Genomic DNA, 54,810 nt, shown 5'->3' on the forward strand with positions numbered 1-54,810 from the left:
ACGCTCTTGGGCCCCGAGGCGAATCCCCGACCGTGTTCGGGCTCGAACCGGGACTGGGCTACGCGGTCGCGGCGTCGCTGATCCTCGGCGTCTACCTGTTCTGCATCAAGCGGTACTTCAGCGACTACCCATCGACGGTGTACGTCACGGTCACCTTCGCCATGTCGCTGCTGTGGTACCTGCCGATCGCCGCGGTCGCGAGCGACGGCGGGCTCCTCCCGGCGGGTTTCGGCGCCCCGGGCGTCGGGATGTTCGCCCTCACCGTCGGCGGGTCGATACTGGCCTTCCTGGCTTCGTTCCGTGCGATCGCGGTCGGCGACGTGTCCTACGTCGCGCCGATCAGCAAGATCGTCGCCGTGTTCGTCCTCCCGATCGAACTCGTGTTCCTGAACGAGCAGCTGTCGGCGGTCCAGATCGCGGGCGTCCTCGTCGCGACGGCGGCGGTGTACGTCGCCAACTACGAGCCGGGGAAGCTGCTGGACCCGTTCGTCCGCGCGGTCCACTCCCGGCCCGCCCAGCTGGCGCTGGCCAGCGCCGCGATATTCGGCGTCGTCGACGTGGGCAAGCGCGTGCTGACCCAGGAGCTGCGGGTGCCGCCGGAGACGTTCAACCTCGTGCTGTTCGCGGCGGTGCCGCTGACGCTCGCGCCGCTGGCGGCCCGGCGCTGGCCCGACCGGACGGGCGGCGTCCGCTCGGACCTGCACCTGTTCGCCGGCGTCGGGCTGCTGCTGGCGGTCGCCGAACACTTCGTGATGCTGGCGTTCTCGACGCTGTCGGCGAGCCTCGCGTCGCCCGTCGTCAACACCCAGGCCGTCGTCGCGGTGCTGCTCGGCGGGGTCGTCCTCGGCGAGGAGAACTTCCGCGTCCGGCTGGTCGCCGCGGCGTTCGCTATCGCCGGCGTGACGATGATAACGGTCGGCTGATACGGATTATTGGGAGCGGTTCCCGGGTCGACCGCACGACTGGGTGCGGTCGATCCCGGAATGACTTGCAATAATCCGTATGAGAAGGGATTACTCGGCCGGTCCGGACGCGCGCACGTCCTCGAAGTCGATGGCGTAGCTGGTCTGGATCCAGGCGTTGGCGTTCTCCCGGTCGTAGAGCACCAGGTCGCCGTCGATGGTCTCGAAGCTCCCGCACTGTTCCGCCGCGCGCTCGGGTGGCCGCTGCGTCTCGGACATCGCTCGCTTCGATACCAGTCGTTGAGGGAGTTAAACCTTGCCGTGGGTGTGGTACGCATCCTCAATATAGTATAAGGGAGCCTAGTCACGGGCGAGTCGCCACGACCGGACCCCGAGGGGTCGTGGCCGGATTCGCCGATGGGCGAGGGGTTACGGCCCTCGCGGTCCTGTCGGGGTGCATGGAACTGTACACGACGCAGGGGCCGCTAGCTCGGGAGGACCTCGGGCTGATACTCCCGCACGAGCACGTCTTCGTCGACCTCGGGCCGATGGCGGCGGAGAACTGGCGCGACGCCGACCCCGCCGACGTGGTCGACGTGATGGCGCCGGAGATCGAACGGGCGCGCGAGTCGGGCGTCACGGCGCTCGTCGAGGCCACGCCGGAGGGCGTCGGCCGCCGCGTCGACGTCGATCTGGCGGTCTCCGAGGCCACGGACTTCCCGATCGTGGTCCCGACCGGGATCTACCAGGAGCCGTCGATCCCCGAGTGGGCGCGCGAGGCGAGCGAGGACGAGCTGACGGAGTGGCTCGTCGAAGACCTCACCGAGGGGGTCGACGACACGGGCGTCCGCGCGGCGTGGATCAAGGTCAGCACCGACGACGACGACCCGACCGGCCTCTCGGCCGACGAGGAGACGATCCTGCGGGCCGCGGCCCGCGCGGGCGAGCGAACCGGTGCGGCCATCGGCAGCCACACACTTCACGGCGACGTGGTCCACCGGCAGCTCGACGTGGTCGAGGAAGCCGGCTACTCGCCCGAGCGGTTCATCTGGATCCACGCGCAGGCCGACGACGAGCGCTACCACCGGGAAGTCGCCGAGCGCGGCGCCTACGTCGAGTTCGACTGGATCGGCGGCGACGACCAGGCCGACGGCGACTACGTCGACCGGATCCGTCGGCTGGTCGAGGCGGGTCACACCGACCGGATCCTCCTGAGTCAGGACCGGGGCTGGTACGACCCCTCAGAGCCCGACGGCGGCGAGCAGAGACCGTATACCTATCTCACGGAGACGTTCCTCCCGACGCTCCGCGAGGCGGGCGTGGAGGAGGCGACGGTCCGGCGGATCACCCGCGACAACCCCTTCGAGGCGTACGCGCGCTGACCGCGCTCGGCGGGGACGCGATCGCGGTCGGGGCGAGACAGAGCGCGCCGGGCACGCTCAGTCGCCCTCGCCCTCGGACTGGTAGGGTTCGCCGACGGCCTCGCGGGGGAGGTCGTTCTGGACCGCGGTGTAGGCGTCGTCGGCCGACTCGAAACGGTCCGCGCTCGCGTGGGCCAGCAACCCTCCCAGGTCGCGTTCGCCCTCGGCGAGTTGGATCGCGACGCCCTCGCAGGCGGTCGCGAGTTCGTCGCTGGCGACGGGGTAGTCGAACTGTTCGAGGTACTCCTGTAGTTCGGCCAGTTCCATGTCCGGACCTTCGGGCGGCGGCCGTTAGTGTGTAGTTGCCAGGCGCCTGCGGGGAGGGTGTGCCGCGCCTCTGCGCCTCGCGGGTCCGCGGTCCGGCGGGCGTCGGCTCTCGTCAGCCATTTGGTGTCGGCAGGGCAACACCCGGACATGACACGACAGGAAGCGTCGGTCTCGCCGCCGGTCGTCCTCGCCATCGCGGGCAGCGACTCCGGCGGCGGCGCCGGCATCCAGGCCGACCTGAAGACGATCGAGGCCGGCGGCGCCTTCGGGACGACGGCGATAACGAGCGTCACCGCCCAGAACACGACCGGGGTCGAGAGCACGCACGTCCTCCCGACCGGGGAGATCGACGCCCAGTGTGACGCCGTGCTCTCGGATTTCGACGTGGCGGCGGTCAAGACGGGGATGCTCGCCACCGCCGACGTGGTCGAACTCGTCACCGACCGCGTCCGTGAAACCGCGGCGCCGGCGGTCGTCGACCCGGTGATGGTCGCCGCCTCCGGCGACCGCCTGCTCGCCAGCGAGGCCGAGTCGGCCTACGAGGACCTGGTCGCCGAGGCGACGCTTGTCACGCCCAACGCCGACGAGGCGGCCGTCCTGACCGGGATCGACCCCGACAGCGAGGCCGAGGCCCGCGAGGCGGGCGAGCGGCTGGTCGAGATGGGCGCCGACGCCGCGCTCGTGAAAGGCGGCCACATCGACGGCGCGTCCGACGACGTGGTCGACGTGCTCGTCACCGGCGACGACGTGGAGACGTTCCGGCACCCGCGGGTCGACACCGACGCGACCCACGGCTCGGGCTGCACGCTCTCCTCGGCCGTCGCCACCCGGCTGGCCCACGGCGACGACATCGAGACGGCGGTCGCGTCGGGCATCGACCTGCTCGCGCGGGCGGTCCGCTACAACCTCGACGTGGGCGAGGGGCCGGGCGCGGTCCACCACGCGGTCGAGCTGCGCGACCGGGCGGCCCGCGACGACACCGCCGAGGCCGTCGAGGGCGTCGTCCGCGCGTTCGTCGACCGGAACGTCGGCCCGCTGGTCCCGGAGGTCGGGACGAACGTCGCCGGCGCGACCCCCTACGCGGAGCGGCCCGACGAGACTGCCGCCGTCGAGGGTCGCATCACCCGGACGCGCTCGGGCGCCGAGCCCACTCGGGGAGTGCGCTTCGGCGCGTCGACCCACGTGGCGCGGCTCCTGCTCGCGGCCCGCGAGCACGACCCCGACCTGCGGTTCGCGGCGAACCTCCGCTACGACGACGCGGTCGCCGCTGCGCTGGCCGACCTCGACGGCCCGGTCGCGGAGTTCGACCCGGCCGACGACCGCGCCGACTCGGTCGAGTGGGGGGTCGGGACGGCCTTCGACGCGGTCGACGGGACGCCCGTCGCCGTCGTCGACCGCGGCAGCTACGGGTCGGAACCGATCGCCTTCGTCCTCGCGCGGGCGCCCGACGCGCTCGTCGACCGGACGCTGGCGACCCTCGAGGCCGTCGAAGCCGAAGACTGACGACACCGCTCGGTCCCCGGCCGTCCCGTCACTCGCGCCGCCGGGCGAGCAGCGCGAGCGCACCGGCGAGCCCTGCGAGCGCGGCGACCGGACCGAAGCCGGGACCGAAGCCGGAACTGCCACCGTCGCCGGACTCGCCGTCCTCCCCGTCTCCGCTGTCGCCGCTCTCGCCACCGCCCACGTCGCCGACGGTCACGACCAGCGAGTCGGCCTCACCGAGGGTGAACTCGTACTCGCCGCGGTCGAGGCGCGCGACGCCGGTCACGGTCCGGTTCTCGCCGGCCCCGAGCGCGAGCTGTCGGTCGATGATCGGGCCGTCCGGGCCCCGGAGGGTGACGTTCCCACGGGCCGGCACGCCGTGGGTGTTGGAGAGGGTCGCGGTGAACGCGACGGTGCCCGGGCCGGACAGGGCCGTCCGGTTGGCCGAGAGGGCGGTCACGGTCGCCCGCGGCGGCTCGTACACCTCGACGGTCACGCTGTCGCCGCCGACGGCGACGGTGTACTCGCCCGCCTCGTCGAACGTCCGGTCGAACCGGTGGGTCACCCGCTCGCCGGGCGCGACGGTGCCGCTCTCGGTCGCGGCGACCGACCCGTCGACGACGAACCGCGCCTCGTACTCGCCGGCGGCGCCGCCCGCGTTCGTGACCGCGCCGGTCGCCGTCAGCGTCTCGCCGGTGTAGAGCGTCAGGTCCGGCCCCGGGAGGGTCGCGTTGCGGTAGGGACCGCTCACGGCCAGCGCGTCCGGGTCGGTGGCGAGACCGACCTCGACGAGCGCGGGCGTGGACGCGAACGCCTCGGCGTGTGCCTCGGCCGACCAGAGGTCCGGCGTGCGTTCGGTGCTCCCGTAGGTGACCGCCGCCCGGCGGACCTCGGGGCCGGCGACCGACCCGACCGACCCGAAGACGACCCGCGCGTCGACCGGGCCCGAGTGGGCGTTCATCGCCGAGAAGACCGACTGGAGCGACCGCGTCCCGTCGGTCGCCAGCCGGATCCGGCGGTCGGTGTCCCCGGCGACGAGCGCGCCCTTCAGGTAGTTGGCGGCGTTGACCCACGACCTCGGCTCGGTCAGGACCGCGTCGGACTGCGGGCGGGCCGTCCCGCGCCGCAGCGTCTCGCGGAACGCGGCGTAGTCGACGTGGCCCTGCTCCAGCGCCAGCAGGGCGGCGTAGTAGGTGGCGAACGCCTCGTCGGTCCACCGCGCCGACGGCGCCGCCTCGTACCCCTGGCGGGTGTGGACGTACTCGTGGAGCCAGGTGTTCTCGGCGGTCGCCAGCGGCTCGGCGTCGCGCACCCACATGTCGCTGTCGCCGTACTGCAGCCCGCGCACGCCCCAGCCGACGCTCGTCGTCGGCGCGGCGAAGGCGGTCACGACCGGGTCGCGGTCGCCGACCCGCATCCGGTCGCCGGCCGCCGCGAGCGAGTCGAAGATCGCCCCGGGCGACTCCGTCAGCTCCGCCCGCTCGGGGACGACCAGCTCGAACCGCTGGCCGTGGGCCCGCCGCTCGCGCGTCTCGACGGCGCCGAGGTAGGCCAGCCACTCGCCGACGTAGCCCTCGCCCGCGACCCGCGGCTCGCGCGTGATCCCGACCGGCGCCGCGCCGCTCCACGACCAGCTCGTCGGCACCGACGGCCGGCGGACGAGCGCCCACTCGCCGGTGTCGACGAAGAGATATCGGCCCCGCGCGCCCTCCGGCCCCGCGAGTTCGACCGTCTCGTTGACCGCCATCGCGAACGTGACCGACGGGGCCGACGTGTTGCCGTCCCACTCGTAGACGGTCCCGTTCCCCCGCGAGAAGCCGGTCGTGCCCGTGACGGTCACGCCCTCGGGGAGTTGCGGCTTCAGCGACGCCACCCGGTCGGGTACCCGGTAGCGCTGGACGACGGTGATCTGGCCGCGCTCACCCGGCGTCAGCCGCAGTTCCTGCGTGGCCGTGATGTTGGTCGGCGCCCGGTCGAACACGTCGTCGGTCCCCGCGGCCGAGGCCGACCCGCCCGACGCCGCGACCGACTTCGAGACCCGCTCGGGGGGCTCGCCGAGTTCAGCGGCCACGGCGGTGTCGGCTACGAACGTCCCTGATTCGGACGCTGAGGCGTTCCCGGTCGAGCGGGTGTCACCGCTCCCGGCCGACGTGGGGGCCGCGACGCCGCCCCCGGTGACAGCGCTCGTGAGAAGCAACACCGCGACCGCCGCGGCGACGACTCGACGCCCGCCAGCCCGTGCCATACACGGCCTTTGGAAACGCCCGACTTAATGGTTCCCGCCGCGGGCGGACGCCGACCGGGCACCGCGGGCAACGCTGACCGGCCGCCACCCCCGGCGCCGTCGGCGGTCGTCGGGTCGCCGCGCTACAGCCCGGCGAGGAAGTCGGCGCCGGCGTCGATGGAGGCCGCGGGGTCGACGGGCTGGTCGTGTTCGTAGACGAGCCACTCGGCGTCGGCCGCGCGGGCGGCGTCCGCGCAGGCCTGCATGTCCACGTCGCCGTCGCCGATCTCGCAGAACTCCCCGTCGTCCATGTCCTTCATGTGGACGATCTCGATACTGTCGGCGTAGCGTTCGAGGATCTCGACGGGGTCGTGGCCCGCCGTCTCGATCCAGCCCACGTCGGGCTCCAGCAGGGCGTCGGTGTGGTCGGCGAACAGTTCGAAGCCGGTGGTGTCGCCCAGGTCGGTGAACTCGTGGTCGTGGTTGTGGTAGTGCAGGTCGAAGCCGTGCTCCAGCATGTCGGCCGCGACGGCGTCGACGCGGTCGGTCGTCTCCAGCGTCGCCTCGCGCGTCTCGAAGTGCTCGGGGCCGAGCCACGGGACGACGGCGCCGTCGGCACCGACGGTCTCGTGGAACGCGACCACCTCGCCGGGGTCCGATTCCAGCTCGTCCACGTCGACGTGGGCCGCCGTCACGTCGAGGTCGTTGTCGTCGAGGTGGTCGGCGAGCTCGTCCGCCGAGAGCCCGCCGAACTCGCCGGAGAACTGCACCCCGTCGTAGCCGGCCGCCGCGCAACGTTCGAGGATCTCCGCCATCGGCAGGTCCAGGTCGCGAACCGAGTAGAGGTTGATCGCGGTGCGTACCATGGCGGCCCGTCGGCCCCGCGGGCTTTCAGTCCACGGGTCGGGGCGCGACTCTCCGGATAGGGGGGGATCGGTCCCACACCGCCCCACGACGCGCACCGGGTTCGCCGTGTCGGGCCGGACCGCCGGTGAGTCCGGGAGCCTCAGCGGCCGGTCGCGTCGTCGAGCGCGTCGCGGGAGGCCCGGCAGACCGCGTCCGGGTCGAGGTCCGTCTCGGCCCAGGCGGGGAGGCGGTCGGCGGCCGCGGGCGGGCGGACCGACTCGGCGTAGGCGTCGACCTGCCGGCGCTCGTCGGCGGGGTCGTAGTCGAGCCCGTTGAACGCGGCGTCGGCGGCGTACTGGTCGACCAGGCGGCGGGCGGCCGTCCGGTAGCGCTCGCGGAGGTCGTCGTAGTCGACGGCGACCCCGCCGTCGTCGAGCGCCGAGAAGAGGGCGGCGGCGACCTCGTCGGCCATGTCCGAGAGGCCGCCGCGACCGCTGACGGCGCGGTGGTCGTGTTCGTGGATGCCCAGGTCGACCTGCGCGGTGCCCTCGAAGCCGGCCGTCCGGAAGGCGTCCCCGAGCGTGGCGACCTCCAGGCCCCACCCGCGGGGCGGGCGGAGTTGCCGGACGAGGTCGCTCGTGGCGGCGAACTCGCCGGCCAGCGCGTAGCGGAAGGCGCCGAGATAGTCGACCAGCGGGTCGTCGGTCGTCTCGGCCAGCGCGGCGACGACCGGTTCGTAGAACAGGCGACAGAGCCGGCCGTAGAGGCGGCCGTTCTCGACGCGGGCGTAGTAGCCCTTGACGAACTCGTAGTCGCGGGCGAGCGGGAAGAGCAGTCGGGGGACGTGCTCGGGGCCGTAGGTGGTCGCGTCGGCGTCGTGGACCGCCACGAGGTCGCTCCGGGCGGCGGCGACGCCGAGCGCGAGCCACACGTCCCGGCCCTTGCCCGCCTCGCCGTTGAGCCCGTGCTCGCCGAGCAACTCGCGGACGACGGGGGCGTTGCACCACAGTACGTCGGCGTCGACATCGAGCGAGGCGACCCACTCGCGGACCGCCTCGACTTTCCCCTCGTCGGCCCGCAGTGCGACGACGACGGACTCGGGGTCCACCTCGCCGAGCGTCGAGAGGGCGCGCTCGGCGGCGAGGCTGGCGTGGTCGCGGTCGGTCAGCGGCACCACGACCGTCGCGCGGTCGACCGGCGCCCCGGGGGCCGCGCCGTCGAAGTCGTGCAGCGTCGCCACCCGCTCCTGGACGTACTCCATCGACGCCGGCTAGCGACTCGACCCCCATATAGTCCGCCATTCCGGCGAGTACGGACCGACCGCCGGGCGGGTGCGGCGCCTCACGAGCGCGCGCTCTGGGGGAGCCGTCCCATCGCGTGGGCGACGACGAGCGCGGCGAGGACGACGACGAGGCCGCCGGCGAAGGTGCGGAAGATGAGGTCGAACGGCACTTCGGCGTCCCGGAGGAAGCCGACGGCGTAGGAGCCGCCGGCCTGGACGAACATCATCGTCCCCGAGTAGGCGGCGTAGGCGCTCGCGCGGTGGCGGTCGGGCAGCGACCCCAGCAGGTAGGTGTCCATCGCCGGGAACAGGCTGTGGGTCACGTACCCGAGGACGAGGCTGACCGCGACCACGGCGACGAGCCCGGAGACGGTCGTCAGCGCGAGGACGGTGACGACGAAGCCGCCGAGCAGCGCGAGGATGTACCGGACGATGTCGAGGCGGTCGGCGAGCCGACCCGACAGCGCCATCGCCGGGACGCCGGCGCCGAAGACCACGGAGAGGACCGTCCGCGCGGTCGACTCCGACAGCGACTTCGTGTCGGCGAGGTAGGTGGGGTAGAAGTTGAACACGCCCTGCCAGACGAAGCCGGTGGCGCCGAGCATGACGACGCCGGCGAGGACCAGCCGCCACTGCTCGCGGACCGCCCGGAGGAGGTGGCGGTCCTCGGTGCCCGCGTCGGGCAGGTCCGTCCGCCAGGCCGCGACGGTGAACAGGACCGTCGCGACGGCGGTGATCCCGGCCATGATCCGGAAGGTCAGCGGCCACTCGCCCCGCGCGAGGACGGCGGTGACGAACAGCGGCGCGCCGACGGCGGCCAGTTGCGCCGCCGTCCCGTGGACGCCCAGCGCCGACCCGACGCGGGCGGGGAACAGCTCGCTGACCAGCGGGTTCGCGGCGATGAAGTAGGCGCCGCCGGCCGCCCCCATCAGCAGGGCGGCGGCCTGGAGCGCGCGGATGCCCGGCGCGACCGACGCCAGCGCGGTCGCGGCGGTGAGCATCGCGCCGGTCGCGAAGACGACGTAGTGCCGGGGAACCCGCGTGAGCAGGTAGCCCGTCGGGATCCGCGGGACGGCGCTGCCGACCCAGACGAGCGACGCGAGCAGGCCGACCGCGGCGGCGTCGACGGTCAGCGCCGCTCGGAGCGGGTCCAGCAGCGGCGCGAAGACGACCCGCCCGAGGTTGACGACGAACACCATCGCACACAGCGACCCGAACAGCTGGCGGCGCGTCACACCTCGGGGTTCGTCCGCGGCCCTTCAAGGGTTGCGAACTCGGCGGAGCAGTCCGCGACACGGGCGGTCGGCCGTCCGCAGTCGGGCGGTCCCTCGACCGCGTCCGACCGTGGTGTGTCGGATCTATGCATGGGGTTTTTCAGAGTCGGTGTCGTACCCCCGCGCATGAAATCGGTCCGGAAGGGGCTGCGTTCGGGCGAGATCGAGAAAGACGTCTACGAGCGCCTGGCCTGCAGCGAGTGCGAGGAGGAGCTCGCGACGGAGAACGACCCCGACGAGGTCGGCACGGTCCGGGTCTGCCCGGAGTGTGGCGAGCAGTGGAAGCAGGTCGGGTGACCGCCCGCCAGGTGACGCCGGGGGACGCCTTCGCGCTACTTACTCGAAGACGGCGTCGAACGAATCCGCGCCCAGCGGCGGGTGGGTCCCCGCCGCGACGTTCTCCGCGACGTGGTCGGGCGAGCCCATCCCCACCAGCGAACACGTCACGCCGGGCGCGCTCCGGGCGAAGTTGATCGCCTTCTGGGCGCTGGTCTCGCCCTCGACCCGCTCGGCCACGTCCTCGGGCAGCCCCGCCCGCGCGAGTTTCCCCTGGGCCAGCGACGCGCTCGTGAAGACGTTCAGCCCCGCGTCGTGGGCGAACCACAGCGTCGACTGGGCGCCCTCCGACCCCTCCTGGGCCTCGACGGTGAACGCGTCGGCCATCACGACGTTGAAGGGTAGCTGGACCGCCCGGAAGTGCGTCGCCGCGTTGTTCGCCCGCTTGGCCGCCTCGCGGGCCCGCGAGACCACCTCCGCCAGCGAGAGGTAGCTGTCGTCCTCGGCGGAGACGCGGAACGCCTCCCACGTCGCGACCCCGTACTGGCGGATGTCGCCCTCGGCGGCCCGCTCCTCCAGCCGCGTGAACGTGTCCTCTAACTGGTCGTAGACCTCGTCGGGCGAGCGGTCGGCCAGTTGGGTCTCGGGGTTGTGGACGTAGTAGAGGTCGACGGTATCGAGGTCGAGGTTGTCGAGCGAGCGGTCGAGCTGGTCGTCGACGAATTCCGGTGCGATGCAGTGCTGGCCGGCCACGAGGTCGTCGGCGTCGACGATCCCGGTGTCGACGTACTCCTCGCGGATCCACCCGCCGGGGTTCTCGGGCCGCTCGCCGTCGAAGGGGACGAACCCGCCCTTCGTCGCGACGAGGACCGCCTCGCGGTCCACGTCCGCGTCGGCGACCGCCTCGCCGACGACCCGCTCGCTGCGCTGGTTGCGGTAGTTGATCGCCGTGTCGACGACGTTGATCCCCGACTGGAGCGCCTCGACGATCGCCTCGCGGTAGGCGTCGTCGGCCTCGTCGGTCGGGTCGCCGAGGTAGGTGCCGACGCCGACGCTGGAGACGACCCCCTCGCCGAACCGCCGGAAGTAGGTGCGGGCGAACTCGTCGCCGAACTCGTCGCGGTAGGCCCACGTGGCGTCCCTGGTGACCATACAGGGAGTCGGGTCGCCGCGGATAAAAGCGTGCTATCTCGGAGAGGCTGTGCACCAGCGGGTGATTTATGCCGAGTTCCCGCGACGTTCGGCGCATGACCGACCGCGTCAGGCCGAGCCCCGAGAACCCCTGGTACTGGTCGGACGGCGACGGACCGACGCTGCTCCTCGGCGGGACGGACAGGGACAACCTCTTCCAGTGGACCGGCGCGCGACTGGAGGCCCACCTCGACGACCTCGTCGACGCGGGCGGGAACTTCGTCCGCAACACCATGTCGGACCGCAAGGACGGAGACGTATCGCCGTTCGCACGGAACGACGACGGCACGTACGACCTCGAACGGTGGAACGACGAGTACTGGGACCGGCTCGATGCGTTCCTCGCCGCAACCGCCGAGCGCGATATCGTCGTCGAGCTGACGCTGTGGGACCAACACGACATGGTCGGCTCCCGGTGGGAGGACCACGCCTGGAACCCGGTCAACAACGACACGCTCCCCGAGGGTTCGCTCCCCGCGACGGGCGGCGACCACTGGCAGGACCGGATCGCCTTCTTCCGCACCGTCGAGGAGGGAAACGACCCCGTGCTCACCCACCAGGAGCGGTTCGTCGATCGGATACTCGACCACGCGCTCGACTACGGCAACGTCATCTACAACGTCACCAACGAGGGATGGGCGGGGATCGAGTGGGAACTGCACTGGGCCGAACACGTGCTGGACCGGGCCGCCGAGCGCGGCGTCCACGTCGAAGTCGCCAATATGAACATGACGCCGGAGGACTCGGTCGAAAAGGTCGTCGAGCACCCTGGCGCGTTCTCGTACGTCGAGCTGTCCCAGCACAACCAGCTCTCCGCGGGGGCGACCGGGCAGGACCACTGGGATAACCTCCAGACGTGGCGGGGGGACATCGAGGACGCCGTCGGGCCGCGGCCGTTCAACAACGTGAAGATCTACGGCGGCTTCGACGGTGGGAAAGACGCCGCCGGGGACGCCGACCATGCGGTCCGATGGTTCTGGCGGAACGTCCTCGGCGGGTGTGCCGCCTGTCGGTTCCACCGGCGGGTCGCCGAGGGCGACGAGGGCTGGGGGATCGGCGGAAGCGAACGAGCGCTGACGCAGGTCCGTTCGGTCCGGGCGATCGAGGAAGTCGTCGACCTCCCCACCCTGGCGCCGCGACAGGACCTTCTGGGGGACGCTGCCCCCGACGAAGCCTACTGCGCGGCCGACCCGTGCGACGCCTACGTCGTCTACTTCCCCGACGGGGGGAACGCGACACTCGACCTCGACGCGGGGTCGTACCGACGCCGGACCCTCGACGCTGAATCGGCCTCATGGGCTGACGAGGAGACGGTCGACGCGACCGAGACCCTCTCGCTCGACCCGCCGGAGCAGCCAAACCAGATCGTCGTACTGACCCCGGAATCGTAGTCGCCGAGGAGGGAGACGCTCGAAGGCCGGACTACTCCCCCTCGACGTGCTCGGCCATCCACGCGAACTGCTCGTCGACCATCCGCCGTCCGGCGTCGGTCAGCGCGTACTCGTCGTGGATGCCCGACTCCCGGAGTTCGAGGTGACCGTTGTCGACGAGCGTGTCCAGCGCGCCGTAGAACGACTTCGGGTCGATCCGCTCGTCGTAGTGGGATTCGAGCCGCGACTTGAGCGCCTGGCCGTTGAGCGGTCCCTCGCCGGCGAGGATGACGCACAGATCTCGGCGGCGCCCGCTCCCGAGCCACTTGGTCATGGCCCGAGTGTCGCACCGGCGCCGTTCGACTCTTGCGGTTCGGGGCCGTACGAGATGATCCGGAGGGCGCGGACCCTGCGACCGCGATCGAAGCCTACGACTATCACCGGCCCTCAACTCCGCCAATGAGCGACGCGACCGCGACGAACGAGGGGATCACGGCCCGCTACGAGGAGACCGACACCGAGCGCCTGCTGACCTTCGAGCGCAACGGGGCGACCGCCGCCGTCGCCCAGAACACCGAGGGGTACGCCATGCTGAAGGTCCGGCCGACCGCCGACGGCGACGAGCTGGAGCGGTACTACGGGTTCGACATGGCGCTGGACCACGCCGCCGAACTGCTCGGCGTCGCCCCGGGCGACCTGCCGGTGCCCGAGGCCGCCGAGGACATGGGGATGTAGGACGGGCGCGGTCCCGGGGTCGCCGGCCGCTCGCGGAGACCGCCGGACCACGACGTGATCGTGCGTCCGGTTTACACGTGAACGCGCGTCTTTTACCGCCTGGAGTCCCTACGGGTAGTCGATGAGCCACCCACGCGTCACCGGCGTCGGGTTGACCGACTTCGGGGAGCACTCCGAGCGGACGGGCCGGGACCTGTTCGCGGAGGCCGGACTGGCGGCGCTCGACGACTCGGGGGTCGACCCCGGCGACGTCGAGGCGCTGTTCTACGGCAACTTCATGGGCGAACTCGCCGAACACCAGGGCCACCAGGCCCCGCTGATGGCCGAGGCCGTCGGCCTCGACGTGCCGGCGACACGCTACGAGGCCGCCTGCGCCTCCAGCGGCGCGGCCGTCCGCGAGGCCGTCAGGCACCTCCGTAGCGGCGAGGCGGACGTGATCCTCGTCGGCGGCGCCGAGCGCATGACGAACATCGGTACCGCGGGCGCGACGGACGCCCTCTCGATCGCCGCCGACGACCTCTACGAGATCCGCGCCGGGATGACCTTCCCCGGCGCCTACGCGCTGATGGCCCGGGCGTACTTCCGGGAGTTCGGCGGCACCCGCGAGGACCTCGCGCACGTCGCCGTGAAGAACCACGACCACGCCCTTCCGAACGAGCACGCCCAACTCCGCACGGAGATCAGCGTCGAGGACGCACTGGAGGCGCCGATGGTCGCCGACCCGCTAGGGCTGTACGACGCCTGCCCGATCACCGACGGCGCCAGCGCCGCCGTCCTGACCAGCGCCGAGTACGCCGAGGAACACGACCTCGACGCCTCCGTCGCGATAACGGGGACCGGCCAGGGCGGCGACAACCTCGCGCTGCACGACCGGGGGAACCTCGCGCGCTCGCCCGCGGCCAACAAAGCCGCCGACGAGGCCTACGAGGACGCCGGCCTCGGCCCGGCGGACGTGGACATCGCCGAGGTCCACGACTGTTTCACCATCGCCGAGGTGCTCGCCATCGAGTCGCTGGGCCTCTACGAACCCGGCGAGGGCATCGCCGCCGCCCGCGAGGGCGAGACTCACGCGACCGGCGAGACGCCCGTCAACCTCTCGGGCGGCCTGAAGGCCAAGGGCCACCCCGTCGGCGCGACCGGCGTCGCGCAGGTCGTCTCGCTGGCGAGGGTGCTGGAGGGCGAGTCCGCGTGGAGCGACGACGTGGGCGACGCCCGCGTCGGCGTCGCGCACAACGCGGGCGGCACCGTCGCGAGCGCGACCGTCCACGTGCTGGAGGTGGTCGCATGAACTCGCGGTTTGAGTTCCTGCGATTACGCCAGAGCTTCGCTCTGGAGGTGGTAGAATGAGCGACAAAGCCAGGGACGGGGCGTTCGACGACTGGCTCGACGCGGTCGCGGACGGCGAGGGCTACTACGTCGAGTGCGGGAACGGCCACGGCTGGCTCCCGCCGCGGCGGGTCTGTCCCGACTGCGGGAGCCGCGAGCTCTCGGAGACGCCGCTGCCCGACGCCGGCGAGGTGGCGACCTTTACTGAAGTGTCGGTTGCGACGCCGCAGTTCAGCGCCGACACCCCCTACGTCACCGCCATCGTCGACTACGGGCCCGTCCGCGTGACCGGCCTGCTCCGCGGCGTCGACCCCGACGAGGTCGAGGTTGGGATGCCCGTCGGGATCGAAGTGGGCGAACGGGAGACCACCGACGACCGCGCGGTCGTCTTCCGCCCGCGGTAGCTGCCCGTTTGCGTATTTCCGGCCGGTGACCTACTCGGAGTCCGCCGAACGCGGCCCGTCGAACCCGCCGAGCCACCCGTCGACCGCCGACTTCACGGCGCCGGTCGTGCTCCCGACGTGGAGGATCTGGTAGCCCTCGTCCGCCTTCTCGTTCACGTCGTCCATCCCGAAGCCGAGCCCGCCCAGCGCCACGCCCGACTCGACGGCGGTCGAGCGGATCCGCTCGATGCCCTCCTCGACCGCCGGGTGGTCGAGCTCGCCGGGGTGGCCCAGCGAGACGGACAGGTCGAGCGGGCCGGCGAAGACGAAGTCCAGTTCCGGGACGGCGACGATGTCGTCGATGGCCTCGACGGCCTCGCTGTTCTCGACCGTCACGCCGAAGAAGACCTCCTCGTCCTCGGTGGCGACGTAGTCGTCTGCCAGCCCCCAGCGCCGCGCCCGGGGGTTGGCCATCCCGCGGTCGCCCGGCTCGCCGTCGTACTCGAACCGGGCCGCCCGCGCGGCGCGCTCGACCTCCTCGACGCCGCTGACCCGCGAGAGGAAGACGTTCCGGACCCCCGCGTCCAGGACCTTCCGGACCAGTGCGGGCTCGGTCGTCGGCACCCGCGCGAGGACCTCCGTCCCGGTTCCCTCGGCGGCCCGCAGCAGGTCCTCCATCGCGCTCGCGTCCCACGGGCTCGGCCCGCCGTGTTCGAAGTCGAGCCAGACGAAGTCGACGCCGAGTTCGCCGTAGAACTCGACGAGCGTCGGGCTGTACGTGTTGTCGAGGACGCCCAGCGCGACCTCGCCGGCCTCGACCCGCTCTCTGACTGCGTTCCCGCGGTGGTCGTCAACCATAGGTCCGAGTCGGCCGGCGCGGCCGTAAGCGTGGTGCCGGCGACGGCCACGAGGGAGTCGGTGGGCGCTGACGGCCCGGAGTTTCCCGATCGTATTCGATACAGGTGACGGCTGTTACGGTGAGCGGTTTCGGTGTGTTCGGCGCGCGCTGGAGCGCGCTTTCATGCGCGCGACCGTAGCCGCGCGAGGGATGAGACGCGCAGGAGCCTGCGACGAGCATCGAATCGGCTGGGGAGGTTTGTGGCCGTCTGCGGTGCTGTGCGGGGCGGTGCTGTCCTGGCGGACTGAAAGGGCGAGGCGCGCTCGCGCTCGTGTAGTCACCTGAGCGGGCCACTATCCGAAGCGGCCCTTGGGCCGCGAGGATATCCCGCTCAGCGACCGCGAGCGCGCCGAAGGCTTTCATCGCGTGTCGTCCCCTGCGGTCGAGTCGACTGCTAGCGAGCGCGCCGAGGGCTTTCGTCGCCTGCTGTCGAGTGCTGTTGTCCTCGTTTTCACGGAGAGTCGATTTCCCCCACCCAAAGCCACTTTCTCCGGGCGTCCGTACCCATACCTGTCATGGTCGCACTCGACTCCGAGGAGGACGCGTTAGACCGCGGCGACGCCGCACCGGACTTCGAACTGCCCGGCGTCGACGGGGAGACCCACACACTCGACGACTTCGCCGACAGCGACGCCCTGCTGGTGGTGTTCACGTGCAACCACTGCCCGTACGCCCAGGCGAAGTTCGACGAGCTGAACGCCCTGGCCGACGAGTACGACGACGCCGCAGTCGTCGGGATCAACCCCAACGACGCCGAGGAGTACCCCGAGGACTCCTTCGAGAAGATGGTCGAGTACGTCGAGAGCGGGAAAGTGGACTACGACGCCTACCTGCGCGACGAGAGCCAGGAAGTCGCGGCGGAGTACGGCGCGACCTGCACGCCGGACCCGTTCCTGTTCGCCCGCGAGGACGGCGAGTTCCGCCTGGCGTACCACGGCCGGCTGGACGACGCCCTGAACCCCGACGACGAGCCCACCGAGCGGGAGATGAAGCAGCTCATCGACCGCGTGCTCGCCGGCGAGGCGATCGACGACGAGTTCAGGCCCAGTCGGGGCTGCTCCATCAAGTGGCGCGAGGAGTGACGAGAAGCCAGTGGTTTGAGTAACTAGTCGGGTGTGGGGCGGTCTATATGTCCAAAGAGATAGAGGCCGTAGACGAGCGGGTCCAAGAGGATTCAACCGGAGAAGACCGATGTGAAGCGGACGAAGCGAGCACGGAGCTCGCCAAATTTCCGGAGCTCAAGACGGAAGAGTCGGCCGAAGATACCCTTACGGAGTTCAATCGAAGCCTCGAACTCGGACTCGCAGCAGTCTTTGCCGTTGGTTTGGTGGATGCGGTCGTCGGTCTCGGGTCGGCAACCGTGTTCGATATCGCGGTTCCGGCAATGATATTCCTCACAGCCGAGACGGTGCAACTAATTCTCCGCCTGGCAGGACGTGACACGGGTCTCTCTGACTATGCGTCACGCATTCCCCGGTTCGTCAGCCGATACACTGGAAAGTCCGTCTCCCTCTTTGTTGCTGTACTTGCGTCGCTCTCCACAGACCCGACGACTGCTTCGGTGGCGATGATTGGGACTGGGACCGCGACGGTCACGTTCGGTTGGCTCGGGTTCGAAAGCTTTGTCGACGAACTTGACGCCGCAGAGACGCCATCCGAGTACATAGGTGTCGCAGCCACCGATCTGAATCGAGCGGCCATATTCTTCGCAGGCATCTCGTTGATCCTCTTCGGATTCCTGGGATTGTATCTGGTACTGTGAACTCGCCAGCGAGACGCAACTGCAAAGTACGGACCCGCGGAGTTGCGGGTATGAAGGCGACCGCGAAGGCCCACCCGATCCAGGGGCTGGTCAAGTACCACGGGATGCGCGACGAGGAGCTGCGACACCCGTACCACGACTCCATCAGCCTCTGTACCGCGCCGAGTCACACGAAGACGACCGCCGAGTTCGACCCCGCGCTCGACGGAGACGAGTACGTCGTCGACGGCGACCCCGTCGAGGGGAAAGGCGCCGACCGCATCCGCACGGTCGTCGACGAGGTCCGCGACCGGGCCGGGGTCGGCCACCGCGTCCGCTTCGTCTCGGAGAACTCCTTCCCGACGAACATCGGCTTCGGCTCCTCGGCCTCCGGGTTCGCAGCGGCCGCGATGGCCCTCTCGGAGGCCGCGGGCCTGGACCTGACCCGACCGGAGGTCTCAGCCATCGCCCGCCGTGGCTCGGCCTCGGCCGCCCGCGCGGTCACGGGCGCCTACTCGCACCTGCGCACCGGGACCGACGACGAGGACTGCCGCTCCGAGCGCATCGACGTGGCCGACGAACTGGAGGAGGACGTGCGCGTCGTCGCCGGGATGGTCCCCAGCTACAAGGAGACCGACTCCGCCCACGCCGAGGCCGCCGAGAGCCACATGTTCGAGGGCCGGATGGCCCACATCCACGGCCAGATCGCGAAGATGCGCGGGGAGCTCCGGGACGGCGACTTCGACGACGCCTTCGAGCGGGCCGAACACGACTCGCTGTCGCTCGCGGCGACGACGATGACCGGCCCCTCCGGGTGGGTCTACTGGCAGCCGCGCACCATCGAGATCTTCAACACCGTCCGCGAGCTGCGCGCCGAGGAGGACCTCCCCGTCTACTTCTCCGTCGACACCGGCGCGAGCGTCTACGTCAACACCACGGCCGAACACGTCGGCCGCGTCGAGGAGGCCGTCGCCGGCTGCGGCGTCGACACCCGCGTCTGGGAGGTCGGCGGCCCCGCCGAGGTCCTCGACGAGAACGAGGCGCTGTTCTGAGCGGTCTCATTCCCCGTCGTCTTCGGGCCGCACGGACAGCACGGGGACGGAAACGTTGCGGATCAGCCGCTCGGTCGTGCTCCCCAGTAGCACGCGTTCCAGGCCGGAGTGGCCGTGGGTGCCCATCGCCACGAAGTCGACGGGCCCGTCGTCGACGTAGTCGACCAGCATCGACCCGGGCGACCCCTCGCCGACCTCGGTGACGGCGTCGAGCCCCGCCTCGCGTGCCCGCTCGGCGACGCGCTCCGTCGCCTCCTCGCCCTGCTCGACGAGCGGTTCGAGCAGGTCGCCGCTGGCGGGCGCGCCCGCGGCCGGACCGCCGAGGGTGGGATCCCCGCCGCCGGCCAGCGCGCCCACGTCAACGACGGTGACCGCGTGGACGGTCGCGTCGAAGGCGTCGGCGACGGCGAGCCCGTGGTCGACCGCCGCCTCGGCCGCGTCGCTGCCGTCCGTGGGGACGAGCACGTCGTCGTAATCGATGGCCGGTTCGTCACCGGCCGCCGTGCCATCGGTCACGGACTCGCCCCCGTTCTCCCTGACCGTGACGACCGGGACCGGCGACTCGCGGACGACCTGCGCGCTCGTGCTCCCGGTGAGCACGCGGTCGATGGCCGAGCGCCCGTGGGTCCCCAGGACCACCAGGTCGTGGTCGGCCGCCCGGTCGAAGATGGTCTCCGCCGGATCGCCCTCGACGACGGTCGTCTCCACCGTCTGTTCGCCGGCCCGCTCGGCTACGGAGGCGACCGACCGCTGCGCTTCGGTCTCCACCCGGTCGTGGTACTCCTCGTCGACGCTGCCGGCGTCGAACGGGCCCGCGGCTTCGTCCAGGTCGACGACGCCGAGCACCTCCACGGACGCGTCGAACGCGTCCGCCAGCGCGAGCGCGTGGGTCGCGGCCAGGCCGGCCGTCGGACTCCCGTCGGTGGGCGCGAGGATCGATTCGTACATTCGACCGGTTGGGCCGCGAGCCGTTTCAATGACAGGTCGACCGGCGGAGCGGCGGCTCGACCGGAGTCGTCCCGGGACTATCGACCGCGGCTCAGACCGCGTCGCCGTCGAGACTGCTCGTCAGTTGCTGGTGGGTCTCGAGGCCGGTGTCGAACCGCTGGAGGATCTGCGACTGGTGGTCCGGGCAGGCGGTGACGACGACCATCCCGTCGTCGACGGCGACCATCGGGTGGGTCGTGTCGTAGCGGGCGTTCCGGCAGGCGGGGCAGGCCACGCCGCCGGCCGGGTAGTGGTCGAGCACGCGGGCGGCGTCCTCGGTCGTCAGGCCGCAGATCGTCGAGAATCGGTCGAGGTGCGTCTCGCAGCCCCGGACCGGGATCGTGAGGTGGTCGAGCAGCAGGAAGGAGACGGTCCGGTCGCTCTCGTCGTCGATCACCGACTGGCAGGCCTCGCAGCCGACGGCGGGCCGGTCGCCGCGTCCGCTCGGTCCCGACGGCGGGCGCTCCTGGTCCGGCATCGATCCGACCTGAGAGGTCCAGACGGGTAAGTGGTCGGGTGCCGGAACCGGTCCGGCGCGGCGACCGGCGGTCGCCGCAGGGGCGACCCCGACCGGTCACTCCCCGGTCTCGGGGCTGTCGGGGTGGACGGCCAGCACCGGCACGGGCGAGCGGGAGACGACCCGCTCGGTCGTGCTCCCCAGCAGGACGCGGTCGAGCCCGGTCCGGCCGTGGGTCCCCATCGCCACGAGGTCGACCCCCGCCTCGTCGACGTAGTCGAGCAGGTCGGCCGCGGGGAACCCCTCCTCGACGGCCGTCACCGCGTCGATCCCCTCCGCGCGGGCGCGCTCGGCGACGCTCTCGACCGCGGCCTCGCCGGCCTCGGTGAGCCGCTCCAGTTGGCGGGTCGGCGGCTCGACGCCCGTCCTGGTCGCCATCGATCCCAGGTCGACGATGTGGACCGCGTGGACGGTCGCGTCGAAGGCGTCGGCGACGGCGAGCCCGTGGTCGACCGCCGCCTCGGCCGCGTCGCTGCCGTCCGTGGGGACGAGCACGTCGTCGTAGTCGGTGACCGGGTCGGCGTCGGTCTCGCGGGCGGTCAGGACCGGCCGGGCCGCGTGCCGGAGGACGTACCGCGCGACGCTCCCGAAGACGAGCCGCGAGAGGCCGCGCCGGCCGTGAGTCCCCATCGCGACCGCGTCGAACTCGCCCTCGCCGGCGTAGTCGACGATGGCCTTCGCGGGGTCGCCGGGGACGATCTCCGTCTCGACCGATACGCGGTCGCCGGCCAGCGCCGCCGTGTCTTCGACCGCCGACTCGGCCTCGCGCTCGACGCGCTCGCGGAACTCCCCGGAGACGCCGCCCGCGTTGAACGGTCCCGCCGCTCGGTTCAGGTCCGCGACGCCGAGCACCGTCACGGTCGCGTCGAACGCCGCCGCCAGCGAGACGGCGTGGCGGGCCGCGCGCTCGGCGTGCGCGCTGCCGTCGGTCGGCACCAGGATCGTCTCGTACATACCCGACGGTTCGCCCGCCTGGTATTTGAATCCGGCCCGCGGTTCCCGCCGCGCGGGGACGGCCCGCGGTTCGTGCCCCCTCGACCGACCGCGTCGGGGGTCGCCGTCAGTGGACGGGGCCTCGAACCGCCCGTCAGTGGGCTTTTCTCGATTCGGCCCGCAGTCCCGGCATGCGCGTCGCCGTCTTCGGCGCCGGATACGCCGGCCTGACCCTCGCCCGCGAGCTCGAATCGTCGCTCCCCGAGGCGGCGGACCTCGTCGTCGTCGACGAGGACGCCAGCCACCTCGTCCAGCACGAACTCCACCGCGTCGTCCGCCGACCGGACCTGGCCGGGGAGATCCTCGTCGACCTCGCGGACGTGCTCGACCGCGCGACCGTCCGCGAGGCGACCGTCACCGACGTCGACACCGAGGCGGGCGTCGCCACGCTCGACGGCGGTGCCGGTTCGACCGAGTCCACCGAACTCGCCTACGACGTGGGCGCGGTCTGTCTCGGCGCCGAGACCAACTACTACGACCTGCCCGGCGTCGAGGCCCACGCCACGCCGCTCAAGCGCCTGGCCGACGCCGAGACAGTGCGCGCGGACTTCCTCGACGCCGTCGACGCCGGGACGGCCGACGACCCCGCCCGCGTCGTCGTCGGCGGCGCGGGCCTGTCGGGCGTGCAGGTCGCCGGCGAACTTGCCGCGCTCGCCCGCGAGGAGGGCGCCCGCGACGCTGTCGAGGTGGTCCTCCTCGAACAGGAGGCGACCGTCGCGCCGAACTTCCCCGGGACCTTCCAGCGGGCGGTCCGCGAGGAACTGGAGGCCCGCGACGTGCGCGTGGAGACGAACCGCGCCGTCGAGAGCGCCGACGACGAGGCCATCGCGTTCGCCGACGGCTCGACCGAGCACTACGGCCAGTTCGTCTGGACGGGCGGGATCCGCGGTCCGGACGCCCTCCGCGGCGAGCGTCCGGTCGTCCGCGGGGACCTGCGCTACCGCGACGGCACGTTCGTCGTCGGCGACGCCGGCCGGGTCGTCGACACCGACGGCGAGGCCGTCCCCGCCAGCGCCCAGGCGGCCATCCGCGAGGCCCGCGTCGCCGCCGACAACGTCACCCGCCTCGTCGACCACGAACTCGCCGGCGAGGGCGGCTTCGAGCCCCGCCTCGACGGCTACCGCTTCGACTCGCTGGGCTGGCTCGTCAGTATCGGCGACGGCGCCGTCGCGCAGGTCGGCCCGACGGTCCTCCGCGGCCGCTCGGCGAAGGCGCTGAAGACGACGGTCGGCGCCGGCTACCTCTCCAGCGTCGGCGCCGTCGAGAACGCGGCCGACCTCGTCCGGGAGGCGGTCGGGTGGCCCGAGGGAGCGGAAGGGGACGGAGAACCGGACGAACTCCCGGTCGACGACGACCGCTGATCAACCGGCCACTTCGTCGAGGTCGAGTTCGGGCGTCGTCCAGATGACGAACTCGCCGTCGCGGTCGACGACGCCGTTGATGTGGTCCTGGTCGACCGGGGAGTCGTTGACATCCTCCTCGGTGATCGGCGTCACCTGGTTCACGTCGTCGACGACCCAGCCGACGGCGCCCTGGTCGTCGAACGCCTCCGGGTCGAAGACGACGATGAGGTCCTTGCTGCCCGCCTGGTCGATGTCGAGCAGCACCTTCGGGTCGAGGATGGTCGTGATCTGCCCGCGCAGGTCGACGACCCCCTCGACGCACTCGGGGGTGTTTGGCACCCTGGTCACCGTCTCGCGCTTGACGATCTCCTCGACGTACTCGATGTCGAGGCAGTACTGCTCGTCGCCCAGCGCGAACTCCAGCACGCGGGTCTGCTCGCCGGTGTCGGCCTCCGCAGCCGCGGCCCGGCCCGCCGCGCCGATACCCATCTCGGCGGCCTCGGAGCCGTCGCCGCCGTCGCTCGACCCGGAGTCCGCCGACTCCAGGCCGGCCTGGCGGGCCATCTCCTCGACGTCCACGTCCACATCGCCCACATCGGCGCCGGGGATGTGCATCGTGTCGTCGCTCTCGTCGGCCGACTCGCCGCCGCTCCCGCCGACCACGTCCTCGTTCACTTGCAGGTTCGCGACGGCCTCGGCGGCCTCCTCGGCCGACGGTCCGGTCGCGGTTTCCGACGGCTCGTCGCCCGTCGCAGACTCGGACTGCTCGTCGTCGGCCGCGGACTCCGCCGAGTGGTCGTCCACTGAATCCGCGCCAGGGTCGTCGTCGGCCGCCGCTGCGTCGTCCGCCGCGTCCGCCGCTCCATCGGCTGTCGCGTCGTCGGAACCGTCGACTGGGGAGTCGTCCGATTGGTCGGCGTCCGCGTCGGTCGTGTCGCCCCGCGTTTCGTCGTCCGTGTCGTCCTGTGCCTCGTCCGTCGGCCGGGATCCCTCGCGCATCTCGCGGATGCGGCGAGCCCGGTCCATGCGTTCGTCGTCGTCAGTCATGCTGGTGCCTCCGCGTAGCCGAACTGCCGGTCCAGATCCGCCGCGATATCGAGGAACACGTCGGCCATGTCGACCGACGGGTCGTAGGCGAAGATGGACTCGCCCGCCGAGAACGCCCGCTGGAGCGCCACGCGCTTGCGCACCTCCCAGACGGGGTCGTCGGCGAACACCGCCTCGAACCACTCCAGCATCGTCTCGTCCTCGCCTGTGGTCTCGACGCGGTTGGCGACGACGCCCAGGGTATCGACCGTGATCCCCGTCTGGCTCTCCAGCGCGGTCATCTGGTCGATGAGCAGCTCGATGGCCCGCTCCGAGGTCGCCTCCGTCAGCGCCGGGACGAGGATGTTCCGCGCCGCGTAGATGCCGGTGTCCGTGAGCTTGCCGTAGAACGGCGGCGAGTCGACGACTACGTAGTCGTAGTCGTCCTCGACGCCCCCGAGCGCGTCGTCGAGCGTGTCCAGGGCGTGCCCGCCCGAGACGGTGTCGGGCGTGACGTTGACCGCCAGCGCCGACAGCGCCGCGGGGTCGATGTCCACGTCGCCATCGGTCGCGCGGGCCACGAGGTCGGCGATGGTCAGCTCGCGCTCGGCCTGGAGCATGTCGATGTTGCTCGGGACCACGTCCATCTCGGGGTGCTCGACCACGAGGTCGGCCAGCCGGTCGCGCTGACTGCCGTCGGTCAGCACGTCGAACAGCGTCGGCGGCGCCGCGTCGTACTCCTCGAGCAGCCCCAGCCCCTCGGTCGCGTTGCCCTGCGGGTCCAGGTCGACGAACAGCACGTCGCGGCCGCGCTCGGAGAGCGCCCCCGCGACGTTGATCGCGACGGTCGTCTTGCCGGTCCCGCCCTTCGCGTTGGTCACGCAGATGCGCGCCGGTCCGGTCGTTGTCGCCACGTTGTCCCGCAGTCGACGCTACCACCTCAAAAAGGTACGCGCCGGGCTATCAAACGTTGAAATCGGCCGACTGCGGGCGGGCCCGGGAGGGGGCAACGACCGGTCGACCGGACCGGATCGCCAGCCCGCGGCCGGCCGCGAGCGCGCCGAACGCCCGGGAGACGGCGTCTGACGGGCGTCCGACCGTGTGGAAGATTTATCAGGACGGGGCGGGATAGAACCAGTATCGATGACGATCAACCCCCGCGACTACGACCTGAACGAGCTGCGCGAGATGGCGCGCAAGCGCGACGACCTCGACGACCCGCGGCCGGGCGACGACCGGCCCGAGGACCCCCGGCCCGACGACGCCGGCGAGGAGTGGGGCCCGCTCGACGAGGTCGGCGACGCGAGCATGTCCGCGGGTGACTCCTTCCGCGCAGGGCTGTACCGCGAGCTGCTCCCGCTGGTCGGCAGCCAGGGGGACATGGAGAAGCCGTACCTCCGCGGGGTGCCCGACACCTACGCCGCCGAGTTCGTCGTCTTCGAGTGGCTGGAGTTCCTGCTGATGCACGCCGGCTACAAGGGCGCCGCCGACGCCCTGGGATACTACGAGTCGATCGACTGGATCACCGAAGACGTGGCCGGCCAGCTCAACGACTACCTCCTGGGGATCGACGAGACCGGCTCGAACGACGGCAACGACCTGGACGTGGACGACCACATGCTCAGCCTCGTCTACGTCGCGAAGCTCGCCGGGATGCAGCAGGACTGACGGCGCGCCGCACGACTCGACCGGCCGGTCGCGGGGGTGACCGGCGCTACAGTTCTATCTCGGTGTCGTCGACGATGTGCCCGCGCAGCAGCTCCAGCAGGACCGTCGCGATGCCCGTGTCGGCGCTCCAGATGGCGGTCTCCGCGCGGACGCCCGGCAGTTCCTCGCCGCCGAGGACGCTGAGCAGGACGGTGTCCCCGTCGACGGCGAGCAGCCGCCCGGCCGCGTCGTCGGTCGGGTCGTCCGGGAACGGCGCGAGCGTCACCGCGGAGTCGGCGAACGCCTCGACGAGCTCGGGGTCGTCGACGCGGGCGCTACAGACCCACACGTCGGTCGCTTCGGCCCGCTCGCGCAGCGCCGCCGCGATCCCCTCGTCCAGCAGCTCCGGCCCGCTGGCGTAGAGGACCGTCTCCTCGGCGTCGGCGACGATCTGGCGGACCCGCGAGGCGACGTTGTCGCGGCCGTGGACCGTCCAGACGCCCTCCTGGTGTTCGTCCTCGTGGTCGGCGCCCCGCCGGACTTCTTCGAGGTACTCGAAGGCGCGGTCCTGCTCCCGTTCGAAGCGCTCGGCGAGCGTCTCGCGGGCCTCGGCGAGCGGGACCGCGCGGTACTGGATCGGGCTGGACTGCTGGACCTCGACGAGCCCCCGCTCCTCCAGGTTCTCGGCGGCGCCGTACACCTGCGAGCGGGGCACGTCGGTCATCCGGTCCACGTCCCGGGCGGTCCCGGTCCCGAGGCGTTCGAGGGCGACGAACACCGCCGCCTCGTACTTCGAGAGCCCGAGCCGCTGGAGCGCCTCGACGGCCTCCGCTTCGCCGCCGTCAGTCATCGTCACCCCCGGTCCGTCGATCGCCCGCCCGCGGGTCGGCCCGCGAGTCGCTCGCGTCCGCGCCGTCCGCGCTCGATCCGTCCGCCGGTCCGTCGCTCGCGTCCGGTCGGTCGCTCGCGCGTTCGTCCAGCCACCCGTGATAGACGCGCTCGAACGCCTCGGGCGAGAGCCGCCCGGCCGCGAGGTGCCGGCCCGCGTCGGAGAGGTCCCGCTCGTCGACGCCGTCGCCGGCCAGGATCGCGCCGGCCACGTCCGTCGTGACGGGCGCGGCGTCCGGCCCGGCCACCGGGACGACGTGGTCGGGCAGGAGCAACTCGCCGTCGAAGGCGACGGCGTCGCCGTCGGCCAGTCCCTCCGGCACCGCGAGCGTGTACTCGACCTCCGCGCGCCGGGCGTCCTCGGCGTCGAACTCCCAGACGGCGTACACCCGCCCGTCGGCGGCGACCCGCTCGACGGGGTCGGGCGCGACGCGGTCGAGCGTGACCGTCCCGACCGACGGCGCCTCCCGGAGGACGACCCGGCCCGAGGCGGACGGCAGCGTGACCGTCACGCGGGCGGTCCCGCCCGGGGAGACCCGCGTCGGCTCCACGGAACGGGTCGCGTAGGGCACCGCCTCGCCGTTCGTCCCAGTGCTCGCGGCGGGAGCGGCCGCCGCGGCAGCGGTCTTCGTGGTGGCGGTTGCCGACGCCGCCGAATCGGTGCCCGCCGCGACGCCGTCGCCGGCTCCGCCCGGGGCGTCGGCCGCCGGGGACTGCCCGTTCGTGCTCCCGGACAGCGGGTCCGCCGCCGGGGCGTCGCCGTCCGGTCCCCGCCCGTCGTCGCCCCCGTCGGGGTCGAAGGCGCCGGCCGGGCCGAGGTGACGGCTCCAGACCGCCAGCAGGCTCGGCAGGACGAACACGCTCGCGAGGAACGCGTAGACGATGGTCAGGCCGGTGATGAAGCCGAACTGCTGGAGCGGCGGCAGGATAGCGAAGACGAGGACGCCGAAGCCGCCGACGGTCGTCGCCGCCGACCCCAGCAAGGCGCCGCCGGTCCCGGTGACGGCGGTGTGCATCGCCTCGCTGGCCGATCCCTGCCGATCCAGTTCGAGGCTGAACCGCTCGCTCAGGTGGATGCTGTAGGCCACCCCGAGCCCGATGGTCAGGCTCGTGATCATCCCGGTCAGCACGTTGAAGGGGATATCGAGCAGGTACATCGTCCCGAGGATCCACGAGACGTTGAACACGACCGGCAGCAGCGTCACCAGCCCCAGGGTCGCCGACCCCTCCGCGACGCGGTAGACGACCATCAGGAAGACGAAGGAGACGACCAGGGTGATGACCAGGCTCTCGACGACCGTGCTGAGCAGGTCCGACTGGACGATCTCGTTGACGATGGGGCGACCGGTCGCGGTGACGGTCACGTCGCCGCCGGCGACGGCCGACTCGACGGCGTCCATCTGCGTGGTGACCGCCGACCCCGCGGCGCCGCCGCGCAGCGACGCGGTGAGTCGCAGGGCCGCGTACTCGCCGCCGTCGCGCTCGATGTACTGGCGGGCCTGGTCGGGCGCGGCGTCGTAGAGCGCGTCGTAGACGCCGGCGACGTTGCGGTCGGGGACGCCGTCGCCGTCGGTGTCGCTCGCGGCGAGCGTCGCGTTGAACGTCTCGTTGGTCGCCGCGACCGACTCCATCACCGTCAGCGGACTGCGTACGTCCGCCTCGCCGTTCGAGAGTTCGACGGTCACGCCCTTCTCGGCGGCGAGGTCGCCCGCTCTGTCGACCCGCTGGAGCGCGTCGGCGGTCGCCACGTCGCCCTCGAAGAGGAACTCCGCCGTGGCGTCCTCCCGCAGGAAGTTCTCGTTGACGTACTCGAAGGTCGCCCGCATCGTGTACTCGCCGGGCTGCATCGCCGCCGGCAGCTCGTCCATCCACTCCGGCGGCTCCTCGGCGATGAAGTCCTTCTGCTGGAAGGCCGTGTCGACGCCGGTCGCGCCGTAGGCGCCGCCCGCGCTGATCAGCAGCGTGAGGAGGATGACCGCCCAGGGCGCCCGGTCGGCGGCGGTCGCGCCGACGCCGAGCAGGCGACCGAACGCGCCGCCGCCGGTGCCGAACGCCCGCTTGCGCCGGTCGACGCCCCGGCCTTCGAGGAACGCGTCGAGTTCGACCTTGATCGCGGGGATCAGCGCGCCGAAGACGACGAGCGCGCCGACGATCCCGACCGCGCTGACGACGCCGAACTCCCGGATGGGGCCGACGGGACTGGTGAGGTTCGAGAGGAAGCCGATGACCGTCGTCGCGGTCACCAGCACCAGCGCCGTGCCGACGCCGGCCAGCGCCGTCCGCATCGAACCCGCGACCGCCGCGGGGCCGCCGCTGTCGCCCTCCGTGCCACGCTCTTCCCGGTGACGCATGAACACGTGGATCGCGTAGTCGATGGAGAGCCCGATCAGCAGGACGGGGATGGCGACGAACAGCTGGTTGAAGGCGACCCCCATCCAGCCCATGTAGCCGAAGGTGACCAGCAGGGTCAGCGCCAGCCCGAAGACGCCCAGCAGGATGTCCAGCGGGTCGCGGTAGGCGACGGTCAGCACCACGAGGACGAACAGGAGCGCGAACGGCCCGACGACCGTCAGGCTGTCCTGCATCGACCGGTTGGTCTCGTCGGCGATGATGCCCGCGCCGAAGACCATCGCGTCGGCGCTCAGCTCCCCGTGGGCGAGGTCCTGGATCGCCGTCTGCGAGTCCTGGATGCGCTCGCTCGCCGACCCCTGGGCGACCTCGGACTCGGTGGTCTGCGTGACGACGACCACCGTCGCCGACGCGCTCGTCGACCCGGGGTCGTAGCTCGTCGGCATCAGCGCGAACGCCCGGCTCCCGCTGCCCTCGCTCAGTACCCGCTCGACGGTCCCCTCGACCGCCGAGGCGTTCATCGACGCCAGCTGGTCGATCTGCTCGGCCAGCGGCGGGGTCGAGCCGTTCTCCGCGCGCTCCCGGAGCGCGTCACGGTCTTCCTGCAGCGCCGCGGCTCGCTCCTGCAGCGCGCTGGCGTCCGGCGCCAGCACGCGCTCGATCCCGGCGTACACGTCGCCGAACTCCGCCTCGATCTCCCCGGCGCGCTGGCGGTAGGTCGACTCGTCGATCTCCCCCTGCGCGTAGGAGGCGTTCAGCGAGGCCAGCCGCGACTGGAGCGTCCGCGCCTGCGAGGTCAGGTCCGCGAACGTCGCCGTCTGGTTCGCCGAGAGCCCGGCGGTCGCGTCGGTCCGGACGGCGGTCAGGTTCCGCTCGATGGCCGCCGACCGCTGGCGGTAGGTCGCGTCGTCGACCTCGCCGGCCGCGTGCGAGCGGTTGAGTTCGACGTACCGCTGCTGGAGCGCTCGCGTCCGGTTCAGGGCGTCGCTCAGCTCCGCCCCCGTCTCGTCGAGCCGCTCCCGTTCGGCTGCCAGTGCGCGGCCGCGCTCAGAGAGGTTCTCGGCCTGTTCCTCCCGGATCGCCGCGGTCGCGACGACGTTCGCGATCCCGGTCGGCGACTGGGAGTCGTCAAGCGTCCGGTTTATGGCGGCGTCCTCGCGGAGCGCCCGCTCGAAACGCAGCTGGTCGAGCAGCGACTCCCTGTCGAGGACGTTGTCCTCGCGGACGATCACCTGGACGGTCGTCGTGTTGCCGCCCGCCCCGAAGTTCGAGTCGACGTACTCGAGCTTCTCGGCCTCCTCGGAACTCGTCTCGAACTGCGACAGCGACGCCGAGTCCTCGACCTGGGCCGCGCCGGCGCCGACCGCGCCGACGGCGACGAGCAGCGCCACGACGACCAGCCGCCGGTGGGCGACGATGGCCCCCGCCACGTCGTCCATCCCGGCCATCAGCGATCCCTCCGCCCGTCCTCCGCGCTGTATTCTCTCATCACGACAACTCTGTTGTTAGTATCCTACTAACGGTCCGGCTTAAGAGCATCGAAGCGGTCGCTGGAGGGTCGGGCGGCGGCGGGGCAGTCGATACCGGCGGTCGAACGGCGGCATGTCGGTCGGTCCCGGCGGTCGAGCGGCGACGGGGGAGCTGGCACCGGCGTCCAGTTCGGTCGGCTCGGCCGGCGAGTTCGCTGTCCCCTAATTTCCGGCCCGGAAGTGCCTAATTTCCGCGGGGGACGACGTTCGCAGAAACGATAATTTCCGGGGTACATTTATCCGGGGTGGCGGTAAAGCCGGGGGCATGAGCGACGACGACCCGGTGCCCATCGGCGTGAAACTCGGCAGTACCCGCACGGTGATCGCCTATCCCGACGACGACGGCGAGATCGAGACGATACGGACGCTGACCTGCCTGGCGACCTACGAGGACGCGCTCACCGGCGAGGAGCGGGTCCTCTACGGCGAGGAGGCCGCCACGGAGTACCCCGACGAGGTCCAGTTCATGCTCCGCTCGGGTCTGCCGGAGGACGAGGAGCGCGCGGAGCTGACCAAGACGTTCTTCGAGGAGGTCATCGACGCCAACGACGTGCCCGCGAACAGCGGCGTCGTCTACGCCATCCCGACCATCGACAACCCCGAGGGCCTCGAGAACCTCGAAGGCGTGATCGAGAACTCCTCCATCGGCGAGGCGCTCGTCGAGAGCTACCCCGAATCGCTGTGCGGGTCGATCCCCGCCCGCGGCGACGACCTCGAAGCGATCGAGGAGATCTTCGTCGCCGTCAACATGGGGTCGACGAACCTCGAAGCCTCGGGCTACCGCCGCGGCGAGCAGCTCGCGCCGTTCACCACGGGCGCCGTCACCGGCAACGAGGTCGACCGGATGATCGCCAACTACGTCGAGGAGGAGACCCAGGGCCGGGTCAACATCGACACCCAGACTGCCCGCGAGTACAAGGAGGAACACGCGGACTTCGAGAGCTTCGAGCCGTTCACGGACATCATCCAGCAACCCGGCGGCGGCTCCCACGAGTTCACCATCGAACGGTCGGTGATGGACGCCTGCAACGAGTACCTCGACGACGCCGTCGAGGAGTTCTGCAACACCTTCCTCCCGGAGCTGGCCAACGACTACATGAAGGTCTACCAGCTGGCGCTGGACAACCGGATCGTCCTCACCGGCGGCATGGCCTGCATCCCCGGCATCGTCTCCGAGTTCGAGGAGCGGGTCAGCGAGGAACTCGACCGCGAGGTCGAGGCCGTCGCCGCCGACCATCCCGACATCTCGCCGTCGCTGGGCGCCCAGCGCATCGCCGGGCGGCTCGTCGACAACCTCTGAGCCGCGGGGCTACGCCCCTGCCCAGCACTCGACCCAGGCGACGAACCCGCGGGTCGCCGCGTCGAGCTCATCGTCCGCCGACTGGACTGCCCGGGAGTTCAGCGCACTCGTGCCCGTTCGCTCGTTCGCGCCCGTCCGTTCCTCCGCGTCCGACCGACCGCCCGTACCCGTGCCGTCGCCCGCCAGTTCCGCGGGCAACTGTATCGTGAATCGAGCCATCCACGGCTCCGTTTCGTGAGATCCCACGTAAACCTCAGTCAGACGCCCGTCTGCCGCCGACCACGCCCGAGCGACGACCCGCCCGCGACGGTCCGTCCCGTTCGAGACCGCCACGCATCCGGCCGCTTCTCGGCACGCGACCCTAGCCACTCATTACGCCCGGGCCTGTACCCCACGGCATGGCCCCAATTATCAGCGAAGATACCGTCGAGGGCGTCGACGAGGCGACCCTCAGGGGGACGGGGCGTGGGGGACTGCTGTCGGACGGGTACCTGCGGGAAGCGCCGATGGCGTCGTATCTCGACGAGGGAGAACGGCCCGTTATGGTGCGATCGAACGGGAAGAAGGGGGTAGTCCGGAGCGAGGTCGGCAGCGAGGAGCGCGAGCGGACCGCACCCGGCGAGGGGTACCGCGCGTTCGCGCTGGCGACGGACACTCGGCTGCACTTTCTCGTCGGTGATACCGGCGGCGGGGACTGGTCGGCGAGCGTCCCGCTGGCCGACGTGGAGGTCGTCGAGCACAGCGACGGCGTCCTCGCCGGGGAGTTCGTCGTCACGACGACCGCGGACGTGGAGTGGTACTTCCCGAGTCGCTCGGGGCTCGAACCGATGGTCGAGTACCTCGACGCTGCGTCGCTGTCGTGGATCGCGATCGAGGAGCGGCTGGACGACGCCCGTGCGGCGGTCGCCGAGGCTGACCGGCTGACGGGGGCCCGGCGGTACGACGACGCGATGGCGGCCGTCCGCAACGCGATGGCCGAGACCGACGCCGCCCACCGGGCCGAGCGCGAGCTCCACGCGGACGGCGTCGCCGCCGCGGCCGAGCGGATCGAGCGCGTCGAGTCGCGGATCGGCGAGGCGCGCCTCGCCGTGCTGGAGGGGCGGGCGGCCCACGCGATCGACCGCGCCGAGAGCGCGTGGCGCGACGGCGAGTACGAGCGCGCCCACGACGCCTACGGCCGCGCCCACGGCGATTACGAGGAGGCCCTGGCGGCGGCCGACGGGGGAGTCGCCGAGCGGCTCCGGACGAAGCTCGACCGCGTCGAGCGAAACGTCGCCGCGCTCGAACGCGCGCCGGTGGAGTCGGCCGAACAGGCCCGCGAGCGGGCCGACGAGACCGACGACCGCCGCGAGCGCGCCGACCGGCTGGAGTTCGCGCTCGAACGCTACCGGACCGCGCTCACACTCGACTGGGGGCGGTCGGACCGCCGGTTCGAGGGCGACACCGAGCGGATCCGCGAGGCCGTCGACACCGTCGCGGGGCAGCTCGTCGAGACGCGCCGGGAGTACGCGACCCGGCGCGTCCGCGCGGGCGACGACCACCGCGAGGAGGGGCGGACCGCCCGGGCGGCCGCCTGCTACCGCGACGCCCACGACGCGCTCGCCGACACGATCCCGACGGCCCGCGAGCTGGTCCCCGAGGCGCTCGACGCGCTGACCGACCGCCGCGACGCGGTCGCGGACCGCCTGCGTCGCCTCGACACGGGCGACGACTGGACCCCGGTCCCCAGCGGTTCGCACTGACCAGCCGGGAACTCTCGCTGTTCTCGGCTCTCTCGCCGTTCTCCCCGCTCTCGCCGTCCTCCCTGCTCTCACCCGGGCGGAGCCGTGGGTATCGCTCGCGATACGCGGGAACGTAACTATTTATAGTGTGCACCACTGTATTAGGAATATAATGCCCGAGTGCCCGAACTGCGGCGAGCGCATGAGCCACAACGACGAGACGACGAAGCTGACGGAGTACGTCTGCGCTCGCTGCCACCGGACGGAGATCGTGCGAAAGCCCGCCTACCGCGTGACGGCCGAGGCGTCGGCGGCGGCCGGCGCGGTCGCCGACGACGACTGACCGAAGGGGGATCGTGCCGGACCCGGGACTCGTTTTCCGCGTTCGCGCCGCTCACGAGCGACAGCACTGCCGTTAGAGAATGACTGCAGCGGCGAGAGTGACCGTGGCAGCGAGCGCGACTGCGGCGGAGAGAGAGAGGACGGGTGGCGAGCGCGACTGTGGCGGTGAGAGAAGACAGGTAGCGACCGCTCAGCGGTGGAGGACGGCGTGGCGCTCGACGGTGGGGCCGTCGCCGACCGGTTCGACCGTCTCGGTCGGCCAGTCGCCGGTGGCCGTCAGGGGTTCGATCCCGTCGTCGGTGACGAGGTGGGTGTCCTCGCTCTTGGCCCCCTGGACCGTCGGGTTGTAGGCGTAGGTCATCGGGACGTGGACCGACGCCGCCGAGTCGGGCGTGCCGAACCACTCGCGGCCGGCGTAGGCGGCGGCGCCGCCCTGGTGGTGGTTGCGCCACTCGCCCTCGTAGCCGACCTCGGCGTAGGCCTCGGCGATGGCGTCGAACACGTCACCTGCGACCCCGCCCTGGCGGCCGACGCGCTGTGTCGCAGCGAGGGCGCTGGCCTCGACGCGCATCGCGGCCTCGGTGCGCTCGTCGAGCCACTCGGGCGCGTCGAAGGCGACCGAGCGGGTGATGCTGGCGTGGAGGCCGTCGCGGACCGCGGTGACCGAGACGAGCGCGTAGTCGCCGAGTTCGCTGTCGCGGGTCGTGTAGTGGCGGTACTTGCGCGTGCGCTCGCCGCTCCCGACGAGGACGACCGGCGAGTCGACCCCGCGGGCGAACAGCCGGTCGCGCAGGCGGCCGCCCACCTCCCGTTCCTCGTCGTCGGCGCTCGCCTCGCGGACGACCGACTCGACGACCTCGGCCACGTCGGCGCCGAGCGACCGGAACCGCTCGACGTCGGCGTCGGTCAGCGGCTGGCGGAGGTCCGTCGGGTCGACTGATTCGAAGCCGGGCACGTCGAAGTCGGCGGCCGCCGGCGTCGGGCTGGACGCCGCGACCGCCTCGGGGAGGGCGGCCTCGTACCACTGGACGGTCTCGACGGTCGCGTCGTCGGGGAGTTCCTCGTCGACGAGCCGCCCCGCCTCGATGTTGTCGGTGACGACGGTGAGGCCGTCGCCGTCGTAGCCGGCGGCGGCGACCCCGACATCGGCGGCGCGGTCGACGACGTTGTTGCCGCCGGTCAGCCACGCGAAGGAGGGAGGGCGGGCGAACCAGACGGCTTCCAGGTCGTTGTCGGCGAGATACGCGTCGAGCCGCTCGCGGACCGCGTCGGTGTGGGACATGGACAGTACTGCTCGACAGTGGGAGTTAAAGCCGTCGCGAGCGGCGAGAACGTGGGCGAAGGCCGGACGGCCGATCAGTCGGTCTCGTAGCGCTCGAACAGCGCCGAGAGCTGCTCGGCGCGCATCGTGAGCATCTTCGCGTTGACGTACATCTCCGAGAGCGCGAGGTTCTGCTCCTCGGCGATGGCGGCGACCTGCTCGGCCTCCTCGACGTTGTCCTTGCTGGTCTCGGCGGCCTCGTCGGCGATGGCGGCGACCTCCTCGGAGGAGGCGGCCTGGTCGTCAGTGGCGTTGCTGATCTCGGTGACGCCCGAGGCGGTCTCCTGAACGTTCTCGAGGATCGACTCCAGGGCGTCCAGCCCCTCGCCGACGGTCTCTTTGCCCTCGTCGATGGTCGACTGCATCTCGGTGATCTCCTCGACGGTCTCGTCGGTCTGGTCCTGGATCTCGCCGATGAGGCCCTCGATCTCGTTGGTGGCGTCCTTGGTCTCCTCGGCGAGGCTCTTGACCTCGTCGGCGACGACGCCGAAGCCGTTGTTGTTCGCCCCCGCGGAGGCGTGGGCGGCCTCGATGGAGGCGTTCAGCGCGAGGATGTTCGTCTGCTCCGCGATGTCGTCGATGAGGTCGACGATCTGGCCGACCTCGTCCATCCGCTCGTCGAGTTCCGTGACCGTCTCGACCACGTCCTCGATCTGGTCCTGGGCCTCGTCCATGGTGTCCCGCGCCGAGCGGCCGGCCTCGATGCCCTCGACCGTCGACCGTTCGGTCTGGTCGGCCATCTCCTTGACCTCGTCGGAGGAGGCGGCGATCTCCTCGATGGTCGCGGACATGTCGGACATCTCGTCGGAGATCTGGGTGATCTGCTGGTGTTGCTCGTGGAACACGTCGGCGATCTCCTGGACGCGCCGCGCGACCGTCTCGCTGGAGTCGGTGACCGCCTCCGTCGCGGTCGTCACCTGCTCGGAGGAGCCGACGACCTCCTCGCTGAAGCCGGCGGCCGCCTCGAACGTCTGCTCGAAGGTGGCGGCCATCTCGTTGAACTCCGCCGCGAGCGCGGCCAGCGCCTCCGGGTCGTCCTCGGCGTCGAGCCGCTGGGTCAGATCGCCGTCCCCGAAGGCGTCCAGCGCCGTCTCCACCGCTCGGACGCTGCCGTCGTAGTCGACGGGCGCGTCGTCGGCCGTCTGGATCCCGCCGTCGGGCGTCGCCACCGGCGGCGCCGCAGGACGCGCCTCCAGCTCGGCCCGGAGGTCCGCCAGGTCCGCCTTCGCGTCGTCCAGCCGCTCGCGCAGGTCGTCGCGCTCGCGTTCGGCCTCGGTCAGCGCCGTCTGGAGGTCCCGGCGCTCGCGCTCGCGCTCGTCGAGCCCCCGACCGATCGACCGATAGGCGTAGACGAGTCCACCCGCGGCCGCGAGGACGCCCAGCCCGCCGAGCACCGGCCACAGCCCCGGCGCGACCAGCAGGACCACTGCCTGATAGAGGGCGTGGGCGAACTGCCCGCCCAGCGCCGCACCGATCCGTCGCTTGAGGGTCGGTCGCATATCCCTACGGTATACTGAACTCTCATATAGTCCCTCCCCCCGCGATACAAACTTTGAGAATGGGATCCGCCGGCTGTCCCCGACTCGGATCCCCCGAGCCGCTCCGGGACACCGCGCCCGGACCGGCGCCGTGGCGCGACCCCCGACTCCCCGTCGCCACCCGACACCCTTAAGTGAATGTACTGATTCGTACATCGTAGAACTAAACCGTCCATCGGTGATACACATGGAAGCATACATCGAGGCAGTCACGAACGGGGAGGACCTGACGCTGGAGGAGGCCCGCGAGGCGGCGACGGCCGTCTTCGAGGGCGCGACGGAGGCACAGATCGGCGCGCTGCTGGCGGCCCTGCGCGCGAAGGGCGAGACGGAGGCGGAGATCGCCGGCTTCGCCCAGGGGATGCGCGAGGCCGCCCGCACCATCGACCCCGACCGGGCGCCGCTGGTCGACACCTGCGGCACCGGCGGCGACGACTACGACACGATCAACGTCTCGACGACCAGCGCCATCGTCGCGGCGGGCGCGGGCGTCCCGATCGCCAAGCACGGCAACTACTCCGTCTCCTCGTCGTCGGGGAGCTCGGACGTGCTGGAGGAGGTCGGGCTGGACATGGACACCGCGCCCGAGGCCGTCGAGGCGACCATCGAGGAGGCGGGCATCGGCTACATGCACGCCCCTGCCTTCCACCCAGCGATGAAGGCCGTCATCGGCCCGCGCCGGGAGGTGGGGATGCGGACCATCTTCAACGTGCTCGGCCCGCTCACGAACCCCGCCGGCGCCGACGCGCAGGTCATGGGCGTCTACGACCCCGACCTGGTCCCGCTGATCGGCCGCGCCGTCGCCGAGATGCCCGTCGACCACGCGCTGATCGTCCACGGCTCCGGCATGGACGAGATCACGATCCACGACGAGACGGCTGTCGCGGAGGTCGAGGACGGCGAGGTCACGGAGTACACGGTCACCCCCGAGGACCTCGGGCTGGAGACCCACGACATCGAGGCGGTTTCGGGTGGTTCACCCGAGGAGAACGCCGAGGACCTGCTGGGGATCGTCGAGGGCGACGTGCGCGGCGCCAAGCGCGACATCATCCTCGCGAACGCCGGCGCCGCCGTCTACGTCGCCGGGAAGGCCGACTCCCTGGCGGCGGGCGTCGAGGCGGCCGCCGACGCGATCGACTCGGGCGACGCCGCGGCCAAGCTGGACGACCTGCGGGACGTGAGCGCCCGCGTCGCCGCCGACGGGGGCCGATGAGCGACGCGAGCGGAGCGGGCGACGAGCACTCGGCGGCTACGGTACCTGGCGGTCCAGCCGCCCGAGTCAAGGTCTGCGGCGTCACCCGCGAGTCCGACCGGAAGGCTGTCGTCGCCGCGGGCGCCGACGCAGTGGGCGTCATCTGCGACGTGCCCGTCGACACGCCCCGGGAGGTCGATGCGGACACCGCCGCCGACCTGCTCGCGGGCGTCCCCCCGCTGGTGACCGGCGTCCTCGTGACGATGCCGACGACCGTCGAGGAAGCGGTCGCCCTCGTCGAGGCCACCGAGCCGGACGCCGTGCAGGTCCACGGTGGCCTCTCGCCGGGCGAACTCGGCGCGCTCGGTCGCCGGCTGAGCCAGGATCTGGTCGTCGCGGTCGACGCCGAGAGCGACGATATCCGGGACTACGCCGAGTCCGCCGACGCCCTGCTGGTCGACTCGGTCGACGCCGCGGGGGGCGGCGGCACGGGCGAGACCCACGACTGGGACCGCACCCGCGAGGTCGTCGCCGACCTGAACGTGCCCGTGGTCCTGGCCGGCGGGCTGACGCCGGACAACGTCGCCGAGGCGGTCGAGACCGTGCGCCCGTTCGGCGTCGACGTGGCGACGGGGGTCGAACGAGTCGAAGACGGGACCCGCGTCGGCGGCGAGAAGGACCACGAGGCCGTCCGCTCGTTCGTCGCCGCGGCGCGGCGGCGGGGGGTGGCCGCGTGAGCGACCCCGGTCCCGGAACCGACTTCGGACTCGAACCGTCGAAGGCGGAGTTCGTCGAACTGGCGGACACCGACGGCGACGACCCGGTCGTCGTCCGCGCCGCGGTCGAACTGGACACCGACCTGGAGCCGCTTGACGCCTACGCCGCGCTGTCGGGTCGGACCACCGACATCGAGGCCGCCGACTACACGTTCCTGCTGGAGAGCGCAGAGAAGGTCGCCTCCAGCGACCCGGACGGCGCGTTCGCGCCGACGACGGAGGACCGCCACGCCCGCTACTCCTTCGTCGGCTACGACCCGAAGGGCGTCGTCACCGTCGACGCCGACGGCGCGACCGTCGAGACGTTCGACGACCGCTACGACGAGTTCTTCGACGCCAACGGCGGCGACACCCTCGACAGCGTCCGCGGCGCGATGCCCGATGTCGAGCGCAGGGGCTTCCCCGACATGGACCGCGAGCACTTCGAGGGCGGCCTCGTGGGCTTCCTCGGCTACGACGCCGTCTACGACTGCTGGCTCGACGAGGTGGGGCTCGAACACCCCGACTCCCGGTACCCCGACGCCCAGTTCGTCCTCACGACCTCGACGCTGGTCTTCGACGAGGTCGAGGGCACCGTCTCGCTCGTGTTCACGCCGATCCTCGAACCCGGCGACGACGCCGCCGCCCGCTACGAGGAACTCGAAGCCGAGGCCGAACGGGTCGCCGACCTGCTGGCGGGCGCCGCCGACCTGGAACCCGGTGGCTTCGTCCGCGAGGCGGAGACGGCCGGGCCCCAGGACGAATACGAGGCGGCCGTCGAGACGGCCAAAGAGCACGTCCTCGCGGGGGACATCTACCAGGGCGTCATCTCGCGGACCCGCGAACTCTACGGCGACGTGGACCCGCTGGGGCTCTACGAGTCGCTGCGGTCGGTCAACCCCTCGCCGTACATGTACGTCCTCGACTACGACGGCCTCTCCATCGTCGGCGCCAGCCCGGAGACGCTGGTGGCGGTCCGCGGGGACCGGGTCCTTTCGAACCCCATCGCCGGCACCTGCGCCCGCGGGACGAGCCCCGTCGAGGACCGCCGGCTGGCCGGCGAGATGCTCGCCGACGGGAAGGAACGCGCCGAACACACGATGCTGGTCGACCTGGCGCGCAACGACGTGCGCCGCGTGTCCGAGCCCGGTTCGGTGCGGGTCGAGGAGTTCATGAGCGTCCTCAAGTACAGCCACGTCCAGCACATCGAGTCCACAGTGACAGGAACGCTGGCCGACGATTCGGACGCCTTCGACGCCGCGCGGGCCTCCTTCCCCGCCGGGACGCTCTCGGGTGCCCCGAAGATCCGCGCGATGGAGATCATCGACGACCTGGAACTGTCGCCCAGAGGCCCCTACGGCGGCGGCGTCGGCTACTTCACCTGGACCGGCGACGCCGAACTCGCCATCGTCATCCGCACCGCCACGGTCGAGGACCTCGACAGCCGCTACGGCGTCGACGTTCCCGACGAGGCCGCCGACAGCGCCGACCGCGTCACGGTTCAGGCCGGCGCCGGCATCGTCGCCGACAGCGACCCGACCAGCGAGTACGAGGAGACCGAACAGAAGATGCGCGGCGTCCTCGACGCGCTGGAGGCCATCGAGGTCTCCGAGGCCGAGGGCGCGAGCGAGGGCGGGGACGCGACGGACGACAGGGAAGCGGAACCTGGGGACGCCGCCGAACCCGGGGAGGTGTCCCGATGAGCGCCGACCAGCGCGAGCGCGCCGACCAGCGCCAGGTGCTGTTCGTCGACAACTTCGATTCGTTCACCTACAACCTCGTCGAGTACGTCAGCGAGCACGCTGCCACCGAGGTCGTCCGCAACACGGCCTCGCTGGACGACGTGCGGGCGGCCGACCCCGACGCCATCGTCATCTCGCCCGGGCCCGGCCACCCGAAAAACGACCGCGACATCGGCGTCACCAACGACGTGCTGACCGAGATCAGCCCCGAGGTGCCGACGCTCGGCGTCTGTCTCGGTCTGGAGGCCGCCGTCTACGCCTACGGCGGCGAGGTCGGGCGCGCGCCCGAGCCCATCCACGGCAAGGCCTTCCCCATCAGCCACGACGGCGAGGGCGTCTTCACCGGGCTCGACCAGGGGATCCGCGGCGGGCGCTACCACTCGCTGATCGCCACGGAGGTCCCCGACTGCTTCGAGGTGACCGCCACCACCGAGGCCGAGACGGCGGATGGCGACACCGTGGACCTGGTGATGGGGATCCGCCACCGCGACCACCCTATCGAGGCCGTCCAGTTCCACCCCGAGTCCGTGCTCACCGCGGTCGGCCACGACGTGATCCGCAACTTCCTCGACGGCGTCTGAGTCTGTTCTGTTTCTGGTTCTCCGCGCTCGCTCGGAATCAAAGTGACTGCAGGCGACAGCAGGCGCTGAAAGCCCTCGCCGCGCTCGCGGTCGCTGAGCGGGATATCTTCGCTCCCTCCGGTCGCTCAGATAGTGGCCCGCTCAGACGACTATATGAACGCGAGCGCGCCTCGCCCTTTCAGTCCGCCAGGGACAGCACGGCACCGCGACCGTAGACGGCCACACACCTCCCCAGCCGATTCGCTCGTTCGCTCCGCTCACTCGCTCATCCCTCGCGCGGTGCCATCGCGCGCATGAAAGCGCGCGACAGCGCGCGCCACCGCACCTCGGCCGTGAACGGGTGTCGGAACGGATACGGCGGAAGAGCGGCCCAGCGGCGGGGAACCGCTGGACGAACCACCGGTTGCGAGCGACTCGCGTGGCCACCTTTACCTGAGTGCCGTCGTTCGTACCCCTATGACGCCCCTGCAGTCGCTCTCGCAACTGGGCGCGGAGTACGTCGCGCTGGGCTGGCAGCTCGCGGAGTTCGCGGCCGTCACCGTGGTCGTCTACCTGGTCGGGCGGCTGGTCGTCGAACCGCTGGCGCGGCTGGCGCTCGACCGCTGGACCCTGGAGCCGACGCTGGAGCGGGCGCTGCTCAAGGTGCTCGGCGTCGCGGTGGTCGTCGTCGCGCTCGCCGCGGGGGTCGCGGCGGCGGGGTTCACCGCGCTACTGGGCGGGTCGGCGCTGGTCGTCGCCGCGCTGACGCTGGCGGTCGGGTTCGCCGCCCAGGACGTGCTCTCGAACTTCGTCGCCGGCCTGTTCATCGTTCAGGACCGCAACTTTAATATCGACGACTGGATCGAGTGGGACGACCGCGCGGGGTTCATCGAGGACATCGGGTTCCGCGTGACCAGGGTCCGTACCTTCGACAACGAGACGGTCACGGTCCCGAACACCGAGCTCGCGACGACCGCCGTCACCAACCGGATGAGCAACGAACAGCTGCGGATCTCCTACGCGTTCGGCATCGGCTACGCAGACGACATCGACGAGACGACCCGGATCCTCCTCGACGTGGCCGACGACCACGAGGGGATCCTCGACGACCCCGAGCCGTCCGTGCGCGTCACGGACCTGGCCGACTCGGCCGTCGTCCTCCAGTCGCGGTTCTGGATCGACAGCCCCGACCGCGAGGAGTTCTCGGTCGCCCGCTCGACGTACATCCAGCGGGTCACGGAGCGCTGTGCCGACGCCGGCATCGACCTCAGCACGACCACCAAGCACGAGCTCTCCGGGGAACTCGCCGTCCGGGACCCGCCGGCCGCCGACCCCTGAGGGCGGGTACCCGGTGGGCGCGGTGGGGCGTACGCCGGTCACACACCCAGGACTGCGATTGCGTTGTGGACGACCACCACCGACGTGACGGCCGCGAACAACCCGAGAAAGACGGCGGCGTTCCGGTCGGAGAGAACGGACCACCCGGCGACGAGCCAGCACATCGCCGCGAACTTCACCGTCCACAGTCCCGCAGGTCCGAACGAACCGACCGCGGCTCTCACGACGGGGTTGCCCTCCGGCAGGCCGCCGGCCAGCCCGGCCATCGTCAGCACGATGTCGGCCGCCGTCGTCGCGAGGATGAACGCCCACAGCGCGGCGTGCGTTCGGGTCATGCGCCGCTCGCGGCGACGGACGAACAGCCGCTCCTGGCGGTCGCCCCGGACAGGTGGCTCCGAGCCCATCACCGTCACCTTCGGCCCGACGACCGTAAGTCCACTCCCGGAACCGGCCCGTTCGGCCCCCTCCCGCGAATTGAAGGCGGGCGGGTCCGATCGACCGGCCATGACAGTGCTGGACCGGTTCAGGCTCGACGGCGAGACGGCCGTCGTCACGGGCGGCAACCGCGGGATCGGGCGGGCCATCGCCGACGGGTTCGCCGAGGTGGGGGCGAACGTCGTGGTCGCCAACCGCGACGGCGAGTCCGGGCGGACGGCCGCCGAGGCGATCGCGGCGGAGACGGGCGCGGAGACGCTCGCCGTCGAGACGGACGTGACCGACACCGACGACGTGGCGGCGATGGTCGAGGCGACGGTCGACGAGTTCGGCGACGTGGACCACCTCGTCAACAACGCGGGGATCGTCCACCACAGCGCCGTCGAAGACAAGTCCGTCTCGGAGTGGGCCGAGACCGTCGACGTGAACCTCACCGGGGCCTACCGCTGTGCGAAGTACGCCGGCGAGGTCATGAAGGCCGGCGACGGCGGGACGATCACGAACGTCTCCTCGATGTCGGCGTTCGTCGCCAACTACCCGCAACACCAGGTCGACTACCAGGCGTCGAAGGCCGGCCTGGAGGGGTTCAAGACCCAGCTCGCCTCGGAGTGGGCCGAACACGGGATCCGAGTGAACAATATCAACCCGGGTTACGTGATTACGGACAACATCGTCCACGACGAGGAGACGCTGGAGACCTGGCGCTCGGAGATGCTGGTCGAGGAGTTCGCCGCGCCCGAGGACATCGCGCCGCTCGCGGTCTACCTCGCCAGCGAGGCGGCGTGGTACGTCACCGGCGAGTCGGTCGTCATCGACGGGGGCTACACCGTCAGGTGACGCCGGCGACTCCCGCTCGTGCGGGCGACCGCCGTTGCGTCGACTACCGCGCGGGCGACCGCCGCCCTACAGGACGGTGAAGCCGAGGACACTCAGGATGTACAGCGTCCCCACGATGATGATGCCGATGATCACCAGTCGCCAGGCCATCGACAGCAGGAACCGGCCGATCAGGATGATCGCCGCCAGCAGGACGAGGACGCCGAGGATCCCGACGGGTTGGGTGAGAACGTCCAACTGGAGCGCCAGCGCGTTGAGCATACCCGGTAGACGCTCGCCCGGCACCATAAGCTTCCGGGCCCGTCCGCCGGCAGTGTTCAGATAAGCCGATTCCATGCGAACGCGAAAGAGCTAAGCCAGTCGTCGGCGGTTGCCGGATCGACGTGACTGAAACAGTTTGAGAACGAATTGGTTCGGCGTTTTACCTCACGAAAGACACGTTCGACGCTGTTGCGATTTCCATGGCGTTCATATCTGAAATCGAGGCCGTGTCGGTGACATGCTTCTTTCAGCGGGGTGGCGTCGTCAACGAGAAACACGGCGTCGTCGACGTCGTGTTTCTCGCGGAGTTCACCGAAGAACATCTCGGCGAGAGCGTTCGTTCTCGTCGGTTCAAGCTTCGTATGGAGCAATTCGTTCGAATCGGGATCGACGGCGGCGTACAGCCAGTACTGCCCGTCGTCGATCCGGATCACGGTTTCGTCGACTGCAACGTGATCCGGTGATCGACCAGTCTGGGGCTGTAGATCGGCCTTGTGAACCCAGTTGTGAACGGTCGAACGAGCACGACTGACACCGAATACCTCGAGAAACGAAACAGTATTCGAAAGCGAGAGTCCTGCGAGATGCAACTGAATACTGAGCTTCATCAGCAGCTGCGGTGTCGCTTCGCGTTCAACAAACTCTAAGTCGATCTCGTCTAAACATCTGCCGAGGCGGTCGTTTTCGGGCATAGAACACTCAGAAAACGAACCGCCTCACTTTTCAGCCTTATCTGAACACCGCCCGTCCGCCGCTCGTCTGACGGACGAGCGGCCGGCTCGACGGTCGATTTTCGGCCGCTGGTCTCCGGAAGGCCGGAGTCGGAGGGTCAGCCCTCGTCGGCGGGTTCGGGCGACAACTCGCCCGATTCGACCATCGCTTCCAGCGGGTTGTCGTCGATCCGCAGGGGGAGCTCCACCCGGCCGCGCCGTCGCGAGGACTCCCAGGCGGCGAAGATCACCTCGGTCACCGACAGCGCCCGCCGCGCCGAGAACTCCGGCTCGACGCCGTCGCGCAGGCACTCGACGACGTGGTCGATGGCCGGGGGGACCGCAGCCGCGTTGTCGACGCCCGAGACCAGCGACTCCCAGCCCTCCCCGTCCCGGCGGACCCGCGCCTGCGGGTCGCTCCACGGCGTCACCTCGACGACCCCGTCGGTGCCGTACAGCCGGTGGTGGACGCCGACGCCGTCCTCGCCGAAGCCCGTCGTCGCGATGCCCTGGGTCCCGTCGGCGTACTCCCACTGGACCAGCCCCTGGTTCTCGTTGTGGGCGCCGTACTTGACGTGCTCCTCGCGGTAGTCGACCTGTCCGATGACCCACTCGACGGGCGCCTCGTCGGCGTACATGTGCGCCAGGTCGATGTGGTGGGTGCCGTTGTCCAGCAGGGTGCTCGTCCCGACCTCGACCCGCTGCAGGTCGCCGATGACACCTTCCTCCAGCGCCCGCCTCGGCTCGCGCCACACCGGCGAGAACCGCCGCTGGTGGTTGAACGTCAGTTGAATCTCGCGGCGACTGGCTTCCTGGGCCATCAGTCGCGCGTCGCCCCACGTCGTCGCCATCGGCTTCTCGCAGTGGACCGCCTCCGGGACGCCGCTGGCGATGCAGTCGAGGACGATCTCGGCGTGGGTCGGCACGGGCGTCGATATCGAGACGATATCGGGCTCGGCGGCGTCGAGCATGGTCTCGTAGTCCTCGAAGGTCCCCGCGTCGTCGATGTCGAACTCCGCGGCGAACGCTTCGACGTTCTCGCGGACGATGTCGGCGGCGGCGACGATCCGGCAGTCGTCGCGCTCGCGGTACCCCTCGGCGTGGCGGTAGGCCATCGCCGCGCTCTCGCCCCACACCGGGTTGTCCGGCTCGGGTCCGGTGCCGACGAACGCGATGTCGTAGGTCATACCCGGCGGTGACCCCGCCGGGGCAAAAGTCCACGCCTCCCGGCAGGCTGGTCCGACTCGGCCTATATCTCGCCGGCCATGGCGTCGAACAGCCGGTCGACGAACTCCTCGCGGTCGAGGCCGTCGCCGGGCCCCAGCCCTTCCATGTGCTCGACGGAGAGCTGGCCGCCGCCCATGCGGGCGTGGCCGCCGGCGTTGGCCATGGGGATCTCGTCGACGACGGCCCGCAGGGTCTTGCCCATGTGGACCCGGTCGTCGCGCGAGCGACCGGAGAGGTGCAAGGTGTCGCCCTTCTGTCCCATCACGACGACGGCGGTCACTCCCTCCAGCTGGCCCAGCTCGTCGGCGGCCTGGGGGATGGCGTCGGCGTTGGACACCTCCCCCACGTCGGCGACGGCGAAGGCGTTGCGAACCGACCGCTGGTTGATCGCGCGGGCCTTGACCTCCAGCACCTCGGCGTCGACCTGCGGGTTGGCGATGCGGTCGAGCCGGTCCTCGTCGATTCCCTCGTAGAGGTAGGCCGACGCCTCGAACTCGGCGGCGGAACAGCCCTTCGTCAGCTGTTTCGTGTCGGACTGGATGCCGTAGAGCAAACCCGTCGCGGTGTCCGAGGGGAGGATCCGGTCGGCGTCCTCGGCGACGTCGCCCTCCTCGTCGGGGCCGACCGGCTCCCAGTCCTGCTGGCGCAGGTACTCCGCGAAGATGCTGGCACAGGAGCCGTGGTCGGGGCGCACGTCGGTGAACTCGTCCCCTTCCCCGTCGCCGGGGTGGTGGTCGACGACGGCGAACGGGTCGACGGAGTCGGCCCCGGCGAACCCGCGGGGTTCGTTGTGGTCGACGAGGACCACCTCGTCGGCCAGCAGGTCACTGGCGGTGTCGACGCGGTCGAACTCCAGGTCGAGGACCGTCTCGAAGGCGCGGTTCTCCTGGTGGCGGATCTGCCCCGGGTACTGGAGGTGGGCGTCGACGCCGGCCTCCTCGGCGAACTCGCCGACGGCGAGTGCCGAGGCCATGGCGTCGGGGTCCGGGTTGGGGTGCATCAGGACCGACACCTCCTCGCGGTCCGCGAGGTGGCCGACGAACTCCGTACCCGGCGTCCGGCGCAGCCGCCGGACCCCCCACCAGAGCGCGACGAGCACGACGAGCAAGCCGACGACGGCGGCCGCCAGGACCAGCGGGTCCTGCTCGGCGACCGCCGCGGCGACGTCCCCGGGCGCGACCGCCCCGACGCCACCCGCGGCTGCGTGTGGCATACCCGGGCTGTCGACTTCGAGGGTCAAGTAGTTTCTCACTGTCCCTCTGTCGCCCGGATCGCCGAGTTTACCGGATCAGAACCACTGAAATTCCCGAGATCGATCGGGCGACTCGCCGACACCTCGGGCGCCGGATACGTTCGACCGGGCTCAGGCGGTCCCGTCGCCGTCCGCGAGATACGCGTCGACGGCCGCGCGGTACCCCTCCCGGTAGGTCGGGAACGCCAACTCGTAGTCCAGCCCGCGCAGTTTCCCGTTCGAGACGCGCTTGCTCGTCCGCAGCCGCCGCTCGACGGTCTCCGAGAGGTCCTCGTCGGCGAGACGGTCCTCGACCGTCCGCTTGGGCGGCTCGGGCTCGCCGCACTGGTCGGCCAGCCAGTCCGCGAACGCCCACTTCGAGACGGGTTCGTCGTCGACGACGTTGACGACCTCGCCGCGGGCCAGGTCCGCGTCGAGCAGGTACCGCACCGCACCCGCCGCGTCGTCGCGGTGGACCATGTTCAGGTACCCCTCCGTCACCGGGCCGTCGACGTACCGGGACAACCGATACCGGTCCGGGCCGTACAGCCCGGCGTACCGGGCGACCGTGCCGTCGACCCCGGACGCCGCGGACCGCTCGACCGCGATCCGTTCGGCCTCGGCGAGTACCTCTGTCTTCTCGGTGGTCGGCTCGATGGGCGTCTCCTCGTCGACCAAGTCGCCGTCGTGGTCGCCGTATACGCCTGTGCTCGACGTATACACGAACCGGTCGGGCGGGTCCGCGCGCCCGCAGAAGTGGTCGACCGCCGTCTCCAGGCCCTCGACGTACACCTCGCGGGCGGCCTCGGCGCCGCGGCCGCCGCTGCTGGCCGCGAAGACGACCGCGTCGGCGTCAGGGACCGCCGCCAGCGCGTCGGCGTCGGTCACGTCCGCCTGGACGCCCGCGAAGCCCGCGGACTCGATCGCCTCGACGCCCGATTCCGAGCGACGGACGCCGACGGCGTCGTGGCCCGCCGCGGTCAGCTGTCGGCCCAGTTCCAGCCCGACGTAGCCGCAGCCGAGGATAGCGACGCGCATTATCGAGCTTCGAGGAAGTGGTGGATCGCCGCGTACTCGGCGAGCGTAATCGGGTATCGGCCCTCCACCTTCTGCTGGATCTCCTTGGGATCCATCTCGTCGTTCAGCCCTGCCGCGACGGCGTCGACGTCGACGACCGCGGTAGTCATCCCCATCAGGAGGATGTCTAGCGCTTCGGCCTTGATCGTCTCGCCGTCCGGGCGCTCGGGGTCGGCGGCCAGGACGGCCGCCGCGGCCTCCAGCGTCAGCTCGGGTTCCTCGCCGGCCGCGACGGCCGCGACGACCTCGCGGTCGATCCCCGACCGCGAGACGACGGTGTCGACTCCCACCGACTCGACGGTCTCGGCCAGTACCTCGCCGTACGCGCTGCGCAACTCCTCGGCCGACCGCTCGGCCGCCGACTCGAACTCGCCTCTGAGCATACTCCTCCTTCGGGGTCGGCCTACAAGTCAGTGTCACTCTCGGTCGCTCGGTCGACAGGTCCCGGGGAACCGGAGTACACGCCCGGTCGGGAGTGCGGACACCGCCCCGGTTACGGGTACGGACACGGCTCGGCCGATCCATCGTCGGACCGACCCACAGGCGTGCAGCTCGACCGCGCGTTTCCGCCGGTCTCGCCGGTCGAAAGCGGATACGTCTCGCCGGTCCAGGGCCGTTCCCGGGGGTTCGGACCGGGCCTGGGCCACCCGGCCGACTCCTCAACCATGTTGCCGTCGATGTCACCGACGCCGGTGCCGCCGGGCGGGACGACCACCGTCACCGCCGTCCGCGACGTGAACCGTACCTTCGACGAGCGCCCCAGCGTCTCCTGAACGCCGTCCCCGTCGAGGTCCAGCGTCGCGTTCCCGCCGTCGCGGACGTACTGCAGCGACGCGTCGCCGACGGCGGGCGTCCGGCGGGGCACCTCGACGGCGAAGCGGGCGTACTGTCCCCGGACAGTCACCGACCAGACGTTGGTCGTCGCGACCCAGTTGCCCAGCGGCGGCGCCAGCGGCAGCCCGGCCGGGATCTGGGTTATCGACCGGTTGAGTCGCTTCGCGGCGGCCGACGAGATCTCCGACCGCACCTGCCGCCGGACCCGCTCTTTCACGACCGCGGTCGCGCCCGTGACCGCCGGCCCCGAGACCTTCCCACGTTTCGACTCCAGCGCGTCGTAGAGCGCGGTTCGCAGCCCCAGCCGGACCCAGTCGCGCCGGATCGTCGACCACTCGCCGCCGGTCCGCCGGACCGCGGCGGCGACGACCGGGTCGACGACCGACCCGTTCGTCATCGCGAGCGCCCGCGCGTCGAGCGCCGGCCACCGGTCGAGTCCCGCCTCGACGATGGCGTCGTGGTCGGTCGAATCGTTGCCGACGCCGGCGTCCGCGAGCGCCGTCGCCAGTTCCCCCTCGACTGCCTCGACCGTGTCGTTCAGCTGCTCTCGCAGGCGGTCGCGGCGCTCCCTGACGGTGGCGTTCGGCCGGTGCTCCAGCGTCCGGTTGGCTGCCCGGAGCGCCCGCGCCGCCGTCGAGAGCCGCTGCTCGCGGCTCGTCCCGCCGGGCAGGAGCGCGTTCAACACCACGTCCGTCGCGTCGCCGTACGGGACCGAGAAGTAGTTGACGTTCCGGGCGGTCAGCGGGTGCGTGGCGTTGTCGACCGCCGCGACCTGCCCCGGCGTGACCTTCGCGAGCGTCAGGTACGGCGGCGCACCGTCGACCGAGTACTCCAGGTCCGGCCCGTCGCTTCCGCCCGGTCGCACTCCGGCGGCCCCGCTCGACCCGCCTTCCGGGCCGGCGTCGCGCCCGTCGGCCCGGCGAGCGTCGTAGCCCGACCGTAGCCGCGACAGCGACGGCCCGCCGACGTCCTCGATGGCGTTCGCGAACGCGTTCCCGCGCTCGGCCCGCTCGTCGGCCCGCTGTTCCAGCCGTCCGATCACGAGCGAGAGGTACCGTCCGCGGACGGCCGCCCGGGCCTTCGCAGCGACGCTGTCGTACGCGGGCGGCGCGTCCACGAGTTCGGCCCGCCGCGCGCTCAGGTTCGCCGCGAGTTTCGCCGCGGGCGTCGCCTCGTGAGTGCCCATCCGCCCGCGGGAGACGGAGACGGACGCTTCCCGGAGCGTCCGCCGCAACCCGATCAGGTCGCGGTGGGCCCACCGCGCCACCTCGGCGGGCCACTGGCCGCCGATCCGCGTCGTCCCCTCGGGAAGTCTCCCCCGGGCCGCGCGGCGAGCCAGGCCGTCTGGGCCGCCCGCGAGTTCGACCGCGTCGCGGACCTTCGGCGGTACGTCGGCGAGGTTCGGCCCGCGGAACCGACCACTCCGCTCGTGGACCGACGGGATGGGGTGGGCCGGAGCGTGGGGCGTCGGCGCGTGGCGACCGACGACAGCGACCCGGACCCGCTTCGTCTCGGTGCTCGTCCGGGTCGTCGCGTTCAGCGAGCCGTTGTGGTGCCACACGGCTTCTCGCTCGTGGCGCAGCCGCACGGTCCGGACGTACGTCTCCAGCCGGTGGTACCCCGACGGGTCCGAGACGGGCGGGGCGCGGCTCGCGTTCGACACCGCCACCACGTCGGTGTCGGTCGACTCGACGCGGAACTGCCAGTCGTCGCCCGCGGGCGGGCCCGGCCGGTCGGGCGTCCCGCCGGCGACCCGCTCGGTCGCCGCGAGCGTCCGGATCCGTGCCCCGAACACCGAGTCGACAGTCCCGTTGATCCCGTCCGCACGAACGAACTCGCGGAACGCCCTGTCGGCGGAGAGGCCCACCGAGACGGTCACGGTTTCGTTGGGGGCGGGCGCGTCGGTTCCGCCGGCGGCGAGCCCTGGCACGCCCGCCCGTTCAGTGGGTCCGCCCGCGGCCCGGATCCGCTCCTGCAGGAGCGCGCTCGTCGCGGGGTCGCTCCGGCCGGCCGCCGCGACGACCTTCTGGAGCCCGACGCGCGCGATGGCTTTCGTGAGCCCCCGTCGGCCGTCGGGGTCGCTCTCGCCGAACGTCGACCGCTGGACGCCCAGCATCGCCCCGTTGGTCAGCAGTTCGACGTGGCGGTTGGCGACGACGTTGTCGATGGGCGCGCCACCGTACTGGGCGTAGCCCCGGGCCCAGGCGACGGCGTAGAGCCGGGCGGTCAGCCGCTGGCCCAGCCCCGGCTTCGTGACCCCGCGCTTGAGCCGCTCCTGGTAGGTCTCGACGCGCTCGTGGACGGCCAGTACCGGCGTCGGGACGACCACCGAAAAGGAGACCCGGTCGCTCCCGACGACCCGACCGTTCCGCGTCGCCTCGACGGTGACGTTGGAAACCTCGGCGCGGAGCTCCGTTCCGTCGGGACCCGCTCGCTCGACGCTGACCCGGGTCATCGCTTCCGCCAGTGCGCCGGGTGTGGGTGTCGAGGGCAGCGACGCCGACGCCCGAACGCCGCGGTGGGTGCGCGCGACCGACCGCAACCGCTCCCGCGCGGCGAGGTAGATCCGGATCTTCAGCGCGTCCCTGAACGCCGTGTCGGGGTCGAGCAGTTCGCCCCACCGATTGTTCGCCGGCGCGACGACGGGGTCGCTGGCCGCTGCGACGCCGGCCTCGGCGACGGCCGTCCGGAGGGCCGCGCGGGCGTCTGCGGTCGTCCGCTCGACGGCCAGGTCGACCGCCGGTTCGGGCGTCGGCTGCGGGCGGTCGACGGCACTGGCGAACAGCGCGCTCGTCAGCACCAGCAGGACGCCGACGAGCGCGAACGGGACGCGCCCGCGCCGCCCGAGTTCGAACCCGCGCCGGCTCATCCGGACCACGTCCTGACGACGACCCGAACCTGATGGGCTCGCACCGCTTCGGCCGCGGCGGCCGGCGAGTCGTACCGTCGTCGCAGGTCGGTCGCCAGCCGCTTCGCCAGCCCGCTGGAGAGGCGTTTGTTCGCCTGATCGACGTGCCCGGGCGTGAGGAACCTGGCCGTGTCGACGCCGAGAGCGGCCGAAGCGTGCCGGTAGCGGTGCGCGACCAGCGCGCGGTCCGGCCCCTCGCTGTAGAGGGCGTCGCGCGTCTGGCCCGGCGGGAACAGGTCGGCGACGACCGCATCGGCCAGCACGCCCGCGACGCCGTCGAAGCCGTTCGCCCGCGCCGCCCGTTCGGCCGGTCGGGTGACGTTCGGCAGGCCGCTTGCGGCGGCGACCGTCGCGACCGACACGTCGGCGTCCCGCGGCGGCGCTTCACCGACCGCAAACGACGAACGCAGCGTCGCGTCCGGGTACGGGCGCCAGGTCACCGCGACCTGCACCGTCGCCTCGCGAGTGTACAGCACGCGCTCGGTCGCGTTCCGCGCGCCGGCCCGCAGGTCCCCGCCCATCCCGGTGAGGGAGGCGCCGCCGAGCGACGGGTCGGCCAGCGCGGCCGCCGCGAGCAACTCGGTGCGCGTCCCCGCGGCCGTCCGGTCAGCGGTGACGGTCACCGTGTCGTCGCCGTCCAGCAGCGCCGACGACGGGACCCGGGCCGAACGGGTGTAGGTCACCTCGGTCGTGGTCGTCGCCAGCAGGTCCGCCGTCTCCTCGGCGACGCGGTCCCCGCCCGGGGCTCGCCGGTCGCCGACGCCCGCGAGCGTCCCGACGGCGACACCGACCAGCAGGACGAACAGCACCGTATCGAGTGTCGTGCTCGACGCTCTCAGGTCCATACGCGCACCTCCAGCCGAGCGGGCGCGACTTCGCCCGGACCCGTGCGGACGCTCACCCGCCGGGACGCGGTGTCGGCGACTTCGGGTGCGGCCGGGCCGGCCCGTTCCGTCCGCCCCCCGAAGTCGAGGGTGGCGTTGATCCGGTATCCGTCCGGGCCGCGGTCGAGCGCGGCGGCGAGGCGACCGGGCCGGGTGACACCGCCGGCGGTCAGCGCGCGCTCGACCCGGTCGGCGGCCGCCTCGGCGTGGTTCCGGTCGACGGGACCCGGGACGTTCGCCTCGAAGGCCCCGGCGTAGAGCGCGAGTGCCAGCGCGACGACCACGACCGCCACGACCGCCGCCAGCGGCTCGGTCTGGGCCTCACGCGCCCACGAGCGTCGCATTCGTGTCCCCCCAGGTCACCCGTCTGACGAGCAGCCGCTCCGGCGCGGACCGCCACGACGGCTCCGTCGTCCGCGAGCGGTCGAGCGCCCGTGCGAACGTCGCCTCGCTGCCGAACACACGCTCCGGTGGGATCCCGCGGAGGACGCGGCGGAGCCGGTCGCCGTCGCCGCCGACGGCGGGAACGACCGGCCCGTAGGCGAGCGACGCGTGCGCGTCGCCACCGGGACCGCGCAGGCCGACCCGGTGGGCGCCGATCCGGATCTGTCGGGCGTCGAGTGGGTGTCGGGCCGTCGCCTCGTGGGGGCTGGCGGCGACGCTGTCGACAGTGCGGGCGAGCCCGGTCGCGTCGGGCGGCGGCGCGGTCGGGACCCGCAGCGCGAGCCCGAGTATCCCGGCGCTCACGATTGCGAGCCCGAGCCAGACGTGCGTCGATTCGACGGCGGTGTCGAACATGGGCCGGCCTGGTCGCCCGTTCCGGTATAAAGGTTCAGACCAGCCAGCCCGTCCCGACGAGGCCGGCGACGAAGACGGCGCTGGCCAGCGAGAGCGCACGGCCGACCCGGTAGCCGACAAGCGAGCGGTCGAGACCGCGTTCCAGCCCGGTCGCGAGGACCGTCAGGATCACGGCGAGCGCCATCACGTACGCGCCGATGGCGAGTCCCAGCGCCGCGGGAGAGACGGCAGCCGTCAGCGGGCCGTCCGTGCTCATCTGTTCGGCCAGCGTGATCGTCGCGCCGCCGACGAGCGGGCCGAACACGGCCGCCGTGTTGGCGAGCGTCGACGTGACCCGCTCCAGGTCCCGGCGGATCGTCCGCTCGACGCCCTGCAGGTCGTCGAGGTGGTCGGCCATCGCGACGACCGCCGGCCCTGCTGGCCGGCCCTCCGAGGCGGCGACGGCGAGCAGCTCCGCCGTGCTCCGCGCGCGCTCGCTGGGCACCGTCGCGAGCGCGCCGTGCTCGCCGAGAAAGGACTCGCGAACGCCCGCCCGGACCTGTCGCTGCTGGCGGACGGCGTCGGCGAAGACCTCGCCGGTCGCCGAGTCCAGCAGTTCGACCGCGTCGTCCAGTGCCGCCTCGACGGAGCGGCCCCGGTCCACCTCGCGGCCCACGAGATACAGCGCGTCGGGCAGCCCCGACTCGACGGCGGCGACCCGCTCGCGGACGGCGGTCATCGGCCGGTATGCGACGACGAGGCCGACGCCGAGGCCGGCAGCCGGTGCAGTGACCAGCGCCGCCCACGGGGCCGCGACCCGGGTGACGACGAGCCAAGCGCCCGCGCCGGCCGCCGCGCCGGCGACCGCGGCGGGCCACCGGCTGTCGGGCACGTCGGGGTGCGACCAGGAGACGGGTGCGGGCGGGAAGGCGACGGGGCGGCGGGCGAGCAGCCAGCCGCTGGCGACCACCAGTGCGGCGGGCAACAGCAGGTCGTAGCCGACGACGACCGCCGCGAGCGGGACCTCCAGGCCGACAGTGCCGGCGGTCGGGAGCAGGGCCACGAGCGCCAGCGGCAGGAGGACGCCGAACGCGTAGAGCGCGGTCGCCGGTCCCTGGACCCCGGCGGCGAACTCGGCCATCGCCTCGCGGGTCCCCTCCAGTGTCACGTCGAGCGCGCCGTCCAGCGCCCGCTCGCGCTCCTCCGGTTCGGCCGAGCCCGCCGACTCGACGAGGGTGAGCGCGCGCCGGAGCGCGGGGAACCACTCGGCCCACTCGTCGGCGAACGCCGACAGCCCCGACCGGCCGGTCCCGCGCGCCCGCCGGACGTGCGCCGACAGGCTCCGCGCCAGCCGCCCGTCGCTCGTCTCGGCCGCGAAGGCCGCCGCCGTCTCGGGCGTCGGTGCCAGCCGCATCCGCAGGACCGCGCTGGAGACGAGCTCCGGTGCGGTCCCGAGCGCGCGGGTCCGCCGGGCGGTCGCCAGCCCGCGGGGCAGGTACCGCGCGGCGGCCGCGACGGCGAGCCCGACCAGCAGCGCCGCGGCGACGGCGACCGACGGCGCTCCCAGGAGCGGAATCAGGGGAACCGCGACCGCGACGGCGGCGACGACGCCGGCACCGTCGGCCGCCCGAAGGACCGTCTCCGCGTCGAGGTCCCACCCCAGGAAGTCGACCGCCCGTCCGAGTTGCGGGTCCGTTCCGGGGTCCCACGGTGCGACCGCGGCGAGCGTCTCGACGGCTGCGACGAAACGGTCGTCGCCGTCGCGAGTCCGAGGCGGTCCGCTCTCCGGTGCTCGCGGTGCCCGCCCGTCCGCGGATCGGCGCCCGGACATCACGCACGCTCCCCGTCGACCCGCTCTCGTTCGACCCGTG

The 54,810-nt window shown here is 71.8% G+C and carries 54 protein-coding genes (1 of these 54 only partly in view); 22 read left to right on the plus strand and 32 right to left on the minus strand.

Features of this window, described 5'->3' with window-relative positions; translation table 11 throughout:
* Positions 1-32: 32 nt before the first annotated feature.
* Positions 33-923: an EamA family transporter gene (locus ACMGFG_RS11605; RefSeq protein WP_436930491.1), complete on the plus strand. Its 891-nt coding sequence runs from the start codon at positions 33-35 to the stop codon at positions 921-923.
* A 90-nt stretch (positions 924-1,013) separates the two neighbouring features.
* Here ACMGFG_RS11605 and ACMGFG_RS11610 read toward each other — a convergent pair whose 3' ends face one another.
* Positions 1,014-1,181 carry a DUF7331 family protein gene (locus ACMGFG_RS11610; RefSeq protein WP_167837358.1) on the minus strand — a complete coding sequence of 56 codons (168 nt, stop codon included), beginning with the start codon at positions 1,179-1,181 and terminating at the stop codon, positions 1,014-1,016.
* A 179-nt stretch (positions 1,182-1,360) separates the two neighbouring features.
* Between ACMGFG_RS11610 and ACMGFG_RS11615 the strand changes: the two genes are divergently transcribed.
* The gene (locus ACMGFG_RS11615) at positions 1,361-2,284 is read left to right on the plus strand and encodes a phosphotriesterase family protein (RefSeq protein ID WP_436930492.1); all 924 of its coding nucleotides are present in this window, start codon (positions 1,361-1,363) and stop codon (positions 2,282-2,284) included.
* A gap of 57 nt (positions 2,285-2,341) precedes the next feature.
* On the opposite strand, the gene ACMGFG_RS11620 is transcribed toward ACMGFG_RS11615, so the two are convergent.
* Positions 2,342-2,590: a DUF5789 family protein gene (locus ACMGFG_RS11620; protein WP_436930493.1), complete on the minus strand. Its 249-nt coding sequence runs from the start codon at positions 2,588-2,590 to the stop codon at positions 2,342-2,344.
* 147 nt (positions 2,591-2,737) lie between these two features.
* Here ACMGFG_RS11620 and thiD point away from each other — a divergent pair, with 147 nt between their 5' ends.
* Positions 2,738-4,093, plus strand: coding sequence for a bifunctional hydroxymethylpyrimidine kinase/phosphomethylpyrimidine kinase (thiD, locus tag ACMGFG_RS11625; protein WP_436930494.1), 1,356 nt, complete (start codon positions 2,738-2,740; stop codon positions 4,091-4,093).
* Positions 4,094-4,121: 28 nt separating this feature from the next.
* On the opposite strand, the gene ACMGFG_RS11630 is transcribed toward thiD, so the two are convergent.
* The 4 genes from ACMGFG_RS11630 to ACMGFG_RS11645 form a co-directional block, all read right to left on the minus strand.
* Positions 4,122-6,317: a hypothetical protein gene (locus ACMGFG_RS11630; RefSeq protein WP_436930495.1), complete on the minus strand. Its 2,196-nt coding sequence runs from the start codon at positions 6,315-6,317 to the stop codon at positions 4,122-4,124.
* Positions 6,318-6,439: 122 nt separating this feature from the next.
* Positions 6,440-7,162 carry a sugar phosphate isomerase/epimerase family protein gene (locus ACMGFG_RS11635; protein ID WP_436930496.1) on the minus strand — a complete coding sequence of 241 codons (723 nt, stop codon included), beginning with the start codon at positions 7,160-7,162 and terminating at the stop codon, positions 6,440-6,442.
* 140 nt (positions 7,163-7,302) lie between these two features.
* A complete protein-coding gene (locus ACMGFG_RS11640) occupies positions 7,303-8,403 on the minus strand; it encodes a glycosyltransferase family protein (RefSeq protein WP_436930497.1) in 1,101 nt (366 codons plus the stop codon).
* Positions 8,404-8,483: 80 nt separating this feature from the next.
* A complete protein-coding gene (locus tag ACMGFG_RS11645) occupies positions 8,484-9,659 on the minus strand; it encodes an MFS transporter (RefSeq protein WP_436930498.1) in 1,176 nt (391 codons plus the stop codon).
* 165 nt (positions 9,660-9,824) lie between these two features.
* Here ACMGFG_RS11645 and ACMGFG_RS11650 point away from each other — a divergent pair, with 165 nt between their 5' ends.
* A complete protein-coding gene (locus ACMGFG_RS11650; RefSeq protein ID WP_436930499.1) occupies positions 9,825-9,995 on the plus strand; it encodes an HVO_0758 family zinc finger protein in 171 nt (56 codons plus the stop codon).
* Positions 9,996-10,034: 39 nt separating this feature from the next.
* On the opposite strand, the gene ACMGFG_RS11655 is transcribed toward ACMGFG_RS11650, so the two are convergent.
* Positions 10,035-11,126 (minus strand): aldo/keto reductase, encoded by a 1,092-nt coding sequence (locus ACMGFG_RS11655; RefSeq protein ID WP_436930500.1) that lies wholly within the window; start codon positions 11,124-11,126, stop codon positions 10,035-10,037.
* Between the two features lie 95 nt (positions 11,127-11,221).
* Between ACMGFG_RS11655 and ACMGFG_RS11660 the strand changes: the two genes are divergently transcribed.
* Positions 11,222-12,556 carry a DUF6298 domain-containing protein gene (locus tag ACMGFG_RS11660; RefSeq protein WP_436930501.1) on the plus strand — a complete coding sequence of 445 codons (1,335 nt, stop codon included), beginning with the start codon at positions 11,222-11,224 and terminating at the stop codon, positions 12,554-12,556.
* 31 nt (positions 12,557-12,587) lie between these two features.
* On the opposite strand, the gene ACMGFG_RS11665 is transcribed toward ACMGFG_RS11660, so the two are convergent.
* Positions 12,588-12,869, minus strand: a complete 282-nt coding sequence (locus tag ACMGFG_RS11665; RefSeq protein ID WP_436930502.1) for a PadR family transcriptional regulator — start codon at positions 12,867-12,869, stop codon at positions 12,588-12,590.
* Between the two features lie 125 nt (positions 12,870-12,994).
* Here ACMGFG_RS11665 and ACMGFG_RS11670 point away from each other — a divergent pair, with 125 nt between their 5' ends.
* The 3 genes from ACMGFG_RS11670 to ACMGFG_RS11680 all read left to right on the plus strand — a co-directional run bounded on the left by ACMGFG_RS11670 (position 12,995) and on the right by ACMGFG_RS11680 (position 15,000).
* Positions 12,995-13,270, plus strand: a complete 276-nt coding sequence (locus ACMGFG_RS11670; protein WP_436930503.1) for a DUF7111 family protein — start codon at positions 12,995-12,997, stop codon at positions 13,268-13,270.
* A gap of 121 nt (positions 13,271-13,391) precedes the next feature.
* On the plus strand, positions 13,392-14,558 hold the full coding sequence (locus ACMGFG_RS11675) for a thiolase domain-containing protein (RefSeq protein ID WP_436930504.1): 1,167 nt from the start codon (positions 13,392-13,394) through the stop codon (positions 14,556-14,558).
* A 55-nt stretch (positions 14,559-14,613) separates the two neighbouring features.
* Positions 14,614-15,000, plus strand: a complete 387-nt coding sequence (locus ACMGFG_RS11680; RefSeq protein WP_436930505.1) for a Zn-ribbon domain-containing OB-fold protein — start codon at positions 14,614-14,616, stop codon at positions 14,998-15,000.
* 30 nt (positions 15,001-15,030) lie between these two features.
* On the opposite strand, the gene ACMGFG_RS11685 is transcribed toward ACMGFG_RS11680, so the two are convergent.
* A complete protein-coding gene (locus ACMGFG_RS11685) occupies positions 15,031-15,837 on the minus strand; it encodes an HpcH/HpaI aldolase family protein (protein ID WP_436930506.1) in 807 nt (268 codons plus the stop codon).
* A 555-nt stretch (positions 15,838-16,392) separates the two neighbouring features.
* On the opposite strand from ACMGFG_RS11685, the gene ACMGFG_RS11690 reads away from it, so the two are divergent.
* Genes ACMGFG_RS11690 through mvaD form a run of 3 tightly spaced genes read left to right on the plus strand, consistent with a single transcriptional unit; the run spans position 16,393 to position 18,670 of the window.
* Positions 16,393-16,959 (plus strand): thioredoxin family protein, encoded by a 567-nt coding sequence (locus ACMGFG_RS11690; protein WP_436930507.1) that lies wholly within the window; start codon positions 16,393-16,395, stop codon positions 16,957-16,959.
* Positions 16,960-17,006: 47 nt separating this feature from the next.
* Entirely contained in the window at positions 17,007-17,639 is a 633-nt protein-coding gene (locus tag ACMGFG_RS11695; protein WP_436930508.1) for a hypothetical protein, read from the plus strand.
* Between the two features lie 50 nt (positions 17,640-17,689).
* Positions 17,690-18,670, plus strand: coding sequence for a phosphomevalonate decarboxylase MvaD (gene mvaD, locus ACMGFG_RS11700; protein WP_436930509.1), 981 nt, complete (start codon positions 17,690-17,692; stop codon positions 18,668-18,670).
* Positions 18,671-18,676: 6 nt separating this feature from the next.
* Here mvaD and ACMGFG_RS11705 read toward each other — a convergent pair whose 3' ends face one another.
* From ACMGFG_RS11705 to ACMGFG_RS11715, 3 genes are all read right to left on the minus strand, one after another.
* Positions 18,677-19,618: a universal stress protein gene (locus tag ACMGFG_RS11705; protein WP_436930510.1), complete on the minus strand. Its 942-nt coding sequence runs from the start codon at positions 19,616-19,618 to the stop codon at positions 18,677-18,679.
* A 91-nt stretch (positions 19,619-19,709) separates the two neighbouring features.
* Positions 19,710-20,135, minus strand: coding sequence for a hypothetical protein (locus ACMGFG_RS11710; protein WP_436930511.1), 426 nt, complete (start codon positions 20,133-20,135; stop codon positions 19,710-19,712).
* A gap of 96 nt (positions 20,136-20,231) precedes the next feature.
* Positions 20,232-21,128 (minus strand): universal stress protein, encoded by an 897-nt coding sequence (locus ACMGFG_RS11715; RefSeq protein ID WP_436930512.1) that lies wholly within the window; start codon positions 21,126-21,128, stop codon positions 20,232-20,234.
* Positions 21,129-21,298: 170 nt separating this feature from the next.
* Here ACMGFG_RS11715 and ACMGFG_RS11720 point away from each other — a divergent pair, with 170 nt between their 5' ends.
* Positions 21,299-22,528, plus strand: coding sequence for an NAD(P)/FAD-dependent oxidoreductase (locus ACMGFG_RS11720; protein WP_436930513.1), 1,230 nt, complete (start codon positions 21,299-21,301; stop codon positions 22,526-22,528).
* Here ACMGFG_RS11720 and ACMGFG_RS11725 read toward each other — a convergent pair whose 3' ends face one another.
* Together ACMGFG_RS11725 and ACMGFG_RS11730 are read right to left on the minus strand one after the other, a co-directional pair.
* Positions 22,529-23,557, minus strand: a complete 1,029-nt coding sequence (locus ACMGFG_RS11725) for a chemotaxis protein CheW (RefSeq protein WP_436930514.1) — start codon at positions 23,555-23,557, stop codon at positions 22,529-22,531. It lies immediately after the preceding gene.
* Positions 23,554-24,450 (minus strand): ParA family protein, encoded by an 897-nt coding sequence (locus ACMGFG_RS11730; protein WP_436930515.1) that lies wholly within the window; start codon positions 24,448-24,450, stop codon positions 23,554-23,556. The genes ACMGFG_RS11725 and ACMGFG_RS11730 overlap by 4 nt, the downstream gene beginning before the upstream one ends.
* Positions 24,451-24,679: 229 nt before the next feature.
* Between ACMGFG_RS11730 and ACMGFG_RS11735 the strand changes: the two genes are divergently transcribed.
* A complete protein-coding gene (locus ACMGFG_RS11735) occupies positions 24,680-25,204 on the plus strand; it encodes a FlaD/FlaE family flagellar protein (RefSeq protein WP_436930516.1) in 525 nt (174 codons plus the stop codon).
* Positions 25,205-25,250: 46 nt separating this feature from the next.
* Here ACMGFG_RS11735 and ACMGFG_RS11740 read toward each other — a convergent pair whose 3' ends face one another.
* The gene (locus tag ACMGFG_RS11740) at positions 25,251-26,033 is read right to left on the minus strand and encodes a TrmB family transcriptional regulator (protein WP_436930517.1); all 783 of its coding nucleotides are present in this window, start codon (positions 26,031-26,033) and stop codon (positions 25,251-25,253) included.
* Positions 26,026-29,868: an MMPL family transporter gene (locus tag ACMGFG_RS11745; RefSeq protein WP_436930518.1), complete on the minus strand. Its 3,843-nt coding sequence runs from the start codon at positions 29,866-29,868 to the stop codon at positions 26,026-26,028. Before ACMGFG_RS11745 ends, ACMGFG_RS11740 begins: the two co-directional genes overlap by 8 nt.
* A 346-nt stretch (positions 29,869-30,214) precedes the next feature.
* Here ACMGFG_RS11745 and ACMGFG_RS11750 point away from each other — a divergent pair, with 346 nt between their 5' ends.
* Positions 30,215-31,249: an actin-like salactin gene (locus ACMGFG_RS11750; protein WP_436930519.1), complete on the plus strand. Its 1,035-nt coding sequence runs from the start codon at positions 30,215-30,217 to the stop codon at positions 31,247-31,249.
* A 9-nt stretch (positions 31,250-31,258) separates the two neighbouring features.
* Here the strand turns inward: ACMGFG_RS11750 and ACMGFG_RS11755 are convergent, their stop codons facing one another.
* Positions 31,259-31,468: a hypothetical protein gene (locus ACMGFG_RS11755; protein ID WP_436930520.1), complete on the minus strand. Its 210-nt coding sequence runs from the start codon at positions 31,466-31,468 to the stop codon at positions 31,259-31,261.
* Positions 31,469-31,647: 179 nt separating this feature from the next.
* Between ACMGFG_RS11755 and ACMGFG_RS11760 the strand changes: the two genes are divergently transcribed.
* A complete protein-coding gene (locus ACMGFG_RS11760; protein ID WP_436930521.1) occupies positions 31,648-32,991 on the plus strand; it encodes a hypothetical protein in 1,344 nt (447 codons plus the stop codon).
* A gap of 151 nt (positions 32,992-33,142) precedes the next feature.
* On the plus strand, positions 33,143-33,313 hold the full coding sequence (locus tag ACMGFG_RS11765; RefSeq protein ID WP_436909692.1) for a hypothetical protein: 171 nt from the start codon (positions 33,143-33,145) through the stop codon (positions 33,311-33,313).
* Positions 33,314-33,502: 189 nt separating this feature from the next.
* On the opposite strand, the gene ACMGFG_RS11770 is transcribed toward ACMGFG_RS11765, so the two are convergent.
* A complete protein-coding gene (locus ACMGFG_RS11770) occupies positions 33,503-34,594 on the minus strand; it encodes a M24 family metallopeptidase (RefSeq protein ID WP_436930522.1) in 1,092 nt (363 codons plus the stop codon).
* Between the two features lie 74 nt (positions 34,595-34,668).
* The gene (locus tag ACMGFG_RS11775; RefSeq protein WP_436930523.1) at positions 34,669-36,132 is read right to left on the minus strand and encodes a methyl-accepting chemotaxis protein; all 1,464 of its coding nucleotides are present in this window, start codon (positions 36,130-36,132) and stop codon (positions 34,669-34,671) included.
* Positions 36,133-36,358: 226 nt separating this feature from the next.
* Between ACMGFG_RS11775 and trpD the strand changes: the two genes are divergently transcribed.
* The 5 genes from trpD (at position 36,359) to ACMGFG_RS11800 (ending at position 41,758) form a co-directional block, all read left to right on the plus strand.
* The gene (gene trpD, locus ACMGFG_RS11780; RefSeq protein WP_436930524.1) at positions 36,359-37,384 is read left to right on the plus strand and encodes an anthranilate phosphoribosyltransferase; all 1,026 of its coding nucleotides are present in this window, start codon (positions 36,359-36,361) and stop codon (positions 37,382-37,384) included.
* Positions 37,381-38,100: a phosphoribosylanthranilate isomerase gene (locus ACMGFG_RS11785; RefSeq protein WP_436930525.1), complete on the plus strand. Its 720-nt coding sequence runs from the start codon at positions 37,381-37,383 to the stop codon at positions 38,098-38,100. The genes trpD and ACMGFG_RS11785 overlap by 4 nt, the downstream gene beginning before the upstream one ends.
* Positions 38,097-39,821: an anthranilate synthase component I gene (trpE, locus tag ACMGFG_RS11790; protein ID WP_436930526.1), complete on the plus strand. Its 1,725-nt coding sequence runs from the start codon at positions 38,097-38,099 to the stop codon at positions 39,819-39,821. The genes ACMGFG_RS11785 and trpE overlap by 4 nt, the downstream gene beginning before the upstream one ends.
* Positions 39,818-40,441, plus strand: a complete 624-nt coding sequence (trpG, locus tag ACMGFG_RS11795; RefSeq protein ID WP_436930527.1) for an anthranilate synthase component II — start codon at positions 39,818-39,820, stop codon at positions 40,439-40,441. Before trpE ends, trpG begins: the two co-directional genes overlap by 4 nt.
* A 456-nt stretch (positions 40,442-40,897) precedes the next feature.
* Positions 40,898-41,758 (plus strand): mechanosensitive ion channel family protein, encoded by an 861-nt coding sequence (locus tag ACMGFG_RS11800; RefSeq protein ID WP_436930528.1) that lies wholly within the window; start codon positions 40,898-40,900, stop codon positions 41,756-41,758.
* Between the two features lie 38 nt (positions 41,759-41,796).
* Here ACMGFG_RS11800 and ACMGFG_RS11805 read toward each other — a convergent pair whose 3' ends face one another.
* On the minus strand, positions 41,797-42,162 hold the full coding sequence (locus ACMGFG_RS11805; protein WP_436930529.1) for a DUF5658 family protein: 366 nt from the start codon (positions 42,160-42,162) through the stop codon (positions 41,797-41,799).
* 100 nt (positions 42,163-42,262) lie between these two features.
* Between ACMGFG_RS11805 and ACMGFG_RS11810 the strand changes: the two genes are divergently transcribed.
* The gene (locus ACMGFG_RS11810; RefSeq protein WP_436930530.1) at positions 42,263-43,030 is read left to right on the plus strand and encodes an SDR family NAD(P)-dependent oxidoreductase; all 768 of its coding nucleotides are present in this window, start codon (positions 42,263-42,265) and stop codon (positions 43,028-43,030) included.
* 66 nt (positions 43,031-43,096) lie between these two features.
* Here ACMGFG_RS11810 and ACMGFG_RS11815 read toward each other — a convergent pair whose 3' ends face one another.
* The 12 genes from ACMGFG_RS11815 to ACMGFG_RS11870 form a co-directional block, all read right to left on the minus strand.
* On the minus strand, positions 43,097-43,291 hold the full coding sequence (locus ACMGFG_RS11815) for a DUF8029 family protein (protein WP_436930531.1): 195 nt from the start codon (positions 43,289-43,291) through the stop codon (positions 43,097-43,099).
* A 56-nt stretch (positions 43,292-43,347) separates the two neighbouring features.
* Positions 43,348-43,983 (minus strand): IS6 family transposase, encoded by a 636-nt coding sequence (locus tag ACMGFG_RS11820; RefSeq protein ID WP_436930532.1) that lies wholly within the window; start codon positions 43,981-43,983, stop codon positions 43,348-43,350.
* Positions 43,984-44,120: 137 nt separating this feature from the next.
* On the minus strand, positions 44,121-45,188 hold the full coding sequence (locus ACMGFG_RS11825) for a Gfo/Idh/MocA family protein (RefSeq protein WP_436930533.1): 1,068 nt from the start codon (positions 45,186-45,188) through the stop codon (positions 44,121-44,123).
* A 62-nt stretch (positions 45,189-45,250) separates the two neighbouring features.
* On the minus strand, positions 45,251-46,441 hold the full coding sequence (locus ACMGFG_RS11830; protein WP_436930534.1) for a DHH family phosphoesterase: 1,191 nt from the start codon (positions 46,439-46,441) through the stop codon (positions 45,251-45,253).
* A gap of 150 nt (positions 46,442-46,591) precedes the next feature.
* Positions 46,592-47,497, minus strand: a complete 906-nt coding sequence (locus ACMGFG_RS11835; RefSeq protein WP_436930535.1) for an SDR family oxidoreductase — start codon at positions 47,495-47,497, stop codon at positions 46,592-46,594.
* Positions 47,497-47,919: a DUF5791 family protein gene (locus tag ACMGFG_RS11840; RefSeq protein WP_436930536.1), complete on the minus strand. Its 423-nt coding sequence runs from the start codon at positions 47,917-47,919 to the stop codon at positions 47,497-47,499. Before ACMGFG_RS11840 ends, ACMGFG_RS11835 begins: the two co-directional genes overlap by 1 nt.
* 110 nt (positions 47,920-48,029) lie before the next feature.
* Positions 48,030-51,239 carry a DUF7286 family protein gene (locus tag ACMGFG_RS11845; RefSeq protein ID WP_436930537.1) on the minus strand — a complete coding sequence of 1,070 codons (3,210 nt, stop codon included), beginning with the start codon at positions 51,237-51,239 and terminating at the stop codon, positions 48,030-48,032.
* The gene (locus ACMGFG_RS11850; protein ID WP_436930538.1) at positions 51,236-52,123 is read right to left on the minus strand and encodes a DUF7284 family protein; all 888 of its coding nucleotides are present in this window, start codon (positions 52,121-52,123) and stop codon (positions 51,236-51,238) included. Before ACMGFG_RS11850 ends, ACMGFG_RS11845 begins: the two co-directional genes overlap by 4 nt.
* Positions 52,114-52,506 carry a DUF7285 family protein gene (locus ACMGFG_RS11855; RefSeq protein WP_436930539.1) on the minus strand — a complete coding sequence of 131 codons (393 nt, stop codon included), beginning with the start codon at positions 52,504-52,506 and terminating at the stop codon, positions 52,114-52,116. The genes ACMGFG_RS11850 and ACMGFG_RS11855 overlap by 10 nt, the downstream gene beginning before the upstream one ends.
* The gene (locus tag ACMGFG_RS11860; protein ID WP_436930540.1) at positions 52,484-52,960 is read right to left on the minus strand and encodes a DUF7283 family protein; all 477 of its coding nucleotides are present in this window, start codon (positions 52,958-52,960) and stop codon (positions 52,484-52,486) included. Before ACMGFG_RS11860 ends, ACMGFG_RS11855 begins: the two co-directional genes overlap by 23 nt.
* A gap of 34 nt (positions 52,961-52,994) precedes the next feature.
* A complete protein-coding gene (locus ACMGFG_RS11865) occupies positions 52,995-54,770 on the minus strand; it encodes a type II secretion system protein (protein WP_436930541.1) in 1,776 nt (591 codons plus the stop codon).
* Positions 54,770-54,810 carry the end of an ATPase, T2SS/T4P/T4SS family gene (locus tag ACMGFG_RS11870; RefSeq protein WP_436930542.1) on the minus strand. It continues 1,912 nt past the right edge of the window, so 41 of the gene's 1,953 nt are visible here — the last part of the coding sequence; the start codon falls outside the window, past its right edge; its stop codon occupies positions 54,770-54,772. Before ACMGFG_RS11870 ends, ACMGFG_RS11865 begins: the two co-directional genes overlap by 1 nt.

The organism is Halosimplex halobium (assembly GCF_051414055.1).
In the GTDB taxonomy this organism is placed as follows: Archaea; Halobacteriota; Halobacteria; order Halobacteriales; family Haloarculaceae; genus Halosimplex; species Halosimplex halobium.

Bases quoted from the DNA above. Each gene is read 5' to 3' on its own strand.
- ACMGFG_RS11620 (WP_436930493.1), bottom strand. From the start codon at position 2,590: ATGGAACTGGCCGAACTACAGGAGTACCTCGAACAGTTCGACTACCCC.
- ACMGFG_RS11715 (WP_436930512.1), bottom strand. From the start codon at position 21,128: ATGTACGAGACGATCCTGGTGCCGACCGACGGCAGCGCGCACGCCGAG.
- ACMGFG_RS11720 (WP_436930513.1), top strand. From the start codon at position 21,299: ATGCGCGTCGCCGTCTTCGGCGCCGGATACGCCGGCCTGACCCTCGCC.
- ACMGFG_RS11815 (WP_436930531.1), bottom strand. From the start codon at position 43,291: ATGCTCAACGCGCTGGCGCTCCAGTTGGACGTTCTCACCCAACCCGTC.
- ACMGFG_RS11740 (WP_436930517.1), bottom strand. From the start codon at position 26,033: ATGACTGACGGCGGCGAAGCGGAGGCCGTCGAGGCGCTCCAGCGGCTC.
- ACMGFG_RS11775 (WP_436930523.1), bottom strand. From the start codon at position 36,132: ATGCGACCGACCCTCAAGCGACGGATCGGTGCGGCGCTGGGCGGGCAG.
- ACMGFG_RS11755 (WP_436930520.1), bottom strand. From the start codon at position 31,468: ATGGCTCGATTCACGATACAGTTGCCCGCGGAACTGGCGGGCGACGGC.
- ACMGFG_RS11785 (WP_436930525.1), top strand. From the start codon at position 37,381: ATGAGCGACGCGAGCGGAGCGGGCGACGAGCACTCGGCGGCTACGGTA.
- ACMGFG_RS11860 (WP_436930540.1), bottom strand. From the start codon at position 52,960: ATGTTCGACACCGCCGTCGAATCGACGCACGTCTGGCTCGGGCTCGCA.
- ACMGFG_RS11680 (WP_436930505.1), top strand. From the start codon at position 14,614: ATGAGCGACAAAGCCAGGGACGGGGCGTTCGACGACTGGCTCGACGCG.
- ACMGFG_RS11660 (WP_436930501.1), top strand. From the start codon at position 11,222: ATGACCGACCGCGTCAGGCCGAGCCCCGAGAACCCCTGGTACTGGTCG.
- ACMGFG_RS11690 (WP_436930507.1), top strand. From the start codon at position 16,393: ATGGTCGCACTCGACTCCGAGGAGGACGCGTTAGACCGCGGCGACGCC.
- ACMGFG_RS11615 (WP_436930492.1), top strand. From the start codon at position 1,361: ATGGAACTGTACACGACGCAGGGGCCGCTAGCTCGGGAGGACCTCGGG.
- ACMGFG_RS11665 (WP_436930502.1), bottom strand. From the start codon at position 12,869: ATGACCAAGTGGCTCGGGAGCGGGCGCCGCCGAGATCTGTGCGTCATC.
- ACMGFG_RS11610 (WP_167837358.1), bottom strand. From the start codon at position 1,181: ATGTCCGAGACGCAGCGGCCACCCGAGCGCGCGGCGGAACAGTGCGGG.
- ACMGFG_RS11800 (WP_436930528.1), top strand. From the start codon at position 40,898: ATGACGCCCCTGCAGTCGCTCTCGCAACTGGGCGCGGAGTACGTCGCG.
- ACMGFG_RS11675 (WP_436930504.1), top strand. From the start codon at position 13,392: ATGAGCCACCCACGCGTCACCGGCGTCGGGTTGACCGACTTCGGGGAG.
- mvaD (WP_436930509.1), top strand. From the start codon at position 17,690: ATGAAGGCGACCGCGAAGGCCCACCCGATCCAGGGGCTGGTCAAGTAC.
- ACMGFG_RS11760 (WP_436930521.1), top strand. From the start codon at position 31,648: ATGGCCCCAATTATCAGCGAAGATACCGTCGAGGGCGTCGACGAGGCG.
- ACMGFG_RS11640 (WP_436930497.1), bottom strand. From the start codon at position 8,403: ATGGAGTACGTCCAGGAGCGGGTGGCGACGCTGCACGACTTCGACGGC.
- ACMGFG_RS11770 (WP_436930522.1), bottom strand. From the start codon at position 34,594: ATGTCCCACACCGACGCGGTCCGCGAGCGGCTCGACGCGTATCTCGCC.
- ACMGFG_RS11650 (WP_436930499.1), top strand. From the start codon at position 9,825: ATGAAATCGGTCCGGAAGGGGCTGCGTTCGGGCGAGATCGAGAAAGAC.
- ACMGFG_RS11830 (WP_436930534.1), bottom strand. From the start codon at position 46,441: ATGCCACACGCAGCCGCGGGTGGCGTCGGGGCGGTCGCGCCCGGGGAC.
- ACMGFG_RS11630 (WP_436930495.1), bottom strand. From the start codon at position 6,317: ATGGCACGGGCTGGCGGGCGTCGAGTCGTCGCCGCGGCGGTCGCGGTG.
- ACMGFG_RS11670 (WP_436930503.1), top strand. From the start codon at position 12,995: ATGAGCGACGCGACCGCGACGAACGAGGGGATCACGGCCCGCTACGAG.
- ACMGFG_RS11695 (WP_436930508.1), top strand. From the start codon at position 17,007: ATGTCCAAAGAGATAGAGGCCGTAGACGAGCGGGTCCAAGAGGATTCA.
- ACMGFG_RS11865 (WP_436930541.1), bottom strand. From the start codon at position 54,770: ATGTCCGGGCGCCGATCCGCGGACGGGCGGGCACCGCGAGCACCGGAG.
- ACMGFG_RS11655 (WP_436930500.1), bottom strand. From the start codon at position 11,126: ATGGTCACCAGGGACGCCACGTGGGCCTACCGCGACGAGTTCGGCGAC.
- ACMGFG_RS11705 (WP_436930510.1), bottom strand. From the start codon at position 19,618: ATGTACGAATCGATCCTCGCGCCCACCGACGGGAGTCCGACGGCCGGC.
- ACMGFG_RS11810 (WP_436930530.1), top strand. From the start codon at position 42,263: ATGACAGTGCTGGACCGGTTCAGGCTCGACGGCGAGACGGCCGTCGTC.
- ACMGFG_RS11805 (WP_436930529.1), bottom strand. From the start codon at position 42,162: ATGGGCTCGGAGCCACCTGTCCGGGGCGACCGCCAGGAGCGGCTGTTC.
- ACMGFG_RS11635 (WP_436930496.1), bottom strand. From the start codon at position 7,162: ATGGTACGCACCGCGATCAACCTCTACTCGGTTCGCGACCTGGACCTG.
- ACMGFG_RS11855 (WP_436930539.1), bottom strand. From the start codon at position 52,506: ATGCGACGCTCGTGGGCGCGTGAGGCCCAGACCGAGCCGCTGGCGGCG.
- ACMGFG_RS11840 (WP_436930536.1), bottom strand. From the start codon at position 47,919: ATGCTCAGAGGCGAGTTCGAGTCGGCGGCCGAGCGGTCGGCCGAGGAG.
- ACMGFG_RS11745 (WP_436930518.1), bottom strand. From the start codon at position 29,868: ATGGCCGGGATGGACGACGTGGCGGGGGCCATCGTCGCCCACCGGCGG.
- trpG (WP_436930527.1), top strand. From the start codon at position 39,818: ATGAGCGCCGACCAGCGCGAGCGCGCCGACCAGCGCCAGGTGCTGTTC.
- ACMGFG_RS11685 (WP_436930506.1), bottom strand. From the start codon at position 15,837: ATGGTTGACGACCACCGCGGGAACGCAGTCAGAGAGCGGGTCGAGGCC.
- trpD (WP_436930524.1), top strand. From the start codon at position 36,359: ATGGAAGCATACATCGAGGCAGTCACGAACGGGGAGGACCTGACGCTG.
- ACMGFG_RS11725 (WP_436930514.1), bottom strand. From the start codon at position 23,557: ATGACTGACGACGACGAACGCATGGACCGGGCTCGCCGCATCCGCGAG.
- ACMGFG_RS11850 (WP_436930538.1), bottom strand. From the start codon at position 52,123: ATGGACCTGAGAGCGTCGAGCACGACACTCGATACGGTGCTGTTCGTC.
- thiD (WP_436930494.1), top strand. From the start codon at position 2,738: ATGACACGACAGGAAGCGTCGGTCTCGCCGCCGGTCGTCCTCGCCATC.
- ACMGFG_RS11825 (WP_436930533.1), bottom strand. From the start codon at position 45,188: ATGACCTACGACATCGCGTTCGTCGGCACCGGACCCGAGCCGGACAAC.
- ACMGFG_RS11735 (WP_436930516.1), top strand. From the start codon at position 24,680: ATGACGATCAACCCCCGCGACTACGACCTGAACGAGCTGCGCGAGATG.
- ACMGFG_RS11765 (WP_436909692.1), top strand. From the start codon at position 33,143: ATGCCCGAGTGCCCGAACTGCGGCGAGCGCATGAGCCACAACGACGAG.
- ACMGFG_RS11845 (WP_436930537.1), bottom strand. From the start codon at position 51,239: ATGAGCCGGCGCGGGTTCGAACTCGGGCGGCGCGGGCGCGTCCCGTTC.
- ACMGFG_RS11820 (WP_436930532.1), bottom strand. From the start codon at position 43,983: ATGCCCGAAAACGACCGCCTCGGCAGATGTTTAGACGAGATCGACTTA.
- ACMGFG_RS11710 (WP_436930511.1), bottom strand. From the start codon at position 20,135: ATGCCGGACCAGGAGCGCCCGCCGTCGGGACCGAGCGGACGCGGCGAC.
- ACMGFG_RS11835 (WP_436930535.1), bottom strand. From the start codon at position 47,497: ATGCGCGTCGCTATCCTCGGCTGCGGCTACGTCGGGCTGGAACTGGGC.
- ACMGFG_RS11750 (WP_436930519.1), top strand. From the start codon at position 30,215: ATGAGCGACGACGACCCGGTGCCCATCGGCGTGAAACTCGGCAGTACC.